Raw genomic sequence first — 57,671 nt, forward strand, 5'->3', positions numbered from 1 at the left:
AGCACCAATGGATTCACCGTGGAATACAGTCCCGTCTTCCAGGACTAAGAGCGCAGACTTGCTCAAGACAACCTCCAAATCAATAAAGATGCAGAAAAACTATATAATCTTGCATCAAAGCATTCCATACAAGTGCCAAAAATCACTAAAGCTGAATTTTGACAAATTGCGCGCATTCTAGAGATCGATTCACAAGCTGTCAATAAGTGGCAAAAAAAAGAATATTACTTATGGTCTATAACTGAGGTTTTGACTACCAAGCAGTTAAAAGTGAGGGTTATCTGAGGATTTCACGCAAAATTATGCAGAACAGGTTAACACTTTCTCTGCGCCGTAGCATTTGAGACAAATAAAGCAGTCAGGTCGAGACGCAACCGTTTTTATTAGCAATGTTTAGATAGTATTTTATGGACTTAACAAAGAAAACAGGAATAACATCAAATTAAAAGCAGTTAAGTGGTGGGATTTTTGTAATCTGCGACCATTTAAATAAAATCATCGTCTTTTAAGAAAAACTATGCAGCATACAGAGAGAGACTGCATAGTTATATGAATACGTATTGACTGGAAAAACGAGTAATCTACAGGGTGTCCAGCTCAAGCACGTCTTGCATGGTATAGAAGCCCGCCTCTTTTGCTGCCAGCCAAACCGCTGCGCGAACCGCTCCATTGGCGAAGGTCATACGGTTAGATGCTTTGTGGGTAATTTCCACACGCTCACCGATGTCTGCAAACATAGCAGTATGCTCACCAACAATGTCGCCTGCACGGATAGTCGCAAAGCCAATCTCATCCCGGCTACGCTCACCTGTAATTCCTTCACGGGCATATACGGCAACATCACTCAGCTTGTTACCCATGGCTCCCGCAATCGCCTCACCCATACCAATTGCTGTTCCTGATGGTGCGTCCACTTTATGTCTGTGATGCGCTTCGACGATTTCGATATCACAGTAATCACCCATGACCTTGGCTGCTTTCTCCAGCAGCTTGAAAACAAGGTTCACACCCACGCTGTAGTTTGGCGCCATGACGATACCAACATCGGTCGCCGCATCAATCTGTGCACGTTGCTCTTCGGAAAATCCGGTCGTACCGATCACCAGTCGCTTACCATGTGCGCGGCAAAGATCAATGTTTGCCAACGTCGCTACTGGCGCGGTGAAGTCGATGATGACATCAAATTGATCGGCCACTTTCGCCAAATCATCAACGATTGTTACATCGCACTTACCAATACCTGCCAGTTCACCTGCGTCGGTACCAATCAAGCTCGACTCAGGACGCACACTTGCTGCAGCCAGAACCGCGCCTTCCATCGCGTCAGTCGCTTGAATAAGCTGTCGGCCCATACGTCCGGCAGCGCCCGCAATTGCAATGCGAACCATCTGTTTCCCCTTTTAACTTCCTGTCATCACGCCACTTTGTGCGCGTTATGTTCGTAACTGGATAACCACTCTACCCTTTTCGCCGCGTGATGTGAATCAACCTCTGCGCGGTCAATCGCGGGAATGGCGGCGTAAAAAAGGGAGCCTTGGCTCCCTGAAGGTTTAATTAATGGATTTCTTTCACCTGAAGCTCTCGCGGTACTTCAAAGAACATGTTCTCTTCACGGCCTTTGAGCTCTTCCACCGTGGTGCCACCTAACTCTTGAATACGCGCGATAATGAGGTTCACCAACTCTTCCGGCGCGGAAGCCCCTGCCGTAATTCCGACTTTGGACTTGCCGTCAAACCATTCCGCTTTCACGTCTTCTGCACAATCGGTCAGATAACCCGGTGTACCCAGCTTCTCACTGAGTTCACGCAGACGGTTTGAGTTCGAGCTGTTCTTCGAGCCTACAACCACCAGCACATCACACTGGGTCGCGAGTTCGCGAACGGCGTCCTGGCGGTTTTGAGTTGCGTAGCAAATGTCGTCTTTGCGTGGCCCCTGAATGTCTGGGAACACTTTACGCAGCGTCTCAATCACTTCTGCCGTCTCATCCACCGACAAGGTCGTCTGGCTGACAAAGTGCAGGTTGGATGGATCTTTTACATCCAGCTTGTATACATCTTCCGGTTTCTCCACCAGATACATGCCGCCGGTTTCGCTGGCGTATTGCCCCATGGTACCTTCCACTTCAGGGTGACCGGCATGACCAATCAGCACTACTTCCATATTGCGTCGGCTAGCACGTGCCACTTCCATATGGACTTTGGTCACCAATGGGCAAGTTGCATCAAACACAGTTAATGCACGGGTTTTCGCTTCATTACGTACCGCTTGAGAAACGCCATGCGCAGAGAAAATCACAATGCTGTCGTCCGGCACTTCGCTGAGCTCTTCAACAAATACCGCACCGCGCGCTTTGAGGCCTTCAACGACAAAACGGTTATGCACCACTTCATGACGTACATAAATGGGTGGCTGGTAAAGTTCAAGAGCACGTTCAACGATACTGATCGCGCGATCAACACCGGCACAAAACCCTCGTGGGTTAGCTAGCATGACTTTCATGAGATAGCCCTTTAAGCAACACTGACAATTTCAACGTCAAAGATAACACGATGTCCCGCCAATGGGTGATTGAAGTCCACCGTCACAGATTCTCCCGCCACTTCCGTGACCAGACCCGGGATTTCCTGACCGCCTGGGCCGGAAAAGGCAATGATGGTGCCCTCTTCAGCTGGCGCATCACCGGCAAACAAGCTACGGTCCATGTGCTGGACGTTATCCGGGTTTGGTTGACCGAAGGCATCTTCAGGCTCCAGTGTAAAGCTTGCAGATTCGCCTTCAGTTAAGCCCAGCAGACATTTTTCGAAGTTCTCCGTCAGACTGCCATCACCCATCACCAGTTTGGCTGGCTTACCAGAGGTTTTAGTGCTGTCTGCGACCGAACCGTCTTCAAGTTTGATGGTGAAGTGCATGATGACTTCACTGTTTGCAATAATTTGCGCCATGCGCTCAAATCCTTTGTTGGCGGGCTATTGACCAAATAGTAACAGCACCTAAGTCCCCAACTTCACTTGGGTTATCGAAGTTTTTATACGACTTGGCGCCGACCACAGAGTAGTCAGCGCCAATTTTTATCTCTTCGTCGCACAGCGAGAAGGTTATTCAGCTTCAGCTTGAGGCTTTTTTGATGCGATGATGCTATCCAGCACAATCAGTACCGCACCAATCACAATCGCAGTGTCAGCCAAGTTGAATGCTGGCCAGTGATTGTTCCCGATAAAGAAATCAAGGAAGTCCACCACATAGCCATGCACCAGACGGTCAAACAGGTTACCAATGGCTCCACCAATCACCAATGCATAAGCAACATTCAGTATACGGTTTGTCGCAGGTGTTTGGCGCATCCAGTAAACCAACATGCCAGAAACACCAAGCGCTATGGCTGCAAAGAACCAACGTTGCCAGCCACCTGCATCGCTCAAAAAGCTGAACGCGGCGCCATAGTTATGAACATAGAGCAGGTTAAAGAATGGCAACACCTCAATGCGGTTCGACCAACCATAACCCATGGTATTCATCACCAGCAATTTGCTGCCAATATCCAGAACGAACACCAGAAGCGCTAGCCATAGCCAGCGCAATCCTGATTGTTTCGCTGTTAGATCTTTCATCCAGCTTTCCTATCGTTGCCTGTTACGCGAACTGGCGCTTTTCGCCTTCGCCATCAATGTTGCTTGCGCAACGGCCACAAATCGCTTCATGACCTTCGATGGAGCCAACATCCGCAACATGGTGCCAGCAACGATCGCACTTCTCTGCGTCAGACTTGGCAACAGCAACAGACAGACCTTCAACGTCAGTCGCTACCGCCGCTTCTGGCGCTGCATCGGTAGCAACGACTTCAGCTTTTGAAGTCAGCAATACGAAGCGCAGTTCATCGCCCATTGCCTGCAGCTTGGCGGCAAACTGAGGTTTGGCGTAAAGCGTCACTTCAGCTTCCAGAGAACCACCGATAGTTTTCTCGTTACGTGCAGCTTCCAGAACCTTGTTCACTGCACCGCGCACGCGAAGCAGTTCAGCCCAGAATGCGTTGTTCAGTTGCTCGTCTTCACCCAGACCGAACAGACCGTCGTACCATACTTCGGTGAAAACGAACTTGTTACGGTTGCCTGGCATCTCGTTCCAGATTTCATCTGCGGTGAACGACATGATTGGCGCCATCCAACGAACCAGTGCTTCCACGATATGGAACAGCGCGGTTTGACAGCTGCGGTGTGCGTGACCACCTGCTTTCGCGGTGTACTGACGGTCTTTAATGATGTCCAGATAGAATGAACCCATCTCAACCGAACAGAACTGCATCAGACGTTGCGTAACAGCGTGGAAGTTACACTCTTCGAACGCTTTCACGATCTCTTCCTGAGCTTCCAGTGCTTTGCCCACTGCCCAGCGATCTGCAACCACCAGATCTTCCGCTGCCACCATATCAGTTTCAGGGTTGAAGCCGTTCAGGTTCGCCAGCAAGAAGCGCGCGGTGTTACGAATACGGCGGTAAGCGTCTGCACTACGTTTCAGGATTTCATCAGATACTGTCATCTCACCGGTGTAGTCAGTCGATGCCACCCAAAGACGCAGGATGTCGCCACCCAACTTGTTCATCACGTCCTGAGGTGAAACCACGTTACCGATAGACTTCGACATCTTGCGGCCCTGGCCGTCAACGGTGAAGCCGTGCGTCAGAACCTGCTTGTAAGGGGCGTGGTTCTTGATCGCTACAGAGGTCATCAGGGAAGACTGGAACCAACCACGGTGTTGGTCGGAACCTTCCAGATACATATCTGCCTCATGGCCTGCAAACTCTTCGCGCTGGTTAACCACTGCATAGTGCGTTGCACCTGAATCGAACCATACGTCCAGAGTGTCCAGCACTTTCTCGTAGTTCGCCGCTTCTGCACCAAGCAATTCTTCAGCGTCTAGTTCCCACCATGCCTGGATGCCAGACCGCTCAACTTTCTGAGCCACTTGCTCAATCAGCTCAACGGTGTTCGGATGAAGCTCTGCCGTTTCCTTGTGAACGAACAGGGCAATTGGCACGCCCCAGGTACGCTGACGTGAAATACACCAGTCAGGTCGACCTTCTACCATTGACTCAATGCGGTTTTGTCCCCACTCAGGGATCCACTGTACGTTTTTGATTTCTTCCAGTGCTTTTGCACGCAGGCCCGCTTTCTCCATAGAGATAAACCACTGAGGCGTTGCACGGAAGATAATTGGCGTTTTGTGGCGCCAGCAATGCGGATAGCTGTGCTCGTAAGCGTGGTGATGCAGCAGCGCACCGTGCTCTTTAAGCACTTCAACCACGTTATCGTTCGCTTTAAATACGTGTTGACCTGCAAACAGCTCTGTGTCTGGCAAGTAAACACCGTTGCTACCTACTGGGTTAGCCACTTCAAGGTTGTACTTTTGACCAACCGCGAAGTCTTCCTGACCGTGTCCAGGTGCCGTGTGTACAACACCCGTACCTGATTCAGTCGTTACGTGATCGCCCAGGATCACAGGAACATCGAAGCTGTAGAACGGGTGGTTAAAGCGCAGCAGTTCCAGCGCATCACCTTTACAGAAGCCCAGATTGTGGAAGTGCTCGATTCCGGCACGATCCATCACATCTTTCGCAAGCTCTGCAGCCATGATCAGACGACGTGGCGTTTCACCTTCCACCTGAACCAGCACGTATTCCAGCGCATCAGAAACCGCGACTGCACGGTTCGCTGGCAGAGTCCAAGGTGTAGTGGTCCAGATAACGATAGACACATCACCTTGACCTAAATGACCTTCGTTCAGGTTGAACTTAGACAGCACTGCAGCTTCATCGACAGCCCCAAACATGACATCGATTGAAGGAGAAATTTTGTTGTAGTACTCGACTTCAGCTTCTGCCAGTGCAGAACCACAGTCAGTACACCAGTGAACCGGTTTGAAACCTTTGTGCAGGTGACCGTTACCCGCGATTTTACCCAGTGCACGGATGATGTTTGCTTCGGTATCAAAGTCCATGGTCAGGTATGGTTTGTCCCACTCACCCAACACGCCCAGACGTTTGAAGTCTGCCTTCTGGCCTTCAACCTGCTTCGCAGCGTACTCACGACACTTCTGACGGAATTCAGCAGCAGACACTTTCTGGCCTGGTTTACCGACTTTCTTCTCAACCATCAGTTCAATAGGCAGGCCGTGACAGTCCCAACCTGGTACGTAAGGTGCGTCGAAGTCTGAAAGAGTTTTGGACTTAATAATAATGTCTTTAAGAATTTTGTTTACGGAGTGACCAATGTGAATATTGCCGTTCGCATACGGAGGGCCGTCATGCAAAATGAAAGATTTTTTGCCTTTCTTCGCTTTACGGATTTCACCGTAAAGATCTTCGTCGTACCAGCGCTTGAGCATTTGTGGCTCGCGCTGTGCAAGATTCCCTCGCATCGGAAACGCGGTTTCCGGCAAGTTTAAGGTATCTTTAAAGTCACTCATTGATTGTTCATTCCGTATATGGACGTTTAGACATTATTTCTCATCATACTCAGCCAGCCACGCACGCGCTGTCTGGGCATCAATTCCGATTTGGGCTTTCAACTCATCGAGCGAGCCAAATTTCATCTCGTCGCGCAATTTATGTAAGAGCTGCACTTCGATCTGAAGACCATAGAGATCACGCTCCAGGTCAAAAAGGTGTACTTCCAGTTGTTGGCGCACACCGTTGACAGTAGGCCGTGTACCGACATTCGCTACACCACCCAGCCATTGTTCTTCTTCAATTCCGCCAACACGCACCACATACACACCGGAAACCGGAGATACACGACGCTTGAGCGGAACATTTGCCGTTGGGAAGCCGATGGTCCGACCCAACTTTTTACCGTGGGAAACACGACCGCTGATGCTGTAAGGGCGACCAAGCATCGCTTCTGCTTCACTCTGATGCCCTGCAGCCAATTCGTTACGAATGGCTGTACTGCTGACACGTTGCTCAGAGACAGTAAAGCTGTCAGTGCTTACCACTTCAAAGCCAGCCGTTGTCGCTTCGTTTTGCAGATAACAAAAATCGCCCTGACGCTTAGCGCCAAAGCGAAAATCATCACCAACCACGAGAAACTTAACACCCAATTGTTCAGCCAACAAGCGATGAACGAAGTCATGCGGCGTGATAGAGGCGAATTTGGCGTTGAAGTTAACCATGACGAGACGCTCAACACCCAGTTTGGCGAGTTGAACATACTTATCGCGAAGTCGGGTGAGTCGTGCCGGAGCATTTTCTCCTGAAAATAGCTCTCGCGGTTGAGGCTCAAACAGCATTACCGTTGAAGGCAATCCAAGCTCACGCGCTTTTTCCACCACGCGACGCAGTACTTCCTGATGACCCAAATGGACACCGTCAAAGTTACCGATTGTCAGCACGCAACCACGATGTCTGTCGCGGATGTTATGGATACCCCGAATTAATTCCATAGCGGTAAAACAGCTTTCCCCTTAAAAAACCGACGGATTATATACTAATCAGAAGCCGCAATCAGCCTTCCGCGCGAAGTTGATGCGGTCGCAGGCCCAAAATCACCAGCGAGACTACGTAAGTGATTGCGCCCGCAGCAATTAAGCCGGTCAGCGTATAAACTCTTTGCCACAAATCCATCACCAGCCATTGCTCAAATACGGGCATAACGTGATAAACCACTGCGCCCATGAGCGCCACACCGAAGATAAGTCGCAGGGTGAAAATCACCGTATCTTTGCTGACGCGGTAAACCTGTTGTTTGTGGAGGCCACGATACAGCAAGCCTGCATTGACCAAAGCAGATAACGCCGTCGCGATCGCCAAGCCTACATAACCGTAGAAATAGGCAAAAATCAGATTGAATACCATATTGCTCGCCATGGCGATGATGCCGTAACGCACGGGCGTTTTTGTGTCCTGCCGGGCGTAGTAGCCCGGTGCAAGTACTTTGATCAACATAAAGTTAAGCAGACCTGACGAATAAGCGATAAGTGACATGGCGGCCGCATTAACATCATCAGCGCCGAACTCACCGCGCATGAAAAGCACCATCAACATAGGCTTGGCAAGCACAATCATTCCTACCATGGCAGGAGCGCCAAGCAACAGTACCATGCGTACTCCCCAATCCATGGTGGACGCAAAATGACCTGAAGATTGCTCCACATGTTTTTTGGATAGCGCAGGAAGAATCACTGTTGCGATGGCAATCCCGAACAAACCTAATGGAAACTCTAGCAAGCGATCTGAGTAGTAAAGCCAACTGATAGAACCGGTTGCCAGGAAACTCGCAATGAAGGTATCGAGCAAGAGGTTAATCTGGCTAACAGAAACCCCAAACAATGCAGGAATCATCAGGGTACGAATTTTTGCCACGCCTGGATGCGACCAGCCCCACTTAGGGCGAACCAGCATCCCTTCTCGATAAAGGAACGGGATTTGGAAGCCGAACTGGATCAGACCGCCAAGAAAAACACCAATACCCAAACCTATTTCTGGCTGGTCCATGTTTGGTGATATCCATATAGCTGCCGAAATCATGGCGATATTCAGGAATACCGGCGTAAAAGAGGACACCGCAAACCGACCCAAGGTGTTTAATATTGACCCAGCCAGTGCCACAAAGGTAATAAACCAAAGGTATGGGAAGGTGATCTTTAGTATCAGAGAGGCCAGCTCAAATTTGTGTGACGAAGGGCCATCGTTCACCCAATCAAGGAACCACCCCATCCCGAACAAGGCAGTGATAACCGGTGAGGCAATCACACCAATCAAGGTGACTATTGTCACCAACAGACCCAGTGTGCCCGACACATACGCAATCAGTTCCCGGGTTTTGGTTTTATCATCACTGGCTTGATATTCTGCCAGCACTGGGACGAAAGCCTGTGAGAATGCACCTTCAGCGAAAAGACGTCGCAGGAAGTTAGGGATTTTGTTGGCAAAGAAGAAAACATCCGCCGCCGCGCCTGCACCCATTAAATTCGCTATCACCACATCGCGTACAAGACCCATAACGCGCGAAATCATGGTCATTGAACTGACAATCAATCCAGAGCGAAGTAATCGCTTTGACACCTATATCCCCTTAAAAAACAAAAGGAAGTAAACCTGCCTGCCTTTCGCGCGCGCCCCCTGTAGTTATAAATAGAAAGAAGGCATCTTGAATAGCACGAAAAGCACAGATAAAAGGCTTACTTCAAGTAAAGAATGCTGGTAGAATCTGCCGCCATATTAACCGCGATGTTCGCAGCACGCCAATCTTAAGGTGAGTGCGGCGGATATTTGCACAAATGAATTGACAACTCGGGTAAAACGAGGCATATTCCTCGGCCTTAAATTGTCACCGAATATAAGATTTGGGAGTTAGACCCTTGGCGAATATCAAATCTGCTAAGAAGCGTGCAATCCAATCTGAGAAGCGTCGCCAGCACAATGCAAGCCGTCGCTCAATGATGCGCACTTACATGAAAAAAACTATCGCAGCTATCGCAGCAGGCGATAAAGAAGCGGCTACTAAAGCATTTGCTGAAGCGCAACCTATCTTGGACCGCATGGCTACTAAAGGCCTGATCCACAAGAACAAGGCTGCTCGTCATAAAGCTGCTCTGGCTGCTCAAATCAAAGCTCTGTAATAGCGCTCCGATTTGAAATAAAAAAACCGGCTCATGGCCGGTTTTTTTATTTGTTCAATGTTTTACTTCGCGCAATACAACTGGTGCAGTGTAGTCATGATGGTTTGCACTTCGACACTCTTCAGCGAATAGTAGACGGTCTGCGCTTCTTTCCTTGTTGCTACCAGACCATCGCGTCTCAACCAAGCCAAGTGCTGAGATAATGCAGACTGACTGAGCTGGAGCTTCTCACTCAGCGTACCAACAGACATTTCCCCTTCCAGCAGATAACAAAGTATGAAGAGTCTGCGCTCGTTTGCCATTGCTTTTAGCAACTGCACTGCCTTTGGCCCAGCTTCTTGCATTTTTTCTAGTTCCATACTTACTGCCTGCAAAAATTACATCTAAAGGTTTGTTTGTGTTTGACTTAAGTTTAACACTGTTCAGGTCAGTAACAACGGTTCGCAATTAAGAATGCTATATAGAAGTTGAGAATTAGTGAAACAACTTGCTGAAATCAGCTTCACATATGCGTTTTACTGCAGGGTGCTGGATCATACGCTCAGCGAAAATCACATAGTACTCTTCTTTAAGTGCTTCAACTTTCGCCACTTCCATCACATTCGGTAATTCCAGCACATCTGAAGAGTAAAATGTCGGCGCAACAAACATAGCTTTATGATTCGAGCCAAACGCTTTCATCAATGCCGCATCATCAAACTCTCCCAAAATGGTGGGCGTGATGCCCTGGCTATCAAACCAATGCATTAACTTTCGCCCCATGGCTGTGCGTGTACTAGGGATTAACAATTTATGCTCTTCAATGACAGCAGGAAAACGCTTCTTGGAGATATCCCCTGAGCAGAAAAAGCTCATCATGCTCTCGCCTATCTTCACACTGAATAGCCCAGGGCTTTGTGTTGAATCAACCGGGCAATCAGACAGAATCATATCCAGCTTATGCTGACTAAGCTGCTCCAACAGCAACTCATGGGTAGACTCAAAGCAACGTAGATGAATGCCATCGTCTTCCGGCAATGCTTTTAGCAGCACACGGCTAACAAGGCTTTTCGAAAGTGCGTCCGCGACGCCAACATCGAACAACTGGTGCTCACGTTGGCTGTAATTCACGATATCGAGCATTTCATAACTCAAGCCAAACATCTTATCCGCATATTTAAATACGAGCTGCCCAAGCTCTGTGGGCTCAATGTTTCTTCCTGCACGTTTGGTCAGCTTACCTTTGAGCCGCTCTTCAAGCGCCCTGATTTGTCCTGTAACGGTCTGTGGCGTCAGAAACAAGGCATCAGCCGCCTTGGACACTGAACCTTGCTTACAGACCATCCAGAAGTAATAGAGGTGGTTATAATTTAAATGTGACATGTGTTCTCAACGAAAAAACGCCAGACACGTTATCCGCGACTGGCGTTTTGAACTGGTAGCTTATCCTTTCTTGGCAATGGTGGAGGTCTTATAGCGACCTCCGGCGCGCTGTTCCAGCGCTCTGCCTAAGAGGGTGTCTTTGTCGACGCTTGGCGTTGTTGTCAGTGATGCTTTTTCTACAACCTCGGGTTGGGTTGTTTCCAACCCGGCTAAGAACGCTTTACATACTTCTGTCGAATTATCATCGAAACAGTGTGAGTAATTGTTCGCAGCCAATGCCGGTGTAGCAAAAAGCACTCCGCTAATAATCAATGCTAACTTTTTTCTCATCGCTATCTTCCTCCACCTCACTCGATTTCGGCAATACAGCATTCAGCAGGGCGTAACCTGCCACAGCCGAGATAGTTGAACCAATCAAAATGCCCAGTCGTGAGAAGGTAATATAGCTTTCATCCACACCAACAAACGCCAGAGACGAAATGAAGATGGACATGGTAAAGCCGATACCACACAACAATGACACGGCAAAGATTTGCTTAAAGTTTACGTTTTCAGGTAGGCGAGCAATACCCAGTTTTACTGACGCCCAGCTCAGGGTAAAGATACCCAGAGGCTTACCAATCAACAGACCCAGTGCAATCCCCAATGGAAGCGTATTGGTTAGACTTTCTATTGATACGCCTTCCAGTGACACACCAGCATTTGCGAACGCAAAGATAGGCAGAATTAAGAAAGCAGCGTACGGGTGAATCGCATGTTCGAGCTCTTTCAGTGGTGATTTACCGTCCTTTCCACCTTCAAGCGGAATCACAAAGCCCAGCACCACACCCGCCAGTGTCGCATGAACACCTGACTTCAAAACGCTGACCCAGAGAATCGCCCCCACAAGTAAGTACCACCGGGTCTGAGTGACACCTTTGGCATTCATCAGGAAGAGTGCTGCTGTAGCCAAGAAGGCAACTGTCAGTGCTGTAATGGAGAGATCACTGCTATAGAACAAAGCAATAATCACGATAACGCCAAGGTCATCAATAATCGCCAACGCGAGCAGGAAGACTTTCAGTGCCAACGGAACGCGCTTGCCCAGCAGCGCCATCACACCCAGTGCGAATGCAATGTCCGTCGCGGCTGGAATTGCCCAACCCGCTTGGGTGACAGGGTCGCCAGCATTAAATGCCAGATATACCGCGGCAGGTGCTACCATACCGCCGACAGCAGCAATAGCAGGGAAGATGGCTTTTTCTTTGGTATTCAGAGCGCCTTCAATCAGCTCCCTTTTAACCTCAAGTCCAATCAGTAAGAAAAAGATGGCCATGAGGCCGTCATTAATCCAATGTGCAACAGACAAACCTGCTATGTAGCTATGAAGCGCACTGTCATACAGTGGTTGCAAAGGCGAGTTGGCAATAATGATCGCCAGAATCGCAGCAACGATCAGCACTAAACCACCAGCTGATTCCATCTTCATAAACTGACGAATCGCATCAGTCATTAAAAGCACTCCGTTAAATTAGTTAATCTCTACTAGTCTAGGCGCCGATCATCGATAAAGAAAAATCGGTTCTTCGGAGATTAAACATCGAAATATCCGAAGTATCCAATCAAAATTGTTACTTTTTTCGCAAAGAAAATCGGTGACTCTGTAATAAACGTTCCAGCCCAGCCTGCATCAAGCCTTAAAACGGTTCAAGTGCCTATTTTTTATACTGCGATTTCACCCCTCACAAAAATAACTTATCCTCATGTTTTTTATAGGAATAAGGACACGTGACACAAAGTCTTTACACCCTTTCTTATCAATGGCTGATACACCACCTTATAACTGTCATATTAGTGAAATATTTCGTACCTAATATCCGCGCCAGATTCTTTCACTGACACAAATCTGACATTTAACTGTCACGGAGATTTCTCTTATGACCTCCCAAGCTTCTACTGCTGCACCGATTAACAGCTCTAAGAATTGGGTACGTTGGGCCAACCTGGCACTTATGCTTTATGTACTGCTTTTGGCAGTTTCCATGGTTGGAAGTGGTTTCAAATGGGCTGCGGGTGACGAGGCGAGAACCTTGTTTGAATTCGCATCTCATCCCGTTGCGGGTCTGATGATTGGTATCGTAGCGACAGCGCTCATCCAGTCTTCCAGTACTGTAACTTCTATTATTGTTGGTCTCGTCGCTGGCGGCCTGCCAGTTGAAACAGCCATTCCTATGGTGATGGGTGCAAACATTGGCACTACCGTGACCAACACATTGGTAAGTCTAGGTCACGCGCGTTGCAAAGATGAATTCCGCCGTGCATTTACCTGTGCAACTGTTCACGACTTCTTTAACCTGATTGCTGTAGCTATCTTCCTGCCGCTGGAAATGATGTTCGGCCTGCTGGACAAGATCTCAAGCTGGTTGGTGGCGCCTTTCATGTTTGAAGGCAGCCTGAGCATGAAAGGTCTGGACTTTATGGGTCCAATCACCAAGCCACTGGTTAATGGCACTAAAGATATGCTGTCTACACTGCCAGGTAGCTGGGGCGGCATCGTACTGGCTCTGCTGGGTATTGCACTGATCTTCGCTTCTATCACCATGATGGGCAAGCTGATGCGCTCTCTGATGGAAGGCCGTGCAAAAGAAATGCTGCACAAAGCGATTGGTCGCGGTCCTATCCACGGCATCATGTCAGGTACTTTGGTTACCATTCTGGTTCAGTCTTCTTCTACGACGACCAGCCTGATGGTTCCACTGGTAGGTACCAACGTACTGAAAGTACGTGACGTGTATCCGTTCACTTTGGGCGCGAACATCGGTACCTGTATCACCGCCCTGCTGGCAGCAACGGCAGTGACCGGTCCTAACGCAGTGTTTGCCCTGCAGATCGCTCTGGTACACCTGGCGTTCAACATCATGGCAACCCTGCTGATCTTCGGTACACCATTCCTGCGTGAAATCCCACTGAAGTGTGCGGAAATGCTGGGTGACGCTGCAGCGAAGAACAAGATGGCTGTCGTGGCTTACTTAGGTCTGGTATTCATTGCGGTTCCTTCGCTGGTAATGCTGGTAACCCAATAAGTAATACTGACAAACTGATTTGAAAACGCCCGCTGACGCGGGCGTTTTTGTATTTAGGGTCCTAGGTCCTGCAGGAATTATTCAAGATCATCGAGACATTAAAAAAGCGGCACTGGTGATCAGTTGCCGCTTTTTCTATTCCTAGGATCTGCTCTTGCTCTTCCTAGGACCTAGGATCTTCTTTTCCTAGAACCCTAAATCCTCTTAAACCGCAATCGGCGCTTTAATCGATGGCAGGGCTTCGTAACCTTCAATCTCAAAGTCTTCTAGTTTGTAGTCGAAGATGGAGTCAGGCTTACGTTTGATTGTCAGGGTTGGTCGATTACCCGGATCACGCTTGAGCTGCTCGTAAACGATATCATCGGTCAGGTGATTGTGATAAAGGTGAACATCACCGAAGGTATGAACGAAATCACCAACTTCCAAATCACACTGCTGCGCAATCATATGGGTGAACAGTGCGTAACTCGCAATGTTGAACGGCACACCCAGAAAGTAATCGGCGCTACGCTGATAAAGCTGACAAGACAGCTTGCCATCAGCTACGTAGAACTGAAACAAACAGTGGCAAGGAGCCAGTGCCATTTTGCCTTGCTCTGCGTTTGCTTGCGGGCTGATAGTCTCGTCAGGCAGGTCAGCAGGGTTCCACGCCGTAATAATATGGCGGCGCGAATTTGGTTTAGTTTTGATCTGCTCAATCAGCTCGGCAATCTGGTCAACAGTAGAACCATCCGGACATGCCCATGAACGCCACTGAGCACCATACACCGGGCCTAGATCGCCCTCCTCTGTTGCCCACTCGTCCCAGATTGTCACGTTATTGTCTTGCAGATACTTAATGTTGGTATCGCCATTAAGGAACCACAGCAGCTCATGAATGATGGCACGTGTGTAAAGCTTCTTGGTTGTCAGCAGCGGAAAGCCTTCACTGAGATCAAAACGCATCTGACGACCAAAAACTGAACGTGTACCTACACCAGTGCGGTCGCCACGGTCGGTGCCGTTATCAATGATATCCTGCATTAAATCAAGATATTGCTTCATGGTTCTTCCTTTCCTTTACTACCCGCCGCCGCGGGATGACAAATCACAAATATAAAGAAAGCCGCAGGGATCTGCGGCTTAAACTGAAACTGTTACGCTGAGCGCGCTGCGCTTGGGTCTCTGCGATACGCCCAAATCACCATCAACACACCCACAATAATCATTGGAGTAGACAAGATCTGTCCCATGCTGATCCAGTCGCCAAACAAACCTAAGTGCGCGTCCGGCTCACGATAGAATTCAACGATAAACCGGAATGCCCCGTAGCCAATCAGGAACAAACCGGACACTGCACCTGCTGGACGCGGCTTCTTAATAAACCAGTTCAGGATTAAGAACAGCACGATGCCTTCCAGCAAAAACTCATAAAGCTGCGAAGGGTGACGGGCAATCGGTCCTCCTGTTGGGAAAATCATGCCCCATGGCATGTCTGTCGCACGTCCCCAAAGCTCGCCATTGATAAAGTTGCCCAGACGGCCTGCGCCCAGACCAAATGGCACCAGTGGCGCTATAAAATCAGATACTGCAAAGAACGTTCGCTTGGTCTTGCGGGCATACCAAGCCATGGCTGCAATCACACCCAGCAATCCACCATGGAAAGACATGCCGCCCGTCCAGACTTTGAACAGGAAGAGCGGGTCTGCAAGAAATGCGTCGAATTGATAAAAGAGCACATAGCCAATGCGGCCGCCCAACACCACCCCCAGAAAACCTGCAAAGAGTAGATCACTGACTTCATCCCGCGTCCATCCGCTACCCGGCTTATCTGCACGGCGGTTTGCCAGCCAAAGTGCAAAGGCAAAACCGGCAAGGTACATCAAGCCATACCAGCGCACTGCCAGCGGCCCGATTTCAATCAAGACAGGATCTATTTGGGGAAATGTCAGTGACATGAATTCGTCTTCCTTAGCTAAAAAACATACTTGCGCCCACCAGGAGCAAGAATACCGCGAATACGCGTTTTATAATGGGTGTCGGTAAACGGGTCGCAAGTCTCGCCCCGTAACGCGTTGTCATTACGGAAGTGACTACAATACCAATCAATGCTGGCAAGTAAACATACCCCACACTATAAGGTGGCAATATCTCGGGTTGCGTCAGCCCGAAAAAGATAAAACCTATGACACCGGAAAGCGCCAAAAAGACACCGCACAATGATGCACTGCCAATGGCTTTGCGCATTTCGACACCATGATAGTTCAGATAAGGCACGGTCAATGAGCCGCCACCAATTCCCGCAAGGCTCGCTATCATACCAATCGCAGTCCCACTGGTCATGCTGCCAAGCGGAGAAGGTAGCGGTCTGGTTGATTTTACCCGAAGTGACAGTGCCATTTGCAGAGCGAGCAACAGCACGATAATCCCGAAGACTTTCGGCAAATACTCCGTTGGCATTCTGTCAGCAATCGCACTGCCAAGCAGCCCACCCAGTAAAATACCCGGTAACAAGGTTTTAATAACGGAAGGCTGAACATTACCGAGGCGATAGTGTGTATAAGCGGAGGAGGATGACGTGACCACAATGCTTGCTAGCGATGTGGCGAGTGCCATAGGCATCACGAGATTGGCAGAGATTCCCGCCCAGGGCAGAAGCACGCTAAGCGCTGGCACAACAATCAGGCCACCACCGATCCCTAAAAGCCCGGCTAACAGACCAACAACGCCCCCGACGGCAAGACAAACGCCAAACAACCACAATGTGGCTTCTAACATGGAATATTCCTATGGGTGCTGCACTTTTTAAATAGCCAGATCACCTTATTTATTTGCCCTGAGCTTTACGTCCGAGTATCGCTGTGGCTACTTACCTACCCGGATCAAACCGCCGAGATTGTACTGTTCTAAAAAGGCTTCTGAAGCGTTTCTTATATCACGCGCTAATGACAGTTGTTGGACAGTCGCCGCGTGCGACTCAAGCTGCTTACTCGGAATATGGCGCAAAACGTATTTTATCTTCGCCACACTACGGGTATTCATACTGAGCTGTCTGTATCCCATTCCCACCAGCAGTGATGCACCAATAGGATCACCGGCAAACTCACCACAAACACTCACCGGCAATTTAAGCCGTTTGCTGTTGTCGAGAATTTGCCTAAGCACCGCCAACACTGAAGGGTGGAATGTATCATAGACATCTGCCACTCGGGCGTTGTTTCTGTCCACCGCCAGCAAATACTGTGTTAGGTCATTGGTGCCGACAGAGAGAAAGTCGATGTGAGGAGCAATGGCGTCCAATTGGTAGAGCACGGAAGGAACTTCTACCATGATCCCAAGTTTTGGCAGCTTCAAGGTCTCGCCTTGCACACTAGCTATTTCCGTGACTTCCGCAAAGGCTCTCTCTACCAGTGCTTTGGCTTCTAACAGCTCAGACAAACCAGAAATCATCGGCAGCAGGATGGAGAGATTATCGCGCCCGATGCTGGCACGCAGCATCGCTCGAACCTGAATCAGGAAGATATCTGGATGGTCTAGGGTAAAACGGATTCCGCGCCAACCAAGGAAAGGATTATCCTCTTCGATTTTGAGATAAGGCAATGGTTTGTCACCGCCAATATCCAGTGTACGCATGACCACTGGCTGCTTGGGATAGCAATCCAGAATCGCACGGTATTGATTCACCTGATCGTCTTCCGACGGGAAGCTTCGTTGCATCAAAAACGGCACTTCGGTGCGGTAGAGACCAACGCCATCTACCCCACGGTTGATAGCAATGCTGGTATCAGCACTGAGTCCCGCATTCAAATGGACTTCTACCCGCACACCATCAGACGTTTCTGTCTTCTTCGTGAAGGTACTTTCGACTTCCTGTTGAAGCTCCAACTCTTCATCACGAAGACGCTCATACTCTTCAAGAACCTGAGGTGCTGGCTCAACCAGCAAACGCCCCTTGAAACCATCCAGCACGATTTGCTTGCGGTGCACCAACTGCGGGCTGAATTCCACGCCCATGACAGCAGGAATGCCCAAGGCTCTTGCCAAAATGGCAGCGTGCGCATTTACTGCCCCTTCTTCTGCGACGACACCCGCCAGACGATCGCGTGGGATCGCAGCCAGCATGGCTGCCGTCAATTCGCGGGCGAACAGCACGATAGGTTCGTCAAAATTCCACTGCTTGATTTCCTGATTCTCAAGGAAATAAAGCAAGCGTTGACCCAGTTCTTTCACGTCATTGGCGCGTTCGCGAAGATAAGGATCTGACATGTTCTGGAAACGCTCAGAAAACGCGTCAATGGTTTGCTTTACCGCCCACTCTGCCAAATCGCCATTCTGAATGCGCTCATTCATCGCCTTTCGCAGCATGGGATCATTCAGAAGGTGGATAAAAAGATCGAAGATCGCCAGCGTGTCCTGATTCAGTTCACTGTCAAAACGCTTTCGCAAACGGCGGAATTCGGTAATGGCTGCGCTGATAGCACCATCCAATCTGTCACGTTCTTTTTGTGTATCAAGGCAAGATGCCGGAAAGACCAAATCCAACCGTGGCTGGGATACATCACACCAGGCTTTAGCTATAGCAACCCCAGGAGATGCAGCAGCACCTTCTAAAAGTAAGGCGCCTTTTGCGTTGTTGGGCCAAAAGCCTTGCGCCTTGGCGTGAGCAAAAACTACCGCAAGTTGGGCCGCCAACGTGACCAGAAAAGATTCTTCACTTTCATCAAACTGACGAGAGTCGCGCTGCTGGACAACCAAAACTCCCAGCACCTTTCGGCGATAAATAATGGGTGTACCAAGAAAGGCTTGGAAAATATCTTCGCCGATATCAGGAAAGTGTTTGAAGTCGCTATGCGAACTGGCGAGTGCAAGGTTGATGGGTTCGGCACGACGACCAACTAAGCCCACCAAGCCTTCATCAAAAGAGAGAGAAACGCGGCGAGCACGGGCATTGAGTCCCTGGGTCGCCATAAGATCATATTGTTCACGGTCATGATCCGCGATATAAACCGAGCAACACTCGGTTTGCATCGCAGAACAGGTCTCGCGCACTAAGACATTGAGCGCCTGTTTGACGTCGGTGGACGACGCTACATTGTTAACGATATCCCTCAGTTTCGTCAGCATCGGCGCCCTCGACGTTCATCCTTAGTTCTTTGCTGTGCCCCGCTTACCTTTTCGTTTGGTCTTTCTTTCGCGAAAAGGCATCGCCATTGGCGCAAACTCTTTCATAGCTCGTCGGTAAACTTCGCGTTTAAACGACACCACTTGCCTCACAGGGTACCAATAACTGACCCAACGCCAGCCATCAAATTCCGGTGTCCCCCCGCGCTGCATGTTCACCTTTGACTCGTCACATTCCAGCTTCAGCAAAAACCACTTTTGCTTCTGACCGATACACACTGGCTTGGAATCCCAGCGAACCAGACGTTTAGGTAATTTATAGCGTAACCAATGACGACTGGTAGCCAGAATTCTTACGTCTTTCTTCGTGAGCCCTACTTCCTCGTATAACTCACGGTACATGGCCTGTTCAGGTGTTTCACCATCATCAATACCACCTTGTGGAAATTGCCAGGAGTGTTGTCCGTATCGACGAGCCCAGAGAACTTGACCGTGGCTGTTACAAATAACTATCCCCACATTGGGACGGTAGCCATCGCCATCTATCACTGGACGACCTCAAATATAAATCTCTATTACCAGTGATTTTTTCACACAATGTGCACAGTGGTAAACAAACATTGTGTATGAGACGCATTTTTTGGGGGCTTCAACCGCCTTTATGGATAAATCCCTGGTCACCACTAAGTTATAAACAATCCGGTGAGACTAAGCGCACATTTATTCACGCTTTCTGTGGATACATTTGTGCAGAACAGACTTTAAACGGGACAAAAGTGTCTCTTTGACCGATATGAAAAGTGTCCACACAAGCGGGGAATTTAAATTATATCTATATATTTCATATTCATAATTAAATTTAGGTTCATATTCCCAAGCAAAATCGGAGGACAAAAACAGAACGATCTTAAAGTGGTCAAAGATCCATCAAAGTAAGACTTACCCACACCACTCGCTCACTTTCCAATCAGAATGATCCAAAAGCCGCCTATTTATGTGACCAAAACCACTGTATAAGCATCCATGATCCATTTTTACACCTCCGACACTTAGATCGTTGTGGATAACTCCGTAAGGGTGCAAAAATTAGTGGATCCATTATGGTGAGGCTGATAGCGTTCACTGCAGACAACTAAGACACCGAGGCATGATGATCCCCGCACCCAATTCAGAAGCTGAACTCCTTGAACGCGCCTTTGCTTTGGCGGGCTTTACGCTCGGTGAACTGGCCGAACAACATGGACTGGAATGCCCAGTAGATCTGCGCCGAGAAAAGGGCTGGGTAGGCATGTTGCTTGAGACCTGTCTGGGTGCGACTGCAGGCAGCAAGCCCGAGCAGGATTTTCAGGAATTAGGGATCGAGCTGAAATCCATCCCTATCAGCCATACAGGAAAACCATTGGAAACCACTTTTGTCTGTGTCGCGCCACTGACTGGTGTTCAGGGGTTGACCTGGGAAAACAGTCATATCCGCAACAAGCTATCAAAAGTGCTTTGGATCCCGGTTGAAGGTGAAAGGGAAATTCCGGTTTGCGAGCGTCATGTAGGTATGCCGTTATTATGGAAGCCTTCAGAAGATGAAGAGTCGCAGCTAAAAGCGGATTGGGAAGAATTGATGGAGTTTATCGTGCTGGGAAAAGTGCATGAAATCAGTGCCAGACACGGTGAGTTCTTACAGCTTCGCCCTAAAGCGGCAAACAGCAAAGTCAAAACTGAAGCCTATGGCGCTAAAGGTCAACCCATCAAAACCTTGCCCCGTGGCTTTTATCTTCGCACTCAGTTCACGGGCAAGATACTCGCCCGCCACTTTATGCTGCCGGAAAGCGAAAGTTAGCTCTAGGGTCTGTCGACCTTAAAGCGTAATTTCCATGTCCTCATTGCAGGAAGTATCCGCGGGCCCAAACTCATCATAAGGATCCAGCAGACGTAACGTTGCTTTTTTCACTCCCACTTTGCGAAGCTTCTCTGACACCTGTTCCATGTTGTCAAAATGCATCACTTCATCCGTATTGTCGTCTTTCAGTGGCTCCAGCTTGTGCCTGACTTCCACTTCCACCACATACTGTGCACCACCTGCATGTGCAATCACATAGCAATGGGGAACGTTGTCCGGGTGAGCCTGTATCCAGCTCTTCAATTGCTTTAATTTCATTTCGTTACCCGCATTGTTAATCGAATGTTAATTCTAGTATAAGGACTCAGGATAGTGTGTGTGGTTTAAAACTGATAATTCTGATCGCTCCCACGGAATCCATTTGCGACATCTCAAAACCTTCCTCCGGATCTACACCAAGTCCCCCACTTTTTCGCTTGTACCGACAAGAAAACTTTCTAAGATGGAAGGTAAACCCCGCACATCTCGAAAACGTGTTTCTCGTCGTCCATGAGATGCAGCCCAAGGAGAAAGGATGCAATACCACACTCTTCCCCATACCAATCTGGAAGTCAGTAAGATTTGTCTTGGTACTATGACCTTTGGTCAACAGAACACAGAAGCAGATGCTCATCAGCAGCTGGACTTCGCACTCGACCATGGCGTGAACTTTATTGATACCGCGGAAATGTATGCGGTGCCACCGACCCCAGAAACACAGGGGCTGACAGAGCAATATATTGGCACCTGGCTGCAAAAGTCGGGTAAACGCGACAAGGTGATTATCGCCACCAAGATCGCAGGTCCTCGCGGCGTGCCGTACATTCGTGAAAACATGTCACTTGATCGCCGTAATGTTCGTCAGGCTGTCAACGACAGTCTCGCCCGTTTGCAGACAGACTACATCGACCTTTATCAGGTGCACTGGCCACAGCGCCATGTGAACAGTTTTGGACAATTGAACTACGACCATCAGGACGAAAACTCAGGCGTCACCCTGCTGGATACTCTGGATGCGCTCGCCGAACTGGTGCGCGAAGGCAAAATCCGTCACATCGGCGTCTCGAACGAAACGCCATGGGGCGTGATGAGCTATCTTCGTTTGGCGGAAAAGCACAGCCTGCCGCGTATTGTGTCAATCCAGAACCCGTATAATCTGCTCAACCGCAGCTTCGAAGTGGGTCTGTCAGAGATCAGTCATCAGGAAGGCGTCGAGCTGTTAGCTTACTCACCGCTCGCGTTTGGTGTGTTGAGCGGAAAATACCTCAATGGCGCTAAACCAGAAGGAGCACGCTGCACCCGTTGGGAGCGTTTCGCCCGATACTTCACCGAGCAAGGGCTGGCTGCAACTCAGGCTTATGTTGATCTGGCGAAGGAATTTGCTATCGATCCAGTGCAGATGGCACTGGCTTACGTCAATACCCGCTCCTTTGTCGCTAGTAATATCATCGGCGCTACGACGCTTGAGCAGCTCAAAACCAACATCGATTCCATAGACGTTGAATTGCCGGAAGAATTGCTGAAGCGCATTGAAGAGATTGGCCAGCAGTACTCCAATCCTTGTCCATAGCGCTTACTGGCCTTTGGTTTTTAAATAGAAAAAGCGCCGTAAGGCGCTTTTTTATTATGTGATTATAGGGAATTCGCGAGTCACCCAGGATAGTGACTCCCTTTTGATTACGTTGTCAGGTTCAACCTTAACTTTCTGCGCATTCGTGCCACTTCGCGTTGGGCTTTAAATTTAGGTGCAACGGTGTGACCGATAGATAAGCCATCTTTCTCGAAACCAATATCTCGCATTAGATGCTCTGACAAAGGCTCGCCAACATAGCGAATTCGGCGATGGGCTTTTCTCCAGGCTGACTCTTCACGTTTAATATCCATACGGACGAAAAACACGGCCAGACGCAGGTACATAGATTGGTTCATGACGGACTCCTTGTTGAGTTTCAGGAGGCCTTGGATAGATTGCGGGAGAGGGATCTTAACTAGGAAGTGTCGGTCAGAGCCGCAGTCATATCCGCGGCCCATTTGCTAAAGGGTGCGGATTATTGTACAGGTTTTCGCATATCTGCGCACAGATGGATGGCGCAAGTCATGACGGATGTAAACAGTTGATTTGTCACCTTATTGCCTCCTTTCTGCGTAAACCTGCGGAGTATTCCGCACTTGTAAATTCACTGTTAATACTAATGATTTAGATCAATATATCAACGCGTTATTTTATATAACCATGAATTTAGTGGCATGTGCTTTATTCAACAACTTGAGCAATATTTCACCGCATCCTGTTCGAGTATTTGTCTATTAATGAGGACATATACCCAAATGACCTGAAGATTCTCGCATTCAGAGGTCATCAATGCGTTCAATTCAAAGCAAATTTCACTAGGAATGGTTGTTCTATTTCTATGAGATTTAACGATGAAGTGGATGCATTAAGGGCCTCCCTTTGATTACCTCCAAATCATCCGAATTTCGGATGGTAATTAACTATTTTCAATCTTATTAGTGGATATCATGTCGGCATTGATTGAGAGGTAACACACCATGAGAACTGCAGCAGACCGTATTCGACACGCCATCGCCTTCGAGGTGATAGGCCTTATCCTCATTGTAAGCATTCTGTCCCTGTTTGGTTTTGATGCCGCACACACAGGTGTGTTGGGTGTGGCTTTTTCCATTCTGGCGACAGGTTGGAACTACATTTATAACCTGTGGTTTGACAAAGCTATGGTGAAAATGACCGGCAGGACCGAGAAGAAACAAAAGCATCGTATCCTTCATGCGGTACTGTTTGAGTTGGGACTGCTTTGGGTGACGCTGCCTGCTATTGCATGGTGGCTTAACATCAGCCTGTGGCAAGCTTTCCTGATGGACATTGGTCTGGTGGCCTTCTATCTGGTTTACGCATACGTCTACAATCTGGCGTACGATAAAGTGTTTCCTATTAATGAAGGGAAGCTAGTCACCCAGTAATCTAATAGACGAAAAAAACCGCCTAATAAGGCGGTTTTTTTATTTCAGCTAATTACTTAGCGAAAGCTACGCGGTGCAGGAATCAAGCTGTGCTTGTTCAGCAAACGGTACATAGTTGCACGTGACACACCCAGCTCTTTCGCTGCAGCAGACACCTGACCATTGTTGCTTTCCAGCACAGCGAGCAGTGCATCACGCTCAGACTCTTCACGAATCTTACGCAGGCTTTGTTTGTAATCGCCCTGACGTGGCAGATCCAGATGCTCAGCCTCAATCACCAGATTATCCGCCAGCAGTACTGCACGTTTCACCTGGTTGATCAGCTCACGTACGTTACCTGGCCAGCTATAGTTGGTCAGGATCTTGTTCGCTTCTTCAGAGAAGGTGCGCGCCTGCGTGTTGTACTGACGTGCAAACTTCAACAGGAAGTGCTCAGCCAGCTCAGGAATGTCTGCACTACGCTCTTTCAGTGAAGGAACAGAAATGCGCAGAACATTGAGGCGGTAGAACAGATCTTCACGGAACTGACCTTCAGCAACCGCTTTTTCCAAATCCATGTGCGTCGCCGCAATCACACGAACATCAATCTCTTTCGAATATTTGTCGTCGTGCGTTTCTACCGTACCATCCTGCAAAAGATGCAGAAGGTTTGCCTGAAGATTCAGAGGCAAATCACCAATTTCATCCAGGAACAGAGTGCCTTGGTGCGCTTGCTGCACTTTGCCTTCTGTCGTGCCATCACCAAACAGCTCGTTTTGAATAAGCTTCTCTGGTAGCGCGCTACATTTCACAGAAACGAACGGACCTTTCGCGCGGGTTGAAGCATTATGAATTGCCATACCCACCAGCTCTTTGCCGGTACCGCTTTCACCGTTGATCAGAACTGATACGTCAGTCGGTGCGACACGACGAACCTGATCACGCAGTTTCTTCATCACAGAGGTTTTACCCAGCAGTCCCATGTCACTGTGGTCGCCCAGTTGAGGCCATACGTGACGCTCAAGCTTCAGCATGCCCAGTTGGTGACCGATGGTGCTCATCAGTTGGCTATCTGGAATTGGAGAAGTGAAGTAGTCGATGCAGAAGCTCACAATGAACTGACAAATTGCATCATTGTTGAGTTGATCTTCGCGGATCAGCGCCAGCCAGCGAACCTGCTTGTTGCGGTTTACCAGTGATGCGACACCGTTGAGACTGAAATCATCGTGGCTGATATCCACAATACCAATGCAAGGACCAATGTCCTGAAGGAGAGATTGTGCTGCTCTGAGGTCATAACAGCGGTGACAACGCCAACCTGCTTGTTCCAGTGTTGCCAGCCAAGGTTCGTAAGTTCCGCCTACTACGACGAGTGAACTTGGAACCGCCTCAGATCTGAATTGCATACCCATAACGCCTGCCTTTAGTCATCCATTAACGACACGTGTTCAAAATGTTGTGAGTATCATTATATTTTGTAAGACAAGCAGGTCTGTCTCAATGTAGATACAAGGTAGCTCTCAAATCAGCACAGTTCCCAGATAAGACACTTTTGCTGTTCGATTTGCTGACAACATAGGCATCTAGTAGCTGACATATTTATCAGTATTATTAATAGGATAGACTATTCCATGATGCCCAAAAAAGCCATCAAAATGGCCAACATTTCAAACACTTCTCAATTTTGAGAAATTTAAGATTCTCTTTAAAATTTCTTAGATCATAGACTATGACCCGATTAATTGAGGCTATCTATTGATAGAGAAAGCAAAAAAACCGCGTCCAAGTGAGACGCGGTCTTTCATTTAAGGCAGGGCTTCGAGAAACTATCTCACTTCTTCGCCACTGGCGATGACGGTTTCTCTGACTTTGTCTGCAAACTGCAACGCTTCCTGGCGCACTTTGTCTTCATCCACCGTCAGTATGTCTCTCTCCTGCATCAGAAGCTGGCCATCAACGATGGCATGTTTCACGTTCGATGCATACGCGGAGTAAACCAAGGCTGAATAAGGGTTGTACATTGGCACCATGTTTGGCGCTTTCGTATCAATTACGATGATGTCTGCCAGCTTACCCGTTTCCAGAGAACCTATTTTGTCTTCCATGTGGAGAGCACGTGCCGCTCCCATGGTTGCCATTTCTATGACCTTGATCGGAGGCATTGCCGCGCGATCTTTGTTCACCAGCTTGTGCACTTTAGCAACTTGGTTGAACTCATCCACTGTACTGAGTGTGTTACCTGACATTGGCCCGTCAGTCCCGAGACCAATTCGAAGACCATCATCAAACATCTTCAAAGCCGGAGACACACCTTTGGCAGACTTGATGTTGGCACTCATGTTATGCGCGATGCCCACATCGTGCTTTTTCAGCAGCGCAATATCGTGCTCATCGACATTAATCACGTGCGCGCCAACTAAGTTCGGCGTCAGCGCACCAATATCCGCCATGTATTCGACGGGAGACTTACCACCACTGCGCTCAGCAATCACTTCGTTTTCACGCTCTGATTCCGCAAGATGGATCATTACCGGCACATCGTGCTCAAGCGAAAGCTTGGTGATTTTCTGCAGCACTTCGGTGGTATTGGTATAAGGTGCGTGTGGCGCGAAAGCAGGGGTAATACGAGGATGGTCTTTATATTCCTTAATAAAGTTCAGTGCGTATTGGATGCCTTCCTCCGCGTTAGCGGCATCAGCGACTGGAAACCTAATCACGGTTTCACCCAGAATCGCGCGCATACCAATCTTGTCGACGGTTTTCGCCACTTCATCTTCGAAGTAGTACATATCGGCATAAGTGGTCACGCCGCCTTTCAGCATTTCCACATTACCCAGTTGCGCGCCGATACGTACCATATCTCTGCTCACCAACTGACTTTCTAATGGGAAGATATAGCGGTGCAGGCGATCTGGCACATCATCACCCAGTGAACGGAACACTGTCATTGAGGCATGAGTGTGGGTGTTGATCAATCCTGGCATCACGATGTCGCCATCCACATCCAAGACGGTTTTGGCCTGATAGGCTTCCGACAGACTCTCATCACCGACAGCCACAATCTTGTTGCCACTAACAGCCACTACACCATTCTCGTAAACCGCTTTGTCAGCGTTCATGGTCAATACGGTCGCGTCTTTAATTAACAGGTCGATATGTTCAACAGCAAACGCTGCCGATGAAGCCAACGTTGCCAGAGCAACACTGGCAGAAAGGAAGGATTTTTTTAGCATGGTTATCTTCAATAAAAGCAGCAAGGAATTGCGCGGGCATCATCCCTGCAGATGAATCAAACCGGAACTAAAACGTTAATTGCATCGCAATATTTGTGACATTGAGCAAACGTTTGCACACTAACATACGCACATAAAAAAACACTGGCATAAGCCAGTGTTTTTGGTGTCTCAGAGACGTCTCAGAAGTCAGTCAGATTTAGTCTTTCTTCTGGTTCAGTGGACGCATCGCCGGGAACAGAATCACGTCACGGATAGTGTGCGTGTTGGTAAACAGCATTGCCAGACGGTCGATACCGATGCCCTGACCCGCAGTTGGTGGCAGACCATGTTCCAGTGCAGTGATATAGTCTGCATCGTAGAACATCGCTTCGTCGTCACCTGCGTCTTTCGCATCAACCTGTGCTTTAAAGCGAGCGTCCTGATCTTCTGCGTCGTTCAGCTCCGAGAAGCCGTTCGCCACTTCACGACCACCAATGAAGAACTCAAAGCGGTCGGTGAAAAACGGATTGTCATCGCTACGGCGCGCCAGCGGAGAGATGTCTGCCGGGTAGCCAGTGATGAAGGTTGGCTGGATCAGTTTAGGTTCTGCGGTTTCACCGAAGATTTCTTCCAGCAGCTGACCACAAGTCCAGAATTTCTCAACGTAGATCTCCAGAGACTTCGCAATAGCCACCAGCTTCTCACGATCCTGAACATCTTCCACTGTCAGCGCTTGGATATCAGCGTGCTCTGGGTTGTAGTGCTTGATCGCTTCCAACATAGTCATACGTGCGTATTTACCACCGAATTCCACGGTGTAATCGCCGTAAGGCATAGAGGTTTCACCCAGAACTTCAACGGCCACGGTACGCAGCATGTCTTCAGTCAGGTCGATCAGGTCGTTGTAATCTGCGTACGCCATGTAGAACTCAATCATGGTGAATTCTGGGTTGTGGCGTGGAGACAGACCTTCGTTACGGAAGTTACGGTTGATTTCGAATACGCGCTCGAAACCACCCACAACCAGACGCTTCAGGTACAGCTCAGGCGCGATGCGCAGGAACATTTCCTGATCCAGTGCGTTGTGGTGAGTGATAAACGGACGTGCAGAAGCACCACCCGGGATCACTTGCATCATTGGCGTTTCCACTTCCATGAAGTCTTTTGACTCCATGTAACGGCGGATCGCAGAAATCAGCTTAGAGCGTACCTTGAATGCGTTGCGCGAATCTTCGTTCACGATCAGGTCAACGTAACGCTGACGGTAACGCATTTCCTGATCAGTCAGACCGTGGAATTTTTCTGGCAGAGGACGCAGTGCTTTAGTCAGCAGTTGGTACTCTTCCATGTTCACGTACAGGTCGCCTTTACCAGACTTGTGCAGTGCACCTTTCACACCGATGATGTCACCGATATCCAGACCTTGATATTGCTCTTTCAGCACGTTCTGAACGTCTTTCGCTGCGTACGCCTGAATGCGACCGCTCACGTCCTGAAGTGCCAGGAAAGGACCACGCTTTGCCATCACACGGCCAGCAACGCTGACTTTATGATCCAATGCTTCCAGCTCTTCCTTGCTCTTTTCGCCAAACTCAGCCTGAAGATCAGCCGCTTTGTGCTCACGGCGGAATTCATTTGGGTGGCCGTTTGCATTGCAGCTTTGACGAATGTGGTTCAGTTTTGCACGACGCTCCGCGATCAGCTTGTTTTCGTCTTGTAACTGGTCAGTCATAGTGAACCTTTGAATTAACTTAAAAAATTACAAACCAGATTTCAGGCTGGCTTCAATAAACTTGTCGAGATCACCGTCAAGCACCGCTTGGGTGTTACGGTTTTCGATACCGGTACGCAGGTCTTTAATGCGTGAGTCATCCAGAACGTAAGAGCGGATCTGGCTACCCCAACCGATGTCAGACTTCGCTGCTTCATTCGCCTGTTTCTCTGCGTTCTGCTTTTGCAGTTCCAGTTCAAACAGTTTTGCGCGAAGCTGCTTCATCGCCTGATCTTTGTTCTTGTGCTGGCTTCGGTCATTCTGGCACTGCACCACGGTGTTGGTTGGTACGTGTGTGATACGTACCGCTGATTCGGTGGTGTTAACGTGCTGACCGCCCGCGCCTGACGCACGGTAAACGTCGATACGCAGATCAGACGGGTTGATATCGATGTCGATATTTTCGTCCACTTCCGGGTAAATAAACGCAGAAGAGAACGAGGTGTGACGACGACCGCCTGAATCGAACGGAGACTTACGAACCAGACGGTGAACACCGGTTTCGGTACGCAGCCAGCCGTAAGCGTATTCGCCGCTGATACGAACGGTTGCTGATTTCAATCCAGCCACATCACCTTCAGACACTTCAATCACTTCGGTCTTGAAGCCTTTTGCGTCAGCCCAACGCAGGTACATGCGCAGCATCATGGATGTCCAGTCTTGCGCTTCAGTACCGCCTGAACCTGCTTGCAGGTCGATATAACAATCAGAACCGTCGTGATCGCCAGAGAACATGCGGCGGAATTCCAGCTTCGACAGCTTCTCTTCCAGATCGCTCAGCTCCGGCTCGATTTCATCGAACGTATCCTGATCGTTTTCTTCTACTGCCAGTTCCAGCAGTTCGGTGATGTACTCGCCACCCTGATCCAGCTGGTCGATAGTTTCTACTACCGCTTCCAGCGACGCGCGTTCACGACCCAGCGCTTGGGCACGCTCAGGTTCGTTCCACACATCAGGTTGTTCGAGTTCGGCATTAACTTCTTCTAGACGCTCTTTCTTGGCGTCATAGTCAAAGATACCCCCTAAGGACATTTGCACGCTCGGCAATGTCCGCTAGGCGGTTTTTGATTGGATTGATTTCAAACATGGTCACTTTTCTATGTTCGGAATGAGTTTTAACCGCCGAATTCTACAGAATTGCGGACGGAATATACAGAGTGTGATGGGGATCAAAGGAGAAATTTTCGGAGAAAAATGAGAGAAAAGGCTAAAGGTCCTGGGTCCTACAGTATTTGAACTGTTTAGCAGAGCCTCTGGCTCTTGCTCCTCCTAGGACCTTCTTTTCCTAGGACCCTAGGACCTGCTCTTCCTTACCTAAACCGCCGCCATATGCTCAACCATCAACTGCACCGTACGGTTGCCACGGAACTCGTTCACATCGAGGCGATATGCGACCTCGACCATTTGCACAGAGGGATCCGGCCAGCGTCGCAAGTCAATGTTGAAGGCGATGGCGTCCACCATTTGTCCGCCCATGACTGGTTCCAACATCATTTTCAGGTGTTTCCCGCCCACCAGCTTTTGATGCAGCAGCTTGAACTTGCCATCAAACAGTGGCTCAGGAAAGCCTTGCCCCCAAGGACCACCAGAACGCAGCGTTTCAGCCACATCCAAATTGATCTCATTGGAAAGGAGTTCACCGTCTGAAAGCAGTACACCTTTCAACTCTTCTTCGCTGATGGTGTTTTTTACGGCTTCGTCGAACAGTTTCGAGAAACGTTCAAAGTCCGCTTCGGCGATGGTCAGACCCGCTGCCATGGCGTGACCGCCAAACTTTTTAATCAGGCCCGGGTTTTGCGTATCAATCACATCCAGGGTGTCACGCATATGCAGCCCCTGAATCGAACGTGCTGAGCCTTTGATAGTGCCTTCACCACCATCAGCGAAGGCAATCACAGGGCGGTGGAATTTGTCTTTAATGCGTGATGCGAGGATACCAATCACACCCTGATGCCATTCGCGCTGGAACAGTGCAAGGCCGCAAGGCAGACTGCTGCCTTCACCAAATTGAAGACGCTCACAAATCGCCATCGCTTCTTCTTTCATGCCCTGCTCGATTTCCTTACGGCTTTGGTTCAGGGCATCCAGCTCACTTGCCATCTGGCGCGCGGCTTGAAGGTTTTGACACAGTAAAAGCTCAATACCAAATGACATATCATCCAAGCGGCCTGCAGCATTAATGCGTGGCCCCAAGGCAAAGCCGAAATCACTCGCCACCAGCGTCGTCATATTGCGGTTCGCTACTTCAATCAAAGCCTGAATACCCGGACGACATTTCCCCGCGCGGATTCGCATCAAACCCTGATGCACCAAAATGCGGTTGTTGGTGTCCAGCGATACCACATCGGCCACTGTACCCAATGCGACCAAGTCCAACAGTTCCGCCAAGTTCGGTTCAGCGATACCACGCTGGGCAAACCAGCCGTTATCACGAAGATGAGCACGCAGTGCCAACATCAGATAAAACGCCACACCAACACCTGCGAGCGATTTGGACGGAAAGCCACACTCGTTGAGGTTCGGGTTCACCATGGCATCAGCATCCGGCAGCACTTCGCCCGGTAAGTGGTGGTCGGTCACGACGACTTGAATATCGCGGGCTTTGGCTGCTGCAACCCCTTCAATCGAAGACACACCGTTATCCACGGTCATGATAAGCTCCGCGCCTTTGGCTGCAGCTTGCTCTACCACGTCTGGGCTCAAGCCATAACCATCGTCAAAACGGTTCGGCACTAGGTAATCAACGTTGGTGCAGCCCATCATGCGAAATGCCGTCACAGAAAGGGCTGAGCTTGTTGCGCCATCGGCATCAAAGTCGCCCACCACGATAATGCGTCGCCCTTCTGCCATTGCAGCTGCCAGCAATTCTACGGCGCGTTCAATGCCATGTAGTTCGTTGTAATTCAGCAGCCCGCGAGCACTGCGCTCCAGTTCACCTTCAGAGGTGATGCCACGGTTGGCGTAAATACGCTGGAGCAATGGCGGAATTGAAGCAGGAAAAGCAGCATCCTGTGCCGCATGACGACGTTTAATTTCAATCATGGAGAGAACCTGTGAGTCATCGCTTATACCGATGAGCATTAAGAATGCGGATTGAGCCTCCATTTTAGCGGGTGGTTTTCAAAGCGGAAGACTTTGGAACTGAATGCTGTGAAGACAGAAAGAAAAAAGCGCCATCAAGTCAGCGCTTTTTGAGAAGAAATATTTAACCTTTGAATTTCTGTTCAAGATTCTGCAGCAAACCCTTTGCAGGGAGATAACCGCCCAAAACCGTGCCATCTTCAAGCATAATGGCAGGTGTACCCGTCACACCCATTGCGTTGCCCAATGCCATATGGCGACGGACAAGATCCGTGCACTGTTTACTTTCTTCATTGAAGTTGCGCGCTTTTGCCAGGTTCATTGCGTCCACTTTGTCATCTGCACACCAAATGGCACTCATTTGGCCGATGTTTGGGGAGCGTTCACCCGAGCGAGGGAATGCCAGATAGCGAACGGTAATTCCCAGATCATTGTATTCCTTCATTTCACTGTGGAGCTTCATGCAGTAACCACAAGTGGTATCTGTAAATACGTTAACCACGTATTTCTCGTCTTTCGCCGGATAGACGATCAGTTCTTTCTCAACATCCGCTTCTTCAAACAGCTTTTTATTACGCTTCGCCTGAGTGATTTCAGTCAGGTTGATAGATTCCGTTGGCGTTGTATGGAAAAGCTGGCCATAGATAAAGTAAGAACCGTCTTTGTTGGCATAAACCACGCCGCCATTGGTCACCACTTCATAGAGACCCTCAACTGGTGCTTTTTCAATAGTTTCAACGTTCAGACGGTATTTCGCCAATACATCAGCAATTGCCGCTTTGTCTGCACCTTCCGCAGCCTGTGTGCCGAATGACAACATGGCAGAGGCAATCAAAGCACGCGCCATCAGTTGTTTTAAATTCATAGTGTTCAGATCCTGAAAATGGGTTTGCGGGCAAACTGTCACTCACTCAGACCGGACAGAAACGAAAAAAATCCCAAGTGAGGTAAAAAAACACCCGTTCGGCTGCATTATGCCCGAGGATGGTGCTCCTGATGCAACTGTTTTAGTCGCTCAGTCGCGACGTGAGTATAAATTTGCGTGGTCGACAGGTCACTGTGTCCCAACAACATTTGCACCACACGTAAATCTGCACCGTGGTTCAGCAAGTGCGTTGCAAAAGCATGGCGCAAAACGTGTGGCGAAAGCATGTCACCATCAATGCCTGCAAGCGCCGCATAAAACTTGATACGGTGCCAGAAAGTCTGACGGGTCATCATGCGGGCGCGGCGGCTAGGGAAAAACACATCCGAACTTTGCTCACCGAGCAATGCCGGGCGGCTGTGCGCCATATATCGCTCCAGCCAGTCGATTGCTGCCTCTCCCATTGGCACCAGACGCTCTTTTCCACCTTTACCAATTACCCGAACCACGCCCTGACGCAGGCTGACGTTTTCAGTGGTCAGGCTAATAAGTTCAGTCACGCGAAGACCTGTGGCGTACAGCAGCTCCATCATGGCTTTATCGCGAAGCTCGAGAGTGTCTTCCACATCGGGCGCATCAAGTAACGCTTCTACCTGCTCTTCCGACAAATCTTTTGGCAGACGCTTAGGCAATTTGGGGCTGATCAATGTGGCCGTTGGATCGTCTTCACGCTGCTTTTCGCGGTAAAGGTATTGGAAAAGACGACGCATTGCAGAGAGCATACGGGCACGGCTGCTTTGCTTGTAATCCTGATCGAATAACCAATGCTGGTAGTCCTGCAGTTTGGACGATGACACTTTCACCAGAGCCACGCTGTCATTATCCAGCCACTGGCAAAGTTTGGTCAGATCGTTTCGATATGAGGCCAGAGTATTCTCAGATAACCCCCGCTCCATCCACATTGCATCCAAAAACTGCTCTACCAATGCCGCGTTTTGTTCCACGATTCACTCACTTAAGTTCGATTGTTGCTTCTCTCAAACTACCTCACCCCCGCATGAATGCAAGGTTTACCCTGATTAAGCAAAACGATTGCAGCAAAATGCGCCAAATCCTCGTGGTTTACAGGGTGGAGATACAACGCCACGAGGAGTAGAATCCCCCCGACGCAACAGCAGGAAAAGCACATGAAAATAGGTTTGTTTTACGGCTCCACCACCTGTTACACCGAAATGGCGGCAGAGAAAATCCGCGATATCCTGGGTGACGACTTGGTGGATATTCACAACATCAAAGAAACGCCGGTTGACCAAATGAATCAATACGATTTGCTGTTGCTGGGCATTTCCACCTGGGACTTCGGTGAGTTGCAGGAAGACTGGGAAGCGGTGTGGTCACAACTTAATGGCCTGAACCTGCAAGGTAAAGTTGCCGCCCTTTTCGGTCTTGGCGACCAGGAAGGCTATGCCGAATGGTATCTTGATGCCATGGGCATGCTGCATGATGAGCTGTTGCCAACCGGCCTGAAATTTATCGGCTACTGGCCAAATGAAGGTTATACCTTTGAAGCCTCAAAAGCGCTGACCGAAGACGGTAAACAGTTTGTCGGCTTGGCATTGGATGAAGATAGCCAATACGAACTGAGTGATGAGCGCATCGCGACCTGGTGTGAGCAGGTGTTGGTTGAGTTTCAGGAAACGCTATAGTCCCTGGACTTGCAAGCCACCTTTCAGACATAAAAAAACCACCGCATCCGGTGGTTTTTTGTATTCCAATGACTTTGCTTTACGCGTGTGATGTTTCGTCTTTACGCTTACCCGCAAAGCTTACTGCAACCAGCGCAATTGCCGTTGGCAGCAGCCATGCCATGCCATAGTTAAACAGTGGCAGCACTTTCAGTGCAGAGACATCAACGCCCGCGACTTTCGCTGCATCCAACAGTGCAAACACCAAAGACACACCCAGTACCACGCGGTATGCCAGTTGTGGGTTAGGCATAAAGCGGCGCAGGAACGTCAGAGCAATCAGCGCAATCGCAACCGGGTAAAGTGCAAACAGGACAGGAACAGAAATCGCGATCAACTGGTTCAGGCCCACGTTCGCTACCACTGCACAAGCAATAGACAGGATAACGACCCATTGGCGGTAAGTGATTTTTGTCAGGGTGCTGAAGTAGTCAGAACACGCTGAAACCAGACCGATAACCGTCGTCAGACACGCCAGTACAATGATGGTCGACAGGATGATTTGACCAGCAGGGCCAAATAGCGCCAACACGTAAGCTGACAGAATCGCACCACCGTTTGCCGCGCCTGGTGCCACACCCGTCGCTGTCGCGCCCAGATAGAACAGAGAAACGTAAACAAATGCCAGACCCGCGGCCGCAATCACACCTGCATAAATCAGGTACTGACAGGTTTTCGCCTGATCCGTCACGCCTTTCTTGCGGATTACATCAACAATCAACATACCGAACATCAGTGCGGCGAAGGTATCCATGGTGTTGTAACCTTCAAGGAAACCTGTCGTGAACGCCTGATCCACATACGCACCCTGCGCTGCCACGATATCGCCTTGTGGGTTCACCACAACCGCAATCGCCAGTACTGCCAGTGCCGCAAACAGGGCAGGCGTCAGCAGCTTACCAATAGTGTCGATAAGCTTGCCTTGAGACAGGGAGAAGAACATTGCGATGGCAAAGAACACCACCGAGAAAAGCGACAATTCGAATTGGCCCGGTGCATTCAGGAAAGGCTTAAAGCCCATCTCATACGCCACCAAACCTGCACGTGGCGCTGCAAAAGCAGGACCGATAATGATGAAAATCAGCACCGCCATCAGTGTTGCCACTGACGCTGGCAGATCGCGGGTCAGGCCTTTCCACCCGCCACCCGCCACGGCAACCGCGACGATACCAATAAGAGGAAGGCCTACAGCAGTGGTCAAAAAGCCCAGCATTGCAGAAAAGGTGTGTTCACCTGCCAAAAAGCCCGCCAGAGGAGGAAAGATGATATTTCCGGCCCCGAGGAAAAATGCAAAGGTCATAAACCCTAGCGCGAGTATATCGCTAACCTTTAAACTCTCTTTCACTTCGTACTACCTATGTGTGTTTGCTTAATAATTGTGTAATCAACCGGTTAGCCTTTTGGTTATTTTTACTGTGCAATACCGATTACGCAGAATAATGACGAAGTTTTACCACACAGACAATAGAACATTAAAAAATAGATTATAAATCCATTTTTAAATCATTAACTGGCATTTATAACCAACCATTAATCTTTAGGCGATAGAAGTTGAAGATCTTGATTGCAATAGCCCATAACATAGCAGCAACATAATTATCTATTTTTTAAGCAATTGTCGACAATGGCAACGAGTAGAGTTCAAGAGGGTACCGTGTGTAAAGGCTTCAGATTCAAGCAATTTACTGTCGAAGATAAGGGCTGTGGCATGCCAGTCAGCACGGATGGCGTGCTGCTTGGCGCCTGGGTTGAAGCGGGAGAGTCTGATGAAGTGCTCGACATTGGCACGGGCTCTGGCTTACTGGCACTGATGATGGCGCAGCGATTTCCCGCAGTAAAAATCACCGCGCTGGATATCGATGAGCACGCCGCCAACACAGCACTATTCAATTCAGAACAATCTGCTTGGGCAGATCGGATAACTGTGCTGCATCAGGATATTGACGAGTGGGAAAACCCGTTGCAGTTCAATACTATTATCTGCAATCCCCCTTACTTTAACTCTGGCGAGCAAGCGGGCGATTCTCGGCGAGCCACTGCGCGCCACACCGACACCCTTTCTCACGACACCTTATTAAAAGTGATAAAGACTCGACTTTTACCCAACGGACAGGCGCATTTGATCTTACCTTCAGTGGAGGCTGATGCCTTGCTGGCGAAAGCCAAAGAGTATGGACTTTATTGCCAACGGCTGTTGAACGTACAACCAACCGCCAACAAACCGGTGAGTCGAAAGTTGATGTCGCTATCGAATCAGGAAGAACATGGTTTAGATGCCAAAACCTTGGTGATCCAGGCGGCGGGAAGCTATACAAACGACTTTATTTCGCTCACAAGAGATTTTTACCTCAAGATGTGATGATCGTACTTGAATTAGTCTCTATAATTCGCCCCCTAACTTTGAGTGGAGAAACAACGCGTGCGAACTTTTGCTGAACTAGAACTGGATCCTCAACTGCTACAAGCGCTGGATGACATGAGCTTCGAGCGACCAACAGCGATCCAGGCTGGCGTGATCCCTCATGGTATGGATGGCCGTGATATTCTGGCGTCTGCGCCAACGGGAACAGGAAAAACTGCTGCTTTTGTATTGCCATTGCTGCAACACCTTATCGACTTCCCTCGTCAGAAGCCGGGTCCTGCACGCGCCCTGATCCTGACTCCAACCCGTGAACTGGCCATTCAGGTTGCTGATCAAGCCCGCGCGTTGGCGAAATATACCGATTTAAAGATCATCACCATCACAGGTGGTATCTCTTACCAAGAACATGCTGAGATTCTGGGTAAGACCCAAGACATTGTGGTTGCAACTCCTGGCCGTCTGATGGAATACATCGAAGCAGAACGCTTTGACTGCCGTGCGATTGAAAGCCTGGTTTTGGACGAAGCAGACCGCATGCTCGACATGGGCTTTGGTCCTGCCGTTGATAAACTCTCTACCGAATGTCGCTGGCGTAAACAAAGTATGCTGTTCTCCGCGACGCTGGAAGGTAAAGGCATTGAAGGCTTCAAAAACACCCTGCTGACCGATCCGGTAGAAGTAGAAGCTGAACCGCCACGTCGCGAGCGCAAAAAGATCACCCAGTGGTACTACCGCTGTGACGACATGGCGCATAAAAACGCCCTATTGAAATCTATCCTGACTGAACAGGCTGAGCGCGCGATCATCTTTGTGAAAACCCGTGAGCGTCTGGCTGCACTGCGTGAATTCCTGACCAAAGAGAAAGTGAATTGTGCATGGCTGCAAGGTGAAATGGCTCAGGCAAAGCGTACATACGCTATCGAGCGCTTCACTACAGGTGAGATTAATGTACTGTTGGCGACTGATGTTGCAGCACGTGGTATCGACGTGCCGGATATCGATCACGTCATCAACTTTGACCTGCCACGCAAAGCCGACGTGTACCTGCACCGTATCGGCCGTACCGCCCGTGCGGGTAAGAAAGGTAACGCTATTTCTCTGGTGGAAGCACACGACCAACCAATGATGGATCGTATCTGCCGCTACATGAAAGAAGACGTGAAAGAACGCTATGTTGATGGCATGAAGCCAAAACATAAGAAGCCGGAATTTAAGAAGAAAAAGAAAAAGCTTTCTAACAAAGAAGTAAAAGGAAAAGCCAAGAAAGCGGCGAAAAAAGCAACGAAAAAATCCGCATAATCAAGCTTTTACTAGATTTTCAATTTAATTAGCGTTAAAAGAGGAGGCGAAAAGCCTCCTTTTTTATTTGTTTGCGATCGGTCGCAGATAAAAATTCTAGTTTGCTAATGGAATGCAGACTAAAGATCGGGCTCACAATCCGTCACATTGACAACACAAAATATTAACAATTTGTGTCATTTTCGGATTATCCTGCCGTTGGATAAAAAATCATCTATCCAATATTTTTTATTAGAGGGATCTTTTAATGCAATCTGTTGTTGATTTTTTAAACAGCATTATCTGGAGTCCAGTGCTTATTTACACCTGTTTGGGTGCTGGCCTGTTCTACTCCATCGTAACGCGCTTTGTTCAGGTTCGTCAGTTCAAAGAAATGACTCGCCTGCTGTTCTCTGGCAAAAGTTCTGAGAAAGGTATTTCATCTTTCCAGGCACTGGCCGTTTCACTTTCTGGCCGTGTTGGTACCGGTAATATCGCAGGTGTCGCCGCCGCGATCGGTTTCGGTGGTCCAGGTGCCGTTTTCTGGATGTGGGTTGTTGCCTTCCTTGGCGCTGCAACGGCTTACACTGAATCTACCCTTGCACAAATCTACAAAGAAGAAGACAAGGGCGAATTCCGTGGTGGTCCGGCTTACTACATTGAGAAAGCGATGGGTCAGAAGTGGTACGCATGGATTTTTGCCATCGCGACTATTTTTGCATGTGGTGTTCTGCTGCCGGGCGTACAATCAAACAGTATCGGTAACGCCGTTGAAGCCGCATTCGGCTCTGGTGAAATGATTGAAACCGCGATTGGCACCTACAGCCTGGCGAAAATCATCACCGGCACCCTCATCTCCATTTTGCTTGGTTTCATCATTTTTGGTGGCGTGAAGCGAATCGCGAGCTTTACTCAGGTCGTCGTGCCTTTCATGGCTTTGGCTTACATCATCATCGCATTCGTTATCATTGCGCTGAACATTACTGAAATCCCAGGTATCGTTGCGATGATCATTGGCGACGCATTCACACCTATGGCAGGTGTTGGTGCGGCTATCGGCTGGGGTGTTAAGCGTGGTGTTTACTCAAACGAAGCGGGTCAGGGTACAGGCCCACACGCTGCGGCAGCCGCGAACGTTCAGCACCCTGCGCAACAAGGTCTGGTTCAATCCTTCTCTATCTACATTGATACCCTGCTGGTATGTTCTGCCACCGCGTTTATGATCCTTATCACTGGCGCATACAACGTTCACGGTGCTGGCGAAGCCTTCATCATCCAAAACGTTGCAGCAGACATTGCTGCGAATGGTCCTGTCTTCACCCAGATGGCAATTGAAAGCACTATGCCGGGTTGGGGCAAACCGTTCATTGCGATTGCACTGTTCTTCTTTGCGTTCACCACGATTCTGGCTTACTACTACATCGCAGAAACCAATGTGGCCTACCTGCGCCGTACCATCAAACTGCCAGGCATGATGTTTGTGCTGAAAGTGATTCTGATGGCAGCGGTATTCTACGGTACCGTGAAAACCGCCAACCTAGCGTGGGCGATGGGTGACGTGGGTGTGGGCCTGATGGCTTGGCTGAATATTGTAGGCCTAGTGATCATCTTCTTCCTGAGCAAACCTGCCCTTAAAGCGCTACACGATTACGAGCGCCAGCAGAAAGAAGGCGTGGAAGAATACACCTTCGATCCTGTGAAGCTTGGTATCAAGAACGCTGACTACTGGGAGCGTCGCCTGGCACGTCGTACCCAAGACAGCGAAGCTTCGGATGAAGTCTCCGGTAAGCCGGTCAATCCGACTGCTTAATCGAGATTATTGAGATACAAAAAAGGTTAGCCTCGGCTAACCTTTTCTTTTTTCTGATTTTAAATGGCGATTACTGCTCTTCGCGCTTAAACACCAGTTCCTTGTCGCTCGACTCTTCAGCACAGAACCAGTATCCCGCCGTATCAAACTGCTTCAACGCGTCAACCGAATCAATGCGGTTGTCGATGATGTAACGCGCCATCATGCCGCGTGCTTTCTTGGCGAAGAAGCTGATGACTTTATACTGGCCGTTTTTCTGGTCTTTGAACACTGGCGTGATGATCTGCCCGTCCAATTGCTTCGGTTTGACTGATTTGAAGTACTCGTTCGATGCGAGGTTCACCAGTACCTTGTCGCCCTGTGCGGCCAGTGCCTGATTTAGCTCATCCGTGATGATGTCACCCCAGAACTGATAAAGGTTAGTGCCGCGTGGGTTCGCCAGTTTAGTGCCCATTTCCAAGCGGTAAGGCTGCATCAAATCCAGGGGACGCAACAGACCGTATAGACCTGACAACATACGCAAGTGATTCTGCGCCCAATCAAAGTCCTCTTCACTGAAAGTTTCTGCTTCAAGGCCGGTGTACACGTCGCCTTTGAATGCCAAAACCGCAGGGCGGGCATTGTCGGTCGTGAACTCCGGCGACCACTCAGCAAAGCGTGCCGCGTTCAAACCTGCAATCTTGTCACTCACCTTCATCAGGCTCGAGATATCCGCCGGTGTCAGTTTACGGCACACATCAATCAAAGCTTCAGAGTGCTCGGTTAGCGTCGGTTGCGTATAACGCTCCGTCGCAAGCGGTGATTGGTAATCCAAGGTTTTTGCCGGAGAAACCACAATCAACATAGTGTCATTCCTTTCAATCTCTTATTAGCGCAAAGAGTAACACTGACCATCAAAAAAGCCACGCGATCAAGCGTGGCTTTTTCCGATAACTGCCATAGATGAAACCGAATGAATCACCGCGTAGGCGAGCGATTTTCCGATTCTGTGACTTGCGGTTTACCCCAAACGCCTGGCTCAATCTGGTTGAGCATGTCAGGGTGATTGCGGCTGTTGAACGAAGGCACTTTGCCCTGTTTCACCTGCTGGTTGTAGTCCTTCGCCAGTGTCACCACGGTGCCTGATAGCAGCAGGATTGCAATCATATTGACGATCGCCATCAAGCCCATTGAGGTATCCGCCATGATCCACACCACTGGCAGTTCCGCCATCGCACCAAACATCACCATGCCAAGCACCACGCAACGGAACAGGTTCAAACCGGCCTTGTGGTTATGCTCGAGGAATATCAGGTTAGTTTCCGCGTATGAGTAGTTGGCAATGATCGAGGTAAACGCGAAGAAGAAAATTGCGACCGCTACAAAAATGCCCCCCCAGTCACCCACTTCGTTAGAAAGCGCACGCTGGGTCAGTTCAATGCCGGTGATTTCACTGCCCGGCATGTATTCGCCGGACATCAGGATAATGGCCACGGTGGCAGAACAGATAACGATGGTGTCCACAAACACGCCCAGCATCTGCACATACCCCTGAGACGCAGGGTGTGGCGGGTACGGCGTTGCACTGGCTGCCGCATTCGGTGCCGAGCCCATGCCCGCCTCGTTGGAAAACAGGCCACGCTTAATGCCTTGCACCATGCCCTGTGCCACTGTGTAACCCAACGCGCCCGAAGCGGCCTCTTCCAGACCGAAAGCACTGCGGAAAATCAGTGACAGTACATCAGGCACTTTTTCCAGATTGGTAAGCATGATGTACATGGCAAGCGCCAGATAAAGCAGCGCCATCACCGGCACAATTAACTCAGCCGTGCGGGCAATTTTTCGAATGCCACCAAAAATAACAAAGGCGGCAAGTACCACCAGCACAGCTCCAACATGGAGGGGATCAAAGCCAAAAGCGACGTAAGCTGCCTGAGTAATGGAATTCGCCTGTACCGAGTTGAACACTAAGCCAAAGGCGATAATAAGCAGCACGGAGAAGACCACACCCATCCAGCGCATGCCTAGGCCTTTTTCCATGTAATACGCTGGACCACCACGGAAATTGCCATCGTCATCACGGGTTTTGTAAAGCTGCGCCAGCGTGCTCTCGGCAAAAGCCGTTGCCATTCCCAGCACGGCTATCAACCACATCCAGAAAATCGCACCTGGGCCACCAAGAGTTAACGCAACAGCAATGCCCGCCATATTGCCCGTACCCACGCGCGCTGCAAGACTGGTACACAATGCCTGAAACGAGGAGATTCCCTCTTTGTCTGATTTACGGCTGTTTTTCATCACCTTGAACATGTGCCCAAAGTGACGAATTTGAATAAACCCAAGACGCAGCGTAAAGAAAATGCCGCCACCGATCAGAAGATAGATGAGCACCGATCCCCAGATCAGGTCGTTTAAAAAGTTGATGAGACTTACCACGCCTACCTCTCTGTACGCATAAACTGATTCGCAGTGTCGTTGTTCTCCGATGCGGAGAAAATGCGATTTGATGCGACTGACGCAAGCCTAGCGTCTGCCGATAATGATGCGGGTCTCGTCGGCAAGAAAGCGTCACAAGAACCCCAAAATGTGTCGGTTTTGCGGCAGATCCCGCAAATTGCCGCGAGATGATGCTATCAGCCACGATAAAAATCAATATGAATTAAATTTCATATTTGATGAGCAAAAAATACCCACACATCAAGACCAAGCGTTTGCGTTACTGCTTTTCCATAACAGGAATAGAACATCGCGTTCACCTTGCCTGGCACCCTTTATGCATTTTATTCAATGTGTGACCAAATTCGATATTTCCCCGGTCTTTTGCTGTGACAGGGGCTTGGGGGACACCTCCCCAGATAAATTTGATGTTGTAGCTGTGAGACAACTTAAGGCACTGCAACTGCACACATTTTGCCCAGCGACGGAATAAAGGTGATTGCGTTCTCATAAAAACTTCACTGAGGTGCAACAAATGAGAAACACTTCAATTTTATTTTGTCGGAGGTTTGATACTTAATTAGCGACCGCAACGGTAAAACGAGGTGAATTTATGGATAGCTTTGCCTTTGATGATGTATTCGATCAAGAGCGACCACAACGCGGTGGACGAACCAAACAAGCAAAACGTAAGTGGAGAGAAATTGAGGCGTTAAAAGACAGACAGCGCCTGCGCAAAGAGCTGCAAGATATCGATATGCTCGGTGATTTCAACGACAGCGATTTCGATTTTTAAGTAGCGTACTCACTGGTTTAAATCGTCAATTTACTGACAACATAACATTGGAATTTTAAAGAAAAGGCACCCGACAAGGGGTGCCTTTTTTGTCTGTAACTATGGGCCTTTGAGAGCAGCAGAAAGCTCTTTGAACCTGTCTGCCACCTGCTCACCAAACAGCGGATCAATATCCTCTTCCTCCCATTGTGTCTGCAGGTACTCCCAATCTTCAGTCGTCAGGGTTTGCTCCAAAACAGGCAGGATGGTTTTCTCTTCCAAGTCCAGATGTTCTTTCTGACAGCCTACAAATCGGTTGAGTTTATCGGCAAAGAGGTCGAGCGGAATGACAGCGTCCATCAATATCATGTCGACAGTATCCGCAAACTCAGCGGTTAAACCTGCCAGTGCTTCGTGCTCATCATCCAATCTTGCCACCCCCTCTGAATCAGGGTAATGCTGTAAGTAATAGTGGTAGATAAGATCTTCTTTTGGATGGTGATACTTTTCAGCGTACTCTTGCAGGTAGCTAACCGTGTCCTTAATCAAGCTGTAGTTAACGGGCCTTTCCTGCTGAATGGCCGTCAGCTTTTTCGACAACAATTTAAGCAGTCGGCTGATGTTCCGGTGATCTCTATGAATGCTGGCTACTAACATAGCTCCTCCCTTTCTTCATTCACACCACGAGATCAGTCTATCGAACCGGACTGTTCACAAATTGCGCAAGGTCATTTTTTGTTCAGTTTCACCTTTACAGTACATACAAACAAAAAGCCCGCGATGAAAATCACGGGCTTTCTAAAATCAATGAAACGAATCTATCCGTCGAGTTCTGGCTGCCAGTTAATCGGCGCTTTACCAGACTGGGTAAGCAGTGTGTTTGTGGTAGAAAAATGTTTGCAGCCCAAAAATCCACGATGCGCGGAAAGTGGAGATGGGTGTGGCGCTTCCAACACATGGTGACGGTTACGATCAATCACACGGCCTTTCTTGCGGGCGTGGGAGCCCCAAAGCAGGAACACGACACCTTCACAATGTTGGTTTACGGCTTCTATCACGCGATCAGTAAAGGTTTCCCAACCTAAATGGGCATGAGAGTGTGCGTTACCCTGCTCGACCGTCAGAACGGTATTAAGGAGCAACACGCCCTGATCCGCCCAGCTTTTGAGGTATCCATGCTGTGGAATGGTGAAACCTGGAATATCCTGAGCCAGCTCTTTATACATGTTCACCAGCGAGGGTGGCGTTTTGATACCGGGCAGGACTGAAAAACAAAGACCATGCGCCTGATTAGGACCGTGGTATGGGTCCTGCCCCAGGATCACCACTTTCACATCTTCCAGCTCTGTAAAGCGGAAGGCATTAAATACGTCTTCCTTAGGCGGGTAAATCACTGTGCCTATCTCACGGGCTTCCGCCACATAAGCCATAGTGTGTTTGAAATAGTCCTGTTCCTTTTCCTGGCCAATCACATCGTGCCAAGTCATCGCCTGTGTCATGCTTTCCCCAATCCTCTCTATTCTTCAGCGTCCGCTATTCTACGCAGAAACACGCTCAGATGCTGTGACTTCAAACTGACGCAACAAACGGATTTCATCCGCCCACACTTCCGGTTTAATGGTCTCCAGAATCAATGGAATGCCATTGAAACGATTGTCTTGCATGATGACCTCAAAACACGGTAAACCAATCTCGCCCTCCCCCAGCGCCTGATGACGATCAACCCGGCTACCAAAAGGCGTTTTAGAATCGTTGAGGTGCATACCACGCAGATACTGAAAACCGACTGTGTTATCAAACTCCGTAAAAGTCGCTTCTGCCGCACTGTGAGTGCGAAGATCATACCCTGCCGCAAAGGCGTGGCAGGTATCAATACAGACACCCACACGGGATTTATCTTCCACTTGCGAGATAATCGCCGCCAGTTGCTCAAACGACCATCCAAGATTGGTCCCCTGACCCGCTGTGTTTTCAATCACGGCAACGACCTCTGGTACGGCTTGATGTGCCTGATTGATAGATTCAGCAATCAGGGAAAGGCAGGCTTCCTCGCTGATTTTCTTCAAATGGCTGCCCGGATGGAAATTCAGTAAAGGAAGCCCGAGTGTCTGGCAACGTTCCATTTCATCAATGAAGGCAGCGCGGGATTTCTCCAGCTTTTCTTCTTCAGGTGCACCCAAATTGATGAGGTAAGAATCATGTGGCAACACTGCCTCAGGAACAAAGCCATGCTTTTGGCAATTTGCTTTGAATGCCGAGACATTTTTCGCTTCCAGTGGCTTTGCCTGCCACTGTCTTTGGTTCTTGGTAAACAGTGCAAACGCATTGGCACCAATTGCCGCGGCGTTAACCGGGGCATTTTCTACCCCACCGGAAGCGGATACATGTGCTCCGATAAACTTCATCTTCTCTCTCCAGGTCGAAACCGTAACCGACAACATTTTAAGTTACTCATACCGTAAAAGTCCGTTTTGATTTGCATATCGCTCTAGCACCACCAGACTGTGCCATCACATGGACTTGGGGCGATATCCGCATGTATCCCAATGCAATTCACACGCCATAAATGTAGTAATTAAATTACATTTGTAATTTTTAACAGAATATCGTCTTGTTAAAAATTTGTTTTAAACCATATATTTGATCTTTTATTGATTCAAAACAAAAAATCCAAGGCGTAAATTTCGCATATTTTGATTGTATTTTGACTAAAATCAAAATACCCTTACAAAAAGTAAGGTATACAAGTACCCAGCTCATCAATTGATGGAAAATTAAAACCACCAAGCCTATCAAAAGGGGAAGGATTATGATCACTGGTATTCAAATCACTAAAGCGGCAAACGACGACCTGCTGAACTCTATCTGGCTGCTGGACAGCGAAACCAACGAAGCACGTTGCGTTGCAGCAAAAGCGGGTTTCGAAGCGGATCAGGTTATCCCTGCAGCAGATCTGGGCGAGTACGAAAGCCGTGAAATCGCTATCGAAGTACCTGCAAAAATCGAAGGTGGTCAGCACCTGAATGTTAACGTTCTGAAGCGTGAAACACTGGAAGACGCTGCTAAGCACCCAGAAAAATACCCACAGCTGACTATCCGCGTATCTGGCTACGCTGTGCGTTTCAACTCTCTGACTGTTGAACAGCAGCGCGACGTTATCGCACGTACTTTCACTAACACTCTGTAATATTCACAGCGTTAGCAGAAGTATAAAAAAACCGGCCAATTGGCCGGTTTTTTGTTTTCTGTCGCGTGAAATTAGCCAGCGACCTTCATCAGGTATTCACGCAGCTGAGCGAAATCCGCATCCTGCTCAATAGACAGCAGTTCCATCGCCGCGTGTTTTGCCAGAGGGCCTGGCAGCGGAATATCCTGACCCAGGATCTCGTCTACAGACTCTTTGAATTTCGCCGGGTGTGCGGTACACAGGAACAAGCCGTATTCGCCATCCTGCAGTTGCTCGTCCAGCACACGGTAAGCAATGGCACCGTGTGGCTCACACAGGTAACCGCCATCAAACATCGCTTTCAGCGTTTCTGCCGTTTGCTCGTCAGTGACTGCACCTGCGCCCAGCTCGTTCAAACCCCAGCCTTGACGCTGACAAAGCTCTTCAATGCGCGGCCAGTTGTTTGGCTGGCTCACATCCATCGCATTTGAGAGCGTTGGAATGGTTGGCTCTGGCGTCCACTCACCGGTTTGCAGGTAACGTGGCACGGTATCATTCACGTTGGTTGCTGCGATGAAACGTTTGATTGGCAGGCCAATCGCTTTCGCCAACAGACCCGCAGTCAGGTTACCGAAGTTACCACTTGGCACTGCAACCACCAGGTTTTCGCGTTGTGCTTTGGTCAGCTGCGACGCAGCTTCAAAGTAGTAACAGATTTGCGCCATCAGTCGGCTGATGTTGATCGAGTTTGCTGAATTCAGGCCAATCGCTGCGCGAAGCTCTGCATCATCAAAGGCATTTTTCACCATCGCCTGACAGTCATCGAAAGTACCGTTGATGGCCACAGTGTGGATGTTGCCACCCAGAGTACAGAAGAGTTTTTCCTGCAGTGGGCTGATCTTGCCTTTCGGATACAGGATAACCACATTGATGTTTTCCATGCCGTAGAACGCATGGGCAACAGCGGCACCGGTATCACCAGAAGTAGCAGTCAGAATGGTTACTTTGCCGCTATCAGACACTGCTGCCAGCGATTGCGCCATAAAACGGCCACCAAAGTCTTTAAACGCCAGTGTCGGGCCGTGGAACAGCTCAAGTGCGCTGATTTGGTCAGTCACTTTCTCGACAGGCGCCGGGAATTGGAAGGCATTTTCCACCATGCTGCGCACGGTTTCTGGCGACAGTTCGTCACCGATGAATGCAGAGAGAATGTCGCTGCTGCGGCTGACAAAATCTTTGTCCAGCAGCGCATCAACGTCTTCAAATTTTGGCAGTTCGCTTGGGAAGAACAGACCCTGATTACGGCCAAGACCCTGTTTTACCGCTTGACCGAACGAAACCTGCTCGTCGTTTTCTTTGATGTTGTAAAGCTTCATAGTTCACTTCCTGTCACTGTCGATCCTTTCAAATCCAATCGACAGATGTGGACAAATCCTTCTTCGTTCTGAACGTAATTTTCCTCTAGCCACTTCGCTACGCGCTCTGCCACGGCTTTGTCATCCGTGATGCTAAACAGCGTCGGGCCTGAACCTGAGATACCGGTCGCCAGTGCGCCTGCATCCTCTGCGTAATGTCTTGCTTCGGCGAAGCCCGGCAGCAATTTCTCGCGGTAAGGTTCAGCGACCACGTCTTTGATCATGCTCGCAGCAAGCTGTGGCTGGCCAGAATAACAGCCATGGATGAAGCCTGCCAGATGGCGACCGTGATTAATCACATCCTGACGACGATATTGTGCTGGCAAAATCGCGCGAGCCTCAGCCGTCGGTACTTTGATACCCGGGTACGCCATTACCCAGTACCACTCGTCAAAACAAGGCACTTCCTGGCTGATGATTCCCATTTGTTCAACCATCAACTGCAGGCCACCAAGATAACATGGCGCCACATTGTCATAGTGGAGGCTGCCGGAAATCGCCGCTTCCATCTCGCCCATCAACGCCAGCAAAGTGGTTTCGTCCAACGCTTCATCATGGTACTTGTTCAGGGCATCAAGTGCGGCAACGATAGAACAGGCACTGGAACCCAAGCCTGAACCGATAGGCATGTTCTTTTCGAGCGTCATGGTGACGTGACGAACAGGCTGTCCCAGCTTTTCCATTTCACGGGAGAAGACCACGAAGCTCTGATAAACGATGTTTTCTTCCTGATCTTTCGGCAACTTATCAACAAAGCTACCAACGCAGTTCAGGGTAAAGGGTACATCGCCGCCATCTTCCACTTTCACGCGATCGCCAAGCAAAGTGCCATCGATGGGCGACACAGCGGCGCCCAATACATCAAAGCCTACACTGACGTTACCGATTGAAGCCGGTGCGTAAACAACAACGCTCATCTTATACCCCCAGTTTCCAGCCAAGTGTACGCATCAAGTCTGCAAACACACCTGCCGCTGTGACGGCAGTACCTGCACCGTAGCCTCGCAGTACCAATGGGATTGGCTGGTAGTAACGGCTGTAGAAAGCCAGCGCGTTCTCACCTTCCTTGATTTTGAACATAGGGTCGTCAGCATCCACCGCCTGGATTTTCACTGAGCACTTGCCGTTCTCGATGCTACCCACATAACGCAGCACTTTACCTTCGGCACGCGCATCGCTCGCCAACTTCTCGAAGTAAGCGTCAGCTTCCGGCAGTTTTGCCATAAAGGCTTCTACATCGCCTGAGGCATCAAAGCCCGGTGGCAATGCTGGTTCAACTTCAACATCTTCCAGCTCAAGGTGCATACCCGCTTCACGGGCAAGGATGAGAAGCTTACGTGCCACATCCATACCAGAGAGGTCATCACGTGGATCCGGTTCAGTGAAGCCGCTCTCACGCGCTGCTGTCGTTGCTTCACAGAAGCTCTGACCTTCATCGAGCTTACCGAAGATGTGAGACAGAGAACCAGACAGAATACCGGTGAATTTTTCGAGCTCATCACCTGCTGCGATCAAGTTCTGGAGGTTTTCAATAACTGGCAGACCAGCGCCCACCGTGGTGTCGTACATGAACTTACGACGGGTCGCACGTGCAGACTTGCGCAGCTGCTGGTAGTACGCCATGCCTGCTGTGTTGGCTTTCTTGTTTGGTGTGATGACGTGGAAGCCTGCAGACAGGAAATCTGCGTATTGATCGGCAATCGCCTGATCTGAAGTGCAGTCGATAAACACAGGGTTGATGATGTGGTTTTGCTGAACCAGACGTACCATGCGAGGCAGGCTGAAAGGCTCATCGGCTTTCGCCAGCTCATCGCGCCAGCTGCTCAAATCAATTCCTTTGCTGTTCAGCACCATGCCACGTCTGTTTGCCATACCACACACGCGGATAACAATGCCCTGATCAGCCAATTTCGCTTGCTGGCGTTTCACCTGCTCAATCAGTTCACCGCCTACACCACCCACACCCACAATGAAGACATCCAGGTAGTGGTTAGAGTTAAAGAGGTTTTCGTGACACGCTTTGACCGCTTCAGACACGCTATCATCTGGGATAACCGCAGAGATTGAACGCTCAGACGAACCCTGCGCAATCGCGACAATGTTCACGTTCACTTCTGCCAGTGACGTAAAGAACTGAGATGCCACGCCTTTCGAGGTGCGCATTGCGTCACCCACCAGCGACACAATCGCCACGTTGTCGACAAACTCAACCGGCTCAAGCAGACCGTCTTTCAGTTCCAGCTCAAACGTTTCCTGAAGAGCACGTTGTGCCATTGGCTTGTCTTCAGCTTCAATACAGAAGCTGATGCTGTATTCAGAAGAAGATTGGGTGATCAGGACAACGGAAACACCTGCGGCTGACATGGCACCAAATACACGGGCAGCCATGCCGACCATGCCTTTCATGCCGGGACCTGACACATTCACCATGCTCAGTTTGCTCAGGGTAGTGATCCCTTTCACTGCCAGGTTGTCTTCACCGCTGTCATTGCCGATCAACGTACCTGCACCCTGTGGGTTGGCGGTGTTTTTGATCAGACAAGGAATATGGAAACGTGCGATTGGAAGAATGGTTTTCGGGTGGAGCACTTTTGCGCCGAAGTAAGAAAGCTCCATCGCTTCCTGATAGCTCAGAGATTTAAGCAGTGTCGCGTCTGGCACCAAACGCGGGTCACAGCTGTAAACGCCGTCCACATCCGTCCAAATCTCACAGCATTCCGCGCGAACACACGCCGCCAACACAGCTGCAGAGTAATCAGAACCATTACGGCCAAGGGTAACCAGCTCACCTTTTTCGTTAGACGCGGTAAAGCCTGGCATCAAACCGATATGTCCGGCTGGAATTGGCTCTTTTTTGAAGCGCTCAGAAGACACTTCAATATCAACAATACCTTCTACATAGTCGCCTTTGGACAGCAGGTATTTAACTGGATCGATAACGAAAGTGTTGTAGCCACGGGCTTCAAGCAACGCAGACATGGTTGCAATAGAAAGGCGCTCACCTTTACTGATGATGCGGGAGTATATGTTGTCAGGACAGAGCCCCAACAGTGCAATACCATGGATGTATTGCTTTAACTGGTTCACAGAGCGCTCTAGCTTGTCATAGAGCGAAGCTTTATCGATGCTTGGCTCCATTTCTTCCAGTCCGTCAAACAAAGCAGAAAAGATCTTCCTGATCTCAGCCACCTGGATCTCGGCTTCGCCATGTTTGACTGTGTTATCAATCACATCAACCAATAGGTTCGTGATCTTAGCAGGGGCGGACAGTACCGCCGATACCTCACTTTGGCAGGTATTGCTGGTGATGATCTCTGCTGCGCGGCTGAATCTCTCAGCATTTGCCAGCGAAGTACCACCAAACTTTAATACTCGCATCCTTTCCTCCAATTCCTTCCAGAACTCGCAAATTTAATAATAAAGGGGTTAAAAAAAAGCCCGTACCTTGTTGGCTACGGGCTTCTTTTTAAAATTCTGTGCATGTCAGCCCGCACCCGCACCAATGGTGTTGGTAATAATGGTAATAATGGTTGTAGTGCCGACTGTATTAAGCATGGCTTTTTAACCTTCCGTGCTGCGTTTTTATAACCTTTACCGAACAAGGGTATCAAGGTCAACAAAAATTTAAGTTATCTCTCAAAAAAACGCTTCATTTCGCAAGTATTTCTAACGAATTTAAAAGATGAGAAACCGCACCATTTACCAGCATCTTCCTTGCTAAGAATGATTAAGGCAGACATAGTTAATTGAATTGGACAGAAAATCAGCAACCGCGAAGGAGGGAACCATGGCAGTTGCGATGGAGGAATTGGTCGCCCAGACCATATTGCAAGGCTCTGATGCTATGTATGGCCGATTTTTAGATGTCACGGCCGGGGCACAGGAAAGGTTTGAGGCGCGCGACTGGAAAAGCGTGCAAAAAGCCCTGAAAACCCGCATTAACTTTTATGACCACCACGTGGGTCTTGTCAGCCAGCAACTCAAGACAATGCTAGGGCGCCAGCACGCCACCCGCTCCTTCCTGATGGCGGTAAAAGCGGAGTACAGTCGCCTATTGGACGATTACCCGCGTTATGACATCGCAGAAAGCTTCTTTAACTCTGTCTATTGTCGGATGTTCGATCACCGCAACATCCGCCGTGAGAAGTTGTTTGTAAACAGCTCTCAAGGTGGCCGCATTCCAAAGTACCCAACGCCACTACTCAAGCGTTACTCTTCCGACAGAAAGCTGATCCAAACCATAGAGCGTATTCTGGATGACACCCCTTTCACTATGCCGTGGGTCAACAAGGCAAGGGACATTCACCGTATTGTCGAAGCCATGCAACACAGGCTCGGGCCGCAATTAACTGAAGAAGTCACCATCGATATGGTGCGTGAGCCTTTTTACCGGAATAAAGCTGCCTACCTGATTGGACGTATTGATATGGCGAATCAGGTTCGTCCCTTGGTGCTGCCCATTCTGGTGAACTCCAAAGGCGAGTTGTATGTGGATGCCTGTATCACTGACTCTGACGAGCTCAGTGTGATCTTTGGCTTCGCCCGCTCTTATTTTATGGTGTTCGCCCCAGCTCCCGCAGCATTGGTCGATTTTCTTAACCTTCTGATGCCCCATAAAACGCCGGCACAGCTTTACACCGCTATAGGGTGTCAGAAACACGGTAAGACAGAGCTCTACAGGGAGTTCCTACATCATATCGAATCTTCAGACGATCAGTTCGTGATTGCACCGGGCATCAAAGGGATGGTCATGTCAGTGTTCACTCTGCCTTCTTATGGCTTTGTCTTTAAGATCATCAAAGACAGGTTCGCGCCGCAAAAAGACATTACCCACGCTGTCGTCAAAGAAAAGTATCGCTTGGTTAAAGAACACGACCGTGTTGGCCGCATGGCTGACACCTTGGACTACCGGAACTTCATTTTCCCCCGCGAACGCTTCAGCGAAGCGTTGATTGAAGAGTTACTTGAGGTTGCACCATCACTGATCAAACTGACCAAAAATGAAGTCCATATTCGTCACCTCTATATGGAACGTCGGATGATCCCGCTTAATATCTACCTTGAGCAGGCAGATGACGATGAGTTGAGAAATGCTGTTCAGGAATATGGCGACGCAATCAAACAGCTGGCTGCGGCCAATATTTTTGCCGGTGACATGCTGTTCAAGAACTTTGGTGTGTCGCGTCACAGCCGGGTGATCTTCTACGATTACGATGAGATTTCTTATCTGACCGAAGTGAATTTCCGCAAAATTCCGCCACCTCGCTTCCCTGAAGACGAAATGGCTGCCGAGCCTTGGTATAGCGTGGGAGAGTTTGATGTATTTCCGGAAGAATTCCGCACTTTCCTGCTCATTAATCCAAAGATCCGTGCTCTGTTCGACGAGCTTCATTCCGATCTCTTTGAAGCGGACTACTGGAAAGGGCTACAGGAGAACATTCAACAGGGACAATTTAACGACGTTTTCCCTTACAGCGACGATTGTCGCTTCACCAATCAGTAAAAATGAGACGCCGAGCAATCGGCGTCAATTTTCTACCGCCATTCAGGCACGCTACTTGCTTAAACATTAAACGCTTCATGTAAGCGACGGTATTTTGCCGAATTCAACAAATTACACCATAACCGTTTGAATATATTCGTCAGGTGAGAGAGAAGATGGAAAATCTTAAACTCTCTTTATCAAAAACAAAACAAGTGAACTAGACTAAAAACTTAGTCTAATAAGAACGAATCAGGGAAGGTGGCTTAATGAAAAAAAACCTACTCGCCGTCACCCTGCAATCAGTGGCTTTTTTTGCATTCGCGCAGGGTTCGTTACCGCTGTATGAATACTTCGATGAAAACCAGAAACCTTGGTTTTCGAGCTCCATTACATCTGGCAACCAAAGCTTTGATAGCTGGACTATTTCTTCGGGTTATCACTATCCCGTTCTGAAAAATGTGAACGTGTATCTGGGTACAGAAATGACGACAGAAACAGACCATACCGCCAGCAGCAAAGGTTTGCTCAGTGGGATTCAATATAACTTTAATGAGAAGTTAAGCATTGGTAGTACCGTTCAAGCAGAACGCGTGAACGAAGAAACCATCGGCGTGGTGGGAATGAATAGCCAACTCCGATTGACCGACAAGCTAAATTTGGAAGCGAAGTTCGATTACAACCTCAACCAAACACCCGCAGCCTCCGCTAATTACCAACTCGGCGTGGGTTATCGCTTCTAAAATCTGAAGTTCTGTCTAGAAAAATCGCCAATCGCGATTTCTTCATTTCATGCTTCACTCTTTGTTTATGATGGTTCCCCAAACTCAATCGGGTGTTGGCTAATCATTACGCCATTAAGATCCGCAAACAGGTAATTTCCTGGCGATACCGGAATTCCCTCTATGCGCAGTTGAACATTTTCATCACCCAGTCCACGCTTTTCCGTTTTGATGGGGCACACGCCCAAGGCTTTTACACCCAAGGCCATTTCACTTAATGCTCCCGCATCTCGCACCGCGCCACAGATAACAATACCTTCCCAACCATTTTCCACTGCGCGTTCGGCGAGCAAGTCGCCCAACAAGGCTTTGTTCAAATTACCATGTCCATCCACCACCAGCACGCGACCAGCGCCGGGTTTCCCCAGAATATCACGCACCTTGGAGTTATCTTCGTAGCAACGCAAGGTTTCCACCCGTCCGGAGAAGACCTTTTTCCCGCCAAAATCGCGCCACTGAACAGGTATCCACATCACCTCATCGCCATGTGCATCACTGATATCAGGCAGTAAATCTTCCATCTTTCCTCCTATCAAGTCTTGGTATCAAGCTAGCAAGATACTCCTGCTTCGCCTCATCCGGTTTCCATAAAGCTGGCATAGCTCACTCAAACTTTGGTGTTAGTGACAAAGCAAGAACAAGGAACGGTCAAATTCAGCAAGAGCCTCTACAGTGGTATAACTGTCAGATATGGAAGGAAAAAGTATGTGTGCAACCTTACTCATTTTTCTCTTTTACTGCCGTGACCTGCCAAGAGCTCTCAACAGGAGATAGTTGACCAGTATGCGACAAAATGGTCTGATAAAATCGTTTTTACACAATATTCACACCTGTGGTAATAGTACAAAAAAGTTGAATCGAGTTTGTAAAATTCAGCTGGTTTATTAGGCAGCAATTCCACTATTTGTGACCACACAAAGCGAGATTGACGTATATCAATAAAGATTGAAAAAAGTTGCGTTGATTTATTACAAAATATTGTTAGCACGCTGTTAAATGAATACAATCAGCGCTATCCAAAGGATTAGCTGGTCAAAATGAGTTGACCAGTAGTATGCAGTGCAGAAAATCGCACCTGCAACCAGCTTCTCTAGGGATGGCGTTTGTATCAGGAAGGTATGCTCAAAAAGCATTCAAATCAATTTGATATACTTTTCCTGTTTGTTAGTTTTCTTCGCAGGGTCATTAGACACTGTGGTTGATTGGGGATACGCCTTTTTAACGTCGTCCCCGGTACCAGATTCCTTAAAGAAATTAGGTAACGCCAATGCAAACCCCTCACATTCTGATTGTTGAAGACGAGCACGTAACTCGTAATACGCTGAAAAGCATCTTCGAAGCAGAAGGTTATACCGTTCTAGAAGCCAACGATGGCGAAGAAATGCATCAAGTGCTTTCTCACAATCAGGTTCACCTGGTTATTATGGACATCAACCTACCCGGTAAAAACGGTCTTCTGCTCGCTCGTGAACTGCGTGAGCAAGGTGACATGGCGCTGATGTTCCTGACCGGTCGTGACAACGAAGTTGACAAGATTCTGGGCTTGGAAATCGGTGCGGATGACTACATCACCAAACCATTTAACCCACGCGAACTGACTATCCGTGCACGTAACCTGCTGACCCGTGCGATGAGCCAAGGCGCCCTGCCAGAAGACAAGCGTTCTGTTGACCGTTATGTGTTCAATGGCTGGACGCTGGACATCAACAGCCGTTCACTGATCAGCCCAGACAGCGAGCAGTTCAAACTGCCACGCTCTGAGTTCCGTGCACTGCTGCACTTCTGTGAAAACCCGGGCAAAATCCAAACCCGTGCAGATCTTCTGAAGAAGATGACAGGCCGTGAGCTGAAGCCACACGACCGTACTGTTGACGTGACTATCCGTCGTATTCGTAAGCACTTCGAGTCTTTCGGTGATACGCCAGAAATCATCGCGACCATCCACGGTGAAGGCTACCGCTTTTGTGGTGAGCTGGAAGATATCTAATTTCTCCCCCAAAAGCACATAAGAAAGGCCTGCGATGCAGGCCTTTTTGTTATCTAAAAGTTTAGGGTTTGGTGGGTTTAGTGATCTCTAGCTAACCCTGGCTCATCAGGCTTTCTACAGTGAATATTTCTGGTTAGGCCTCTTTGGAGTATTCCTCAAGCCACTGCTTCAGCACTTCCAGATCCTGAACATAACCTTCTTTGATTTCATCAACCCAATCAGCAATGTTCTCCCACCAGGCTGGTAGTTCCGGTGATTGCGCTTTCTGCGCCACTTTCTGGATGTGTTTCAGGCCAATTGAACCTGCGGCACCTTTAATTTTGTGTGCTTCACTTGCAATACCGTCCTGATCTTTCGCCGTCATATTACTGTCGAGGATTTGAATGTATTCCGGCATTAGCTCTTCAAACATCTTGATACTCTGGAACACAGGTTCAGGGCCCACAATATCCACATACGAAGTCAGCATTTCCAGATCCAGAAGCTTCTCAAGCATCTCATTGCCTGGCTTCTTTCGCTTTTTCACTTCAGCAGCTTCAGCAGCCACTGGGCATTGCAGTGCCAGACGCTCAATGACTTCAGCAACTGCAGAAACACTGATCGGTTTGCTGATGGCATCATCCATGCCGTTTTTGATGTACTCTGTTTTGTCCTTAATAACATTCGCCGTCAGCGCCACCAGCGGTGGCAATTCCTCACCAATCCCTCTGAGTGTCTTAGCGATATCAAAGCCTGTCATGTCTGGTAGTTGAATATCGAGCAGTAAGAGGTCGTATTGCGACTGTGGGTACATTGTCAGCGCTTCCTGACCGGTTCGCGCCACGTCAACCGAATGGCCAAGGCTTTCTAACAAGTTAGTAGCCACCGTAATATTCAGTTCAATGTCTTCGACCAACAGAATATGCAGAGGACTTTGCTCCGCATTCACTTTCTCTTTGTTGGAAACCATTTCACAAACTGGCACTGCCAAGGTCACAGTGAAGTTACTGCCTTCGGCCACTTCGCTATCTACCGTAATATCACCGTTCATCAAACGGGCAAGCTTGCGGGAAACGGCCAGACCAATGCCTGTGCCTACAGCATGGAGGTTATCTTCACCTTGCTTCACCTGATAATACATGGCGAAGATCTTATCTTGCTCCTCCAGTGGAATACCGACACCACTGTCTTCCACATCAAACTGAAGGTGAGCCATGTCATCTTCAATGTCGCAACTGACCGTTACATTCACTGCCCCCTGCTTGGTAAATTTCACGGCATTACCGACCAAGTTCCAGAGGATCTGGCGAAGGCGCGTGGCGTCTACTTTGACCGCTGGCGGCAGATCAGTAAGTCTATCCAGCGAGAAACGCAGGCCGTTTTGCTGAGCCATCAAGGCACTGATGTTTTCAATTTCGGAAACAAAATCTGGGAAATCCAACGGTTGCGGCATCAACTCCAAACGGCTTCGATCTGACTTATCCATATCGATGATGTCGTTGAAGATATTACCCAGCGTAATTGCACTGACATGGATAGTACGCAGGTAACCCAACTGCTCTTCTGAGAGGCGGGT

The 57,671-nt window shown here is 49.0% G+C and carries 51 protein-coding genes and 1 other annotated feature (2 of these 52 cut by a window edge); of the genes, 14 read left to right on the top strand and 37 right to left on the bottom strand.

Annotated features, from left to right (window positions below; all coding sequences use genetic code 11):
* The 8 genes from carA to murJ form a co-directional block, all read right to left on the bottom strand.
* A protein-coding gene (carA, locus tag GMA8713_RS04115; protein WP_062706005.1) for a glutamine-hydrolyzing carbamoyl-phosphate synthase small subunit crosses the window boundary here: on the bottom strand, positions 1–66 show its 5' portion. Its footprint begins 1,074 nt before the window's first position; only the first 66 of its 1,140 coding nucleotides appear in the window; it begins with the start codon at positions 64–66; its stop codon lies beyond the left edge, outside the window.
* A gap of 515 nt (positions 67–581) precedes the next feature.
* Positions 582–1,388, bottom strand: coding sequence for a 4-hydroxy-tetrahydrodipicolinate reductase (gene dapB / locus GMA8713_RS04120; protein WP_062706008.1), 807 nt, complete (start codon positions 1,386–1,388; stop codon positions 582–584).
* Between the two features lie 166 nt (positions 1,389–1,554).
* Positions 1,555–2,499 carry a 4-hydroxy-3-methylbut-2-enyl diphosphate reductase gene (gene ispH / locus GMA8713_RS04125; RefSeq protein WP_062706011.1) on the bottom strand — a complete coding sequence of 315 codons (945 nt, stop codon included), beginning with the start codon at positions 2,497–2,499 and terminating at the stop codon, positions 1,555–1,557.
* Positions 2,500–2,510: 11 nt separating this feature from the next.
* Positions 2,511–2,942 carry an FKBP-type peptidyl-prolyl cis-trans isomerase gene (gene fkpB, locus GMA8713_RS04130; RefSeq protein WP_062706014.1) on the bottom strand — a complete coding sequence of 144 codons (432 nt, stop codon included), beginning with the start codon at positions 2,940–2,942 and terminating at the stop codon, positions 2,511–2,513.
* Positions 2,943–3,095: 153 nt separating this feature from the next.
* Complete coding sequence (gene lspA, locus GMA8713_RS04135; protein ID WP_062706017.1) at positions 3,096–3,608, bottom strand: signal peptidase II; 513 nt, start codon at positions 3,606–3,608, stop codon at positions 3,096–3,098.
* 22 nt (positions 3,609–3,630) lie between these two features.
* Entirely contained in the window at positions 3,631–6,459 is a 2,829-nt protein-coding gene (ileS, locus tag GMA8713_RS04140) for an isoleucine--tRNA ligase (RefSeq protein ID WP_062706020.1), read from the bottom strand.
* 33 nt (positions 6,460–6,492) lie between these two features.
* Entirely contained in the window at positions 6,493–7,434 is a 942-nt protein-coding gene (ribF, locus tag GMA8713_RS04145; RefSeq protein WP_062706023.1) for a bifunctional riboflavin kinase/FAD synthetase, read from the bottom strand.
* Positions 7,435–7,495: 61 nt separating this feature from the next.
* On the bottom strand, positions 7,496–9,055 hold the full coding sequence (gene murJ / locus GMA8713_RS04150) for a murein biosynthesis integral membrane protein MurJ (RefSeq protein ID WP_062706026.1): 1,560 nt from the start codon (positions 9,053–9,055) through the stop codon (positions 7,496–7,498).
* A gap of 296 nt (positions 9,056–9,351) precedes the next feature.
* Here murJ and rpsT point away from each other — a divergent pair, with 296 nt between their 5' ends.
* Positions 9,352–9,612 (top strand): 30S ribosomal protein S20, encoded by a 261-nt coding sequence (gene rpsT, locus GMA8713_RS04155; protein ID WP_002540356.1) that lies wholly within the window; start codon positions 9,352–9,354, stop codon positions 9,610–9,612.
* A 62-nt stretch (positions 9,613–9,674) separates the two neighbouring features.
* Here rpsT and GMA8713_RS04160 read toward each other — a convergent pair whose 3' ends face one another.
* The 4 genes from GMA8713_RS04160 to nhaA form a co-directional block, all read right to left on the bottom strand.
* Entirely contained in the window at positions 9,675–9,971 is a 297-nt protein-coding gene (locus tag GMA8713_RS04160; protein ID WP_039850263.1) for an ArsR/SmtB family transcription factor, read from the bottom strand.
* Positions 9,972–10,086: 115 nt separating this feature from the next.
* Positions 10,087–10,974 (bottom strand): transcriptional activator NhaR, encoded by an 888-nt coding sequence (gene nhaR / locus GMA8713_RS04165; RefSeq protein WP_002540359.1) that lies wholly within the window; start codon positions 10,972–10,974, stop codon positions 10,087–10,089.
* Positions 10,975–11,034: 60 nt separating this feature from the next.
* Positions 11,035–11,304 carry a hypothetical protein gene (locus tag GMA8713_RS04170; RefSeq protein WP_039850264.1) on the bottom strand — a complete coding sequence of 90 codons (270 nt, stop codon included), beginning with the start codon at positions 11,302–11,304 and terminating at the stop codon, positions 11,035–11,037.
* Entirely contained in the window at positions 11,276–12,466 is a 1,191-nt protein-coding gene (gene nhaA, locus GMA8713_RS04175; protein ID WP_062706029.1) for a Na+/H+ antiporter NhaA, read from the bottom strand. The genes GMA8713_RS04170 and nhaA overlap by 29 nt, the downstream gene beginning before the upstream one ends.
* A 424-nt stretch (positions 12,467–12,890) precedes the next feature.
* Here nhaA and GMA8713_RS04180 point away from each other — a divergent pair, with 424 nt between their 5' ends.
* Entirely contained in the window at positions 12,891–14,036 is a 1,146-nt protein-coding gene (locus GMA8713_RS04180; protein ID WP_062706032.1) for a Na/Pi symporter, read from the top strand.
* 204 nt (positions 14,037–14,240) lie between these two features.
* On the opposite strand, the gene GMA8713_RS04185 is transcribed toward GMA8713_RS04180, so the two are convergent.
* The 5 genes from GMA8713_RS04185 to rppH all read right to left on the bottom strand — a co-directional run bounded on the left by GMA8713_RS04185 (position 14,241) and on the right by rppH (position 19,685).
* On the bottom strand, positions 14,241–15,080 hold the full coding sequence (locus tag GMA8713_RS04185) for a thymidylate synthase (RefSeq protein WP_062706034.1): 840 nt from the start codon (positions 15,078–15,080) through the stop codon (positions 14,241–14,243).
* A 92-nt stretch (positions 15,081–15,172) separates the two neighbouring features.
* The gene (gene lgt, locus GMA8713_RS04190) at positions 15,173–15,973 is read right to left on the bottom strand and encodes a prolipoprotein diacylglyceryl transferase (protein WP_062706036.1); all 801 of its coding nucleotides are present in this window, start codon (positions 15,971–15,973) and stop codon (positions 15,173–15,175) included.
* Between the two features lie 13 nt (positions 15,974–15,986).
* Positions 15,987–16,793, bottom strand: a complete 807-nt coding sequence (locus GMA8713_RS04195) for a sulfite exporter TauE/SafE family protein (RefSeq protein ID WP_062706040.1) — start codon at positions 16,791–16,793, stop codon at positions 15,987–15,989.
* Between the two features lie 87 nt (positions 16,794–16,880).
* Positions 16,881–19,139 (bottom strand): phosphoenolpyruvate--protein phosphotransferase, encoded by a 2,259-nt coding sequence (ptsP, locus tag GMA8713_RS04200; protein WP_062706043.1) that lies wholly within the window; start codon positions 19,137–19,139, stop codon positions 16,881–16,883.
* A 21-nt stretch (positions 19,140–19,160) separates the two neighbouring features.
* On the bottom strand, positions 19,161–19,685 hold the full coding sequence (gene rppH, locus GMA8713_RS04205; protein WP_002540369.1) for an RNA pyrophosphohydrolase: 525 nt from the start codon (positions 19,683–19,685) through the stop codon (positions 19,161–19,163).
* Positions 19,686–20,286: 601 nt separating this feature from the next.
* Between rppH and mutH the strand changes: the two genes are divergently transcribed.
* Positions 20,287–20,970, top strand: coding sequence for a DNA mismatch repair endonuclease MutH (gene mutH, locus GMA8713_RS04210; protein ID WP_062706046.1), 684 nt, complete (start codon positions 20,287–20,289; stop codon positions 20,968–20,970).
* A gap of 18 nt (positions 20,971–20,988) precedes the next feature.
* On the opposite strand, the gene GMA8713_RS04215 is transcribed toward mutH, so the two are convergent.
* Positions 20,989–21,288 (bottom strand): DUF6482 family protein, encoded by a 300-nt coding sequence (locus GMA8713_RS04215; RefSeq protein ID WP_002540372.1) that lies wholly within the window; start codon positions 21,286–21,288, stop codon positions 20,989–20,991.
* A gap of 256 nt (positions 21,289–21,544) precedes the next feature.
* On the opposite strand from GMA8713_RS04215, the gene GMA8713_RS04220 reads away from it, so the two are divergent.
* Entirely contained in the window at positions 21,545–22,579 is a 1,035-nt protein-coding gene (locus tag GMA8713_RS04220) for an NADP(H)-dependent aldo-keto reductase (RefSeq protein ID WP_062706049.1), read from the top strand.
* Positions 22,580–22,686: 107 nt separating this feature from the next.
* On the opposite strand, the gene GMA8713_RS04225 is transcribed toward GMA8713_RS04220, so the two are convergent.
* On the bottom strand, positions 22,687–22,938 hold the full coding sequence (locus tag GMA8713_RS04225) for a hypothetical protein (RefSeq protein WP_002540375.1): 252 nt from the start codon (positions 22,936–22,938) through the stop codon (positions 22,687–22,689).
* A 621-nt stretch (positions 22,939–23,559) separates the two neighbouring features.
* Here GMA8713_RS04225 and GMA8713_RS04230 point away from each other — a divergent pair.
* Positions 23,560–23,988 carry a PACE efflux transporter gene (locus GMA8713_RS04230; RefSeq protein ID WP_002540377.1) on the top strand — a complete coding sequence of 143 codons (429 nt, stop codon included), beginning with the start codon at positions 23,560–23,562 and terminating at the stop codon, positions 23,986–23,988.
* Between the two features lie 56 nt (positions 23,989–24,044).
* Here the strand turns inward: GMA8713_RS04230 and GMA8713_RS04235 are convergent, their stop codons facing one another.
* From GMA8713_RS04235 to xerD, 7 genes are all read right to left on the bottom strand, one after another.
* Positions 24,045–25,379, bottom strand: a complete 1,335-nt coding sequence (locus tag GMA8713_RS04235) for a sigma-54-dependent transcriptional regulator (RefSeq protein ID WP_002540379.1) — start codon at positions 25,377–25,379, stop codon at positions 24,045–24,047.
* A 414-nt stretch (positions 25,380–25,793) separates the two neighbouring features.
* The gene (locus tag GMA8713_RS04240; protein WP_062706051.1) at positions 25,794–27,200 is read right to left on the bottom strand and encodes an amidohydrolase; all 1,407 of its coding nucleotides are present in this window, start codon (positions 27,198–27,200) and stop codon (positions 25,794–25,796) included.
* Between the two features lie 199 nt (positions 27,201–27,399).
* Complete coding sequence (gene lysS, locus GMA8713_RS04245) at positions 27,400–28,914, bottom strand: lysine--tRNA ligase (RefSeq protein ID WP_062706053.1); 1,515 nt, start codon at positions 28,912–28,914, stop codon at positions 27,400–27,402.
* A gap of 27 nt (positions 28,915–28,941) precedes the next feature.
* Positions 28,942–30,040, bottom strand: a protein-coding gene (gene prfB, locus GMA8713_RS04250) for a peptide chain release factor 2 (RefSeq protein ID WP_152442392.1) whose coding sequence is annotated in 2 segments (ribosomal slippage) — positions 28,942–29,964 and positions 29,966–30,040 — 1,098 coding nt in all. Because the reading frame shifts where the segments join, the coding sequence is not laid out codon by codon here.
* 227 nt (positions 30,041–30,267) lie between these two features.
* Entirely contained in the window at positions 30,268–31,995 is a 1,728-nt protein-coding gene (gene recJ, locus GMA8713_RS04255; protein ID WP_002540385.1) for a single-stranded-DNA-specific exonuclease RecJ, read from the bottom strand.
* 163 nt (positions 31,996–32,158) lie between these two features.
* Positions 32,159–32,899 (bottom strand): bifunctional protein-disulfide isomerase/oxidoreductase DsbC, encoded by a 741-nt coding sequence (gene dsbC, locus GMA8713_RS04260; RefSeq protein WP_062706055.1) that lies wholly within the window; start codon positions 32,897–32,899, stop codon positions 32,159–32,161.
* 107 nt (positions 32,900–33,006) lie between these two features.
* On the bottom strand, positions 33,007–33,903 hold the full coding sequence (xerD, locus tag GMA8713_RS04265; RefSeq protein ID WP_062706058.1) for a site-specific tyrosine recombinase XerD: 897 nt from the start codon (positions 33,901–33,903) through the stop codon (positions 33,007–33,009).
* Between the two features lie 183 nt (positions 33,904–34,086).
* Between xerD and fldB the strand changes: the two genes are divergently transcribed.
* On the top strand, positions 34,087–34,605 hold the full coding sequence (gene fldB / locus GMA8713_RS04270; protein WP_062706061.1) for a flavodoxin FldB: 519 nt from the start codon (positions 34,087–34,089) through the stop codon (positions 34,603–34,605).
* A 79-nt stretch (positions 34,606–34,684) separates the two neighbouring features.
* On the opposite strand, the gene brnQ is transcribed toward fldB, so the two are convergent.
* Entirely contained in the window at positions 34,685–35,989 is a 1,305-nt protein-coding gene (brnQ, locus tag GMA8713_RS04275; RefSeq protein ID WP_082804422.1) for a branched-chain amino acid transport system II carrier protein, read from the bottom strand.
* Positions 35,990–36,268: 279 nt separating this feature from the next.
* On the opposite strand from brnQ, the gene GMA8713_RS04280 reads away from it, so the two are divergent.
* The 3 genes from GMA8713_RS04280 (at position 36,269) to GMA8713_RS04290 (ending at position 40,094) form a co-directional block, all read left to right on the top strand.
* A complete protein-coding gene (locus GMA8713_RS04280) occupies positions 36,269–37,003 on the top strand; it encodes a tRNA1(Val) (adenine(37)-N6)-methyltransferase (RefSeq protein WP_198159447.1) in 735 nt (244 codons plus the stop codon).
* 60 nt (positions 37,004–37,063) lie between these two features.
* Entirely contained in the window at positions 37,064–38,305 is a 1,242-nt protein-coding gene (gene srmB / locus GMA8713_RS04285) for an ATP-dependent RNA helicase SrmB (RefSeq protein WP_062706067.1), read from the top strand.
* A gap of 247 nt (positions 38,306–38,552) precedes the next feature.
* Positions 38,553–40,094, top strand: a complete 1,542-nt coding sequence (locus GMA8713_RS04290) for an alanine/glycine:cation symporter family protein (protein WP_046303903.1) — start codon at positions 38,553–38,555, stop codon at positions 40,092–40,094.
* Between the two features lie 70 nt (positions 40,095–40,164).
* Here the strand turns inward: GMA8713_RS04290 and yaaA are convergent, their stop codons facing one another.
* Together yaaA and GMA8713_RS04300 are read right to left on the bottom strand one after the other, a co-directional pair.
* Positions 40,165–40,938 carry a peroxide stress protein YaaA gene (yaaA, locus tag GMA8713_RS04295; protein WP_046303904.1) on the bottom strand — a complete coding sequence of 258 codons (774 nt, stop codon included), beginning with the start codon at positions 40,936–40,938 and terminating at the stop codon, positions 40,165–40,167.
* Positions 40,939–41,051: 113 nt separating this feature from the next.
* On the bottom strand, positions 41,052–42,509 hold the full coding sequence (locus GMA8713_RS04300; RefSeq protein ID WP_062706070.1) for an alanine/glycine:cation symporter family protein: 1,458 nt from the start codon (positions 42,507–42,509) through the stop codon (positions 41,052–41,054).
* A gap of 613 nt (positions 42,510–43,122) precedes the next feature.
* Between GMA8713_RS04300 and GMA8713_RS04305 the strand changes: the two genes are divergently transcribed.
* The gene (locus tag GMA8713_RS04305) at positions 43,123–43,305 is read left to right on the top strand and encodes a DUF3545 family protein (protein WP_002540400.1); all 183 of its coding nucleotides are present in this window, start codon (positions 43,123–43,125) and stop codon (positions 43,303–43,305) included.
* A gap of 99 nt (positions 43,306–43,404) precedes the next feature.
* Here GMA8713_RS04305 and GMA8713_RS04310 read toward each other — a convergent pair whose 3' ends face one another.
* The 3 genes from GMA8713_RS04310 to nfo all read right to left on the bottom strand — a co-directional run bounded on the left by GMA8713_RS04310 (position 43,405) and on the right by nfo (position 45,689).
* The gene (locus tag GMA8713_RS04310) at positions 43,405–43,941 is read right to left on the bottom strand and encodes a hemerythrin domain-containing protein (RefSeq protein ID WP_062706074.1); all 537 of its coding nucleotides are present in this window, start codon (positions 43,939–43,941) and stop codon (positions 43,405–43,407) included.
* A gap of 161 nt (positions 43,942–44,102) precedes the next feature.
* Positions 44,103–44,783: a uracil-DNA glycosylase gene (ung, locus tag GMA8713_RS04315; RefSeq protein ID WP_062706077.1), complete on the bottom strand. Its 681-nt coding sequence runs from the start codon at positions 44,781–44,783 to the stop codon at positions 44,103–44,105.
* Between the two features lie 39 nt (positions 44,784–44,822).
* Positions 44,823–45,689: a deoxyribonuclease IV gene (nfo, locus tag GMA8713_RS04320; RefSeq protein WP_062706081.1), complete on the bottom strand. Its 867-nt coding sequence runs from the start codon at positions 45,687–45,689 to the stop codon at positions 44,823–44,825.
* A 404-nt stretch (positions 45,690–46,093) separates the two neighbouring features.
* On the opposite strand from nfo, the gene grcA reads away from it, so the two are divergent.
* Positions 46,094–46,471, top strand: coding sequence for an autonomous glycyl radical cofactor GrcA (grcA, locus tag GMA8713_RS04325; RefSeq protein WP_002540405.1), 378 nt, complete (start codon positions 46,094–46,096; stop codon positions 46,469–46,471).
* 71 nt (positions 46,472–46,542) lie between these two features.
* On the opposite strand, the gene thrC is transcribed toward grcA, so the two are convergent.
* The 3 genes from thrC to thrA are packed head-to-tail and all read right to left on the bottom strand — an operon-like array spanning position 46,543 to position 51,243.
* Positions 46,543–47,826 (bottom strand): threonine synthase, encoded by a 1,284-nt coding sequence (gene thrC / locus GMA8713_RS04330; protein WP_062706084.1) that lies wholly within the window; start codon positions 47,824–47,826, stop codon positions 46,543–46,545.
* A complete protein-coding gene (gene thrB, locus GMA8713_RS04335) occupies positions 47,823–48,782 on the bottom strand; it encodes a homoserine kinase (RefSeq protein WP_062706087.1) in 960 nt (319 codons plus the stop codon). The genes thrC and thrB overlap by 4 nt, the downstream gene beginning before the upstream one ends.
* Position 48,783: 1 nt before the next feature.
* Positions 48,784–51,243 carry a bifunctional aspartate kinase/homoserine dehydrogenase I gene (gene thrA, locus GMA8713_RS04340; protein WP_062706090.1) on the bottom strand — a complete coding sequence of 820 codons (2,460 nt, stop codon included), beginning with the start codon at positions 51,241–51,243 and terminating at the stop codon, positions 48,784–48,786.
* 49 nt (positions 51,244–51,292) lie between these two features.
* Positions 51,293–51,410, bottom strand: a sequence feature (Thr leader region).
* Between the two features lie 242 nt (positions 51,411–51,652).
* Between thrA and aceK the strand changes: the two genes are divergently transcribed.
* Both aceK and GMA8713_RS04350 read left to right on the top strand, forming a co-directional pair.
* A complete protein-coding gene (gene aceK, locus GMA8713_RS04345) occupies positions 51,653–53,368 on the top strand; it encodes a bifunctional isocitrate dehydrogenase kinase/phosphatase (protein WP_062706093.1) in 1,716 nt (571 codons plus the stop codon).
* A 248-nt stretch (positions 53,369–53,616) separates the two neighbouring features.
* The gene (locus GMA8713_RS04350) at positions 53,617–54,090 is read left to right on the top strand and encodes a hypothetical protein (protein WP_062706096.1); all 474 of its coding nucleotides are present in this window, start codon (positions 53,617–53,619) and stop codon (positions 54,088–54,090) included.
* A 65-nt stretch (positions 54,091–54,155) separates the two neighbouring features.
* Here GMA8713_RS04350 and GMA8713_RS04355 read toward each other — a convergent pair whose 3' ends face one another.
* A complete protein-coding gene (locus GMA8713_RS04355; protein WP_062706099.1) occupies positions 54,156–54,650 on the bottom strand; it encodes a putative 4-hydroxy-4-methyl-2-oxoglutarate aldolase in 495 nt (164 codons plus the stop codon).
* Between the two features lie 746 nt (positions 54,651–55,396).
* Between GMA8713_RS04355 and arcA the strand changes: the two genes are divergently transcribed.
* The gene (gene arcA, locus GMA8713_RS04360) at positions 55,397–56,116 is read left to right on the top strand and encodes a two-component system response regulator ArcA (protein WP_062706102.1); all 720 of its coding nucleotides are present in this window, start codon (positions 55,397–55,399) and stop codon (positions 56,114–56,116) included.
* Between the two features lie 133 nt (positions 56,117–56,249).
* On the opposite strand, the gene arcB is transcribed toward arcA, so the two are convergent.
* Positions 56,250–57,671, bottom strand: partial view of an aerobic respiration two-component sensor histidine kinase ArcB gene (arcB, locus tag GMA8713_RS04365; RefSeq protein ID WP_062706105.1) — the 3' portion only. The gene runs 930 nt beyond the window's last position; the window shows 1,422 of its 2,352 coding nt (coding positions 931–2,352); its start codon lies off the right edge, out of view — the gene reads right to left on this strand; the stop codon is at positions 56,250–56,252.

Source organism: Grimontia marina (genome assembly GCF_900060185.1).
Lineage (GTDB): Bacteria > Pseudomonadota > Gammaproteobacteria > Enterobacterales > Vibrionaceae > Enterovibrio > Enterovibrio marinus.

Bases quoted from the DNA above. Each gene is read 5' to 3' on its own strand.
- dapB (WP_062706008.1), bottom strand. From the start codon at position 1,388: ATGGTTCGCATTGCAATTGCGGGCGCTGCCGGACGTATGGGCCGACAG.
- ispH (WP_062706011.1), bottom strand. From the start codon at position 2,499: ATGAAAGTCATGCTAGCTAACCCACGAGGGTTTTGTGCCGGTGTTGAT.
- fkpB (WP_062706014.1), bottom strand. From the start codon at position 2,942: ATGGCGCAAATTATTGCAAACAGTGAAGTCATCATGCACTTCACCATC.
- lspA (WP_062706017.1), bottom strand. From the start codon at position 3,608: ATGAAAGATCTAACAGCGAAACAATCAGGATTGCGCTGGCTATGGCTA.
- ileS (WP_062706020.1), bottom strand. From the start codon at position 6,459: ATGAGTGACTTTAAAGATACCTTAAACTTGCCGGAAACCGCGTTTCCG.
- ribF (WP_062706023.1), bottom strand. From the start codon at position 7,434: ATGGAATTAATTCGGGGTATCCATAACATCCGCGACAGACATCGTGGT.
- GMA8713_RS04160 (WP_039850263.1), bottom strand. From the start codon at position 9,971: ATGGAACTAGAAAAAATGCAAGAAGCTGGGCCAAAGGCAGTGCAGTTG.
- nhaR (WP_002540359.1), bottom strand. From the start codon at position 10,974: ATGTCACATTTAAATTATAACCACCTCTATTACTTCTGGATGGTCTGT.
- GMA8713_RS04170 (WP_039850264.1), bottom strand. From the start codon at position 11,304: ATGAGAAAAAAGTTAGCATTGATTATTAGCGGAGTGCTTTTTGCTACA.
- nhaA (WP_062706029.1), bottom strand. From the start codon at position 12,466: ATGACTGATGCGATTCGTCAGTTTATGAAGATGGAATCAGCTGGTGGT.
- GMA8713_RS04180 (WP_062706032.1), top strand. From the start codon at position 12,891: ATGACCTCCCAAGCTTCTACTGCTGCACCGATTAACAGCTCTAAGAAT.
- GMA8713_RS04185 (WP_062706034.1), bottom strand. From the start codon at position 15,080: ATGAAGCAATATCTTGATTTAATGCAGGATATCATTGATAACGGCACC.
- lgt (WP_062706036.1), bottom strand. From the start codon at position 15,973: ATGTCACTGACATTTCCCCAAATAGATCCTGTCTTGATTGAAATCGGG.
- GMA8713_RS04195 (WP_062706040.1), bottom strand. From the start codon at position 16,793: ATGTTAGAAGCCACATTGTGGTTGTTTGGCGTTTGTCTTGCCGTCGGG.
- ptsP (WP_062706043.1), bottom strand. From the start codon at position 19,139: ATGCTGACGAAACTGAGGGATATCGTTAACAATGTAGCGTCGTCCACC.
- mutH (WP_062706046.1), top strand. From the start codon at position 20,287: ATGATCCCCGCACCCAATTCAGAAGCTGAACTCCTTGAACGCGCCTTT.
- GMA8713_RS04215 (WP_002540372.1), bottom strand. From the start codon at position 21,288: ATGAAATTAAAGCAATTGAAGAGCTGGATACAGGCTCACCCGGACAAC.
- GMA8713_RS04220 (WP_062706049.1), top strand. From the start codon at position 21,545: ATGCAATACCACACTCTTCCCCATACCAATCTGGAAGTCAGTAAGATT.
- GMA8713_RS04225 (WP_002540375.1), bottom strand. From the start codon at position 22,938: ATGAACCAATCTATGTACCTGCGTCTGGCCGTGTTTTTCGTCCGTATG.
- GMA8713_RS04230 (WP_002540377.1), top strand. From the start codon at position 23,560: ATGAGAACTGCAGCAGACCGTATTCGACACGCCATCGCCTTCGAGGTG.
- GMA8713_RS04235 (WP_002540379.1), bottom strand. From the start codon at position 25,379: ATGGGTATGCAATTCAGATCTGAGGCGGTTCCAAGTTCACTCGTCGTA.
- GMA8713_RS04240 (WP_062706051.1), bottom strand. From the start codon at position 27,200: ATGCTAAAAAAATCCTTCCTTTCTGCCAGTGTTGCTCTGGCAACGTTG.
- lysS (WP_062706053.1), bottom strand. From the start codon at position 28,914: ATGACTGACCAGTTACAAGACGAAAACAAGCTGATCGCGGAGCGTCGT.
- recJ (WP_002540385.1), bottom strand. From the start codon at position 31,995: ATGATTGAAATTAAACGTCGTCATGCGGCACAGGATGCTGCTTTTCCT.
- dsbC (WP_062706055.1), bottom strand. From the start codon at position 32,899: ATGAATTTAAAACAACTGATGGCGCGTGCTTTGATTGCCTCTGCCATG.
- fldB (WP_062706061.1), top strand. From the start codon at position 34,087: ATGAAAATAGGTTTGTTTTACGGCTCCACCACCTGTTACACCGAAATG.
- GMA8713_RS04280 (WP_198159447.1), top strand. From the start codon at position 36,269: ATGGCAACGAGTAGAGTTCAAGAGGGTACCGTGTGTAAAGGCTTCAGA.
- GMA8713_RS04290 (WP_046303903.1), top strand. From the start codon at position 38,553: ATGCAATCTGTTGTTGATTTTTTAAACAGCATTATCTGGAGTCCAGTG.
- yaaA (WP_046303904.1), bottom strand. From the start codon at position 40,938: ATGTTGATTGTGGTTTCTCCGGCAAAAACCTTGGATTACCAATCACCG.
- GMA8713_RS04305 (WP_002540400.1), top strand. From the start codon at position 43,123: ATGGATAGCTTTGCCTTTGATGATGTATTCGATCAAGAGCGACCACAA.
- GMA8713_RS04310 (WP_062706074.1), bottom strand. From the start codon at position 43,941: ATGTTAGTAGCCAGCATTCATAGAGATCACCGGAACATCAGCCGACTG.
- ung (WP_062706077.1), bottom strand. From the start codon at position 44,783: ATGACACAGGCGATGACTTGGCACGATGTGATTGGCCAGGAAAAGGAA.
- nfo (WP_062706081.1), bottom strand. From the start codon at position 45,689: ATGAAGTTTATCGGAGCACATGTATCCGCTTCCGGTGGGGTAGAAAAT.
- grcA (WP_002540405.1), top strand. From the start codon at position 46,094: ATGATCACTGGTATTCAAATCACTAAAGCGGCAAACGACGACCTGCTG.
- thrC (WP_062706084.1), bottom strand. From the start codon at position 47,826: ATGAAGCTTTACAACATCAAAGAAAACGACGAGCAGGTTTCGTTCGGT.
- thrB (WP_062706087.1), bottom strand. From the start codon at position 48,782: ATGAGCGTTGTTGTTTACGCACCGGCTTCAATCGGTAACGTCAGTGTA.
- thrA (WP_062706090.1), bottom strand. From the start codon at position 51,243: ATGCGAGTATTAAAGTTTGGTGGTACTTCGCTGGCAAATGCTGAGAGA.
- aceK (WP_062706093.1), top strand. From the start codon at position 51,653: ATGGCAGTTGCGATGGAGGAATTGGTCGCCCAGACCATATTGCAAGGC.
- GMA8713_RS04350 (WP_062706096.1), top strand. From the start codon at position 53,617: ATGAAAAAAAACCTACTCGCCGTCACCCTGCAATCAGTGGCTTTTTTT.
- GMA8713_RS04355 (WP_062706099.1), bottom strand. From the start codon at position 54,650: ATGGAAGATTTACTGCCTGATATCAGTGATGCACATGGCGATGAGGTG.
- arcA (WP_062706102.1), top strand. From the start codon at position 55,397: ATGCAAACCCCTCACATTCTGATTGTTGAAGACGAGCACGTAACTCGT.